Source organism: Allobosea sp. FBZP-16 (assembly GCF_002831785.1).
GTDB lineage: Bacteria > Pseudomonadota > Alphaproteobacteria > Rhizobiales > Beijerinckiaceae > Allobosea > Allobosea lupini.
In genome coordinates this window covers 130001-183891 of sequence record NZ_LNCQ01000012.1, presented here as the reverse complement: position 1 = coordinate 183891, position 53891 = coordinate 130001, and the positions used below count along the sequence as shown (strand labels likewise).

General features: G+C 67.3%; 58 protein-coding genes (2 of these 58 running past the window's edge). 25 read left to right on the top strand and 33 right to left on the bottom strand.

Annotation, left to right across the window (positions count from 1 at the left end):
• From CXY91_RS03440 to tesB, 3 genes are all read right to left on the bottom strand, one after another.
• On the bottom strand, nt 1-567 hold the start of the coding sequence (locus CXY91_RS03440; protein WP_244544075.1) for an ammonium transporter. Its footprint begins 858 nt before the window's first position; the window shows 567 of its 1425 coding nt (coding positions 1-567); its start codon is at nt 565-567; its stop codon lies beyond the left edge, outside the window.
• An 80-nt stretch (nt 568-647) separates the two neighbouring features.
• On the bottom strand, nt 648-986 hold the full coding sequence (locus CXY91_RS03435; protein WP_091842997.1) for a P-II family nitrogen regulator: 339 nt from the start codon (nt 984-986) through the stop codon (nt 648-650).
• Nucleotides 987-1220: 234 nt separating this feature from the next.
• Nucleotides 1221-2087 carry an acyl-CoA thioesterase II gene (gene tesB, locus CXY91_RS03430; protein WP_100959300.1) on the bottom strand — a complete coding sequence of 289 codons (867 nt, stop codon included), beginning with the start codon at nt 2085-2087 and terminating at the stop codon, nt 1221-1223.
• A 107-nt stretch (nt 2088-2194) separates the two neighbouring features.
• On the opposite strand from tesB, the gene CXY91_RS03425 reads away from it, so the two are divergent.
• Nucleotides 2195-3451: a ubiquinone biosynthesis hydroxylase gene (locus CXY91_RS03425; RefSeq protein ID WP_100959299.1), complete on the top strand. Its 1257-nt coding sequence runs from the start codon at nt 2195-2197 to the stop codon at nt 3449-3451.
• Between the two features lie 130 nt (nt 3452-3581).
• On the opposite strand, the gene CXY91_RS03420 is transcribed toward CXY91_RS03425, so the two are convergent.
• Together CXY91_RS03420 and CXY91_RS03415 are read right to left on the bottom strand one after the other, a co-directional pair.
• Nucleotides 3582-3791, bottom strand: coding sequence for a Trm112 family protein (locus CXY91_RS03420; protein WP_100959298.1), 210 nt, complete (start codon nt 3789-3791; stop codon nt 3582-3584).
• 19 nt (nt 3792-3810) lie between these two features.
• Nucleotides 3811-8649 carry an NAD-glutamate dehydrogenase gene (locus CXY91_RS03415; protein WP_100959297.1) on the bottom strand — a complete coding sequence of 1613 codons (4839 nt, stop codon included), beginning with the start codon at nt 8647-8649 and terminating at the stop codon, nt 3811-3813.
• Nucleotides 8650-8827: 178 nt separating this feature from the next.
• Between CXY91_RS03415 and CXY91_RS03410 the strand changes: the two genes are divergently transcribed.
• Together CXY91_RS03410 and CXY91_RS03405 are read left to right on the top strand one after the other, a co-directional pair.
• Nucleotides 8828-9421 carry a peroxidase-related enzyme gene (locus CXY91_RS03410; RefSeq protein ID WP_100959368.1) on the top strand — a complete coding sequence of 198 codons (594 nt, stop codon included), beginning with the start codon at nt 8828-8830 and terminating at the stop codon, nt 9419-9421.
• A 368-nt stretch (nt 9422-9789) separates the two neighbouring features.
• Nucleotides 9790-10158: a DUF2794 domain-containing protein gene (locus CXY91_RS03405; protein ID WP_100959296.1), complete on the top strand. Its 369-nt coding sequence runs from the start codon at nt 9790-9792 to the stop codon at nt 10156-10158.
• A 180-nt stretch (nt 10159-10338) separates the two neighbouring features.
• Here CXY91_RS03405 and CXY91_RS03400 read toward each other — a convergent pair whose 3' ends face one another.
• The 3 genes from CXY91_RS03400 to CXY91_RS03390 form a co-directional block, all read right to left on the bottom strand.
• Complete coding sequence (locus tag CXY91_RS03400; RefSeq protein ID WP_091843016.1) at nt 10339-11115, bottom strand: Bax inhibitor-1/YccA family protein; 777 nt, start codon at nt 11113-11115, stop codon at nt 10339-10341.
• Nucleotides 11116-11332: 217 nt separating this feature from the next.
• Nucleotides 11333-13927: an ABC transporter permease gene (locus CXY91_RS03395; protein WP_100959295.1), complete on the bottom strand. Its 2595-nt coding sequence runs from the start codon at nt 13925-13927 to the stop codon at nt 11333-11335.
• A 1-nt stretch (nt 13928) separates the two neighbouring features.
• Nucleotides 13929-14636, bottom strand: coding sequence for an ABC transporter ATP-binding protein (locus tag CXY91_RS03390; RefSeq protein ID WP_244544071.1), 708 nt, complete (start codon nt 14634-14636; stop codon nt 13929-13931).
• A gap of 184 nt (nt 14637-14820) precedes the next feature.
• On the opposite strand from CXY91_RS03390, the gene CXY91_RS03385 reads away from it, so the two are divergent.
• The 4 genes from CXY91_RS03385 (at nt 14821) to CXY91_RS03370 (ending at nt 17515) form a co-directional block, all read left to right on the top strand.
• Entirely contained in the window at nt 14821-15414 is a 594-nt protein-coding gene (locus CXY91_RS03385; RefSeq protein WP_244544072.1) for an arylesterase, read from the top strand.
• Between the two features lie 73 nt (nt 15415-15487).
• Entirely contained in the window at nt 15488-16543 is a 1056-nt protein-coding gene (locus tag CXY91_RS03380) for an aldo/keto reductase (protein ID WP_100959293.1), read from the top strand.
• A gap of 88 nt (nt 16544-16631) precedes the next feature.
• Nucleotides 16632-17210: an RNA 2',3'-cyclic phosphodiesterase gene (gene thpR / locus CXY91_RS03375; RefSeq protein ID WP_100959292.1), complete on the top strand. Its 579-nt coding sequence runs from the start codon at nt 16632-16634 to the stop codon at nt 17208-17210.
• A gap of 2 nt (nt 17211-17212) precedes the next feature.
• Complete coding sequence (locus tag CXY91_RS03370; RefSeq protein ID WP_091843037.1) at nt 17213-17515, top strand: 4a-hydroxytetrahydrobiopterin dehydratase; 303 nt, start codon at nt 17213-17215, stop codon at nt 17513-17515.
• A 98-nt stretch (nt 17516-17613) separates the two neighbouring features.
• On the opposite strand, the gene CXY91_RS03365 is transcribed toward CXY91_RS03370, so the two are convergent.
• From CXY91_RS03365 to CXY91_RS03355, 3 genes are all read right to left on the bottom strand, one after another.
• Entirely contained in the window at nt 17614-18801 is a 1188-nt protein-coding gene (locus tag CXY91_RS03365) for a GNAT family N-acetyltransferase (RefSeq protein ID WP_100959291.1), read from the bottom strand.
• A 2-nt stretch (nt 18802-18803) separates the two neighbouring features.
• Nucleotides 18804-19457, bottom strand: coding sequence for a DUF6875 domain-containing protein (locus CXY91_RS03360; RefSeq protein ID WP_100959290.1), 654 nt, complete (start codon nt 19455-19457; stop codon nt 18804-18806).
• 93 nt (nt 19458-19550) lie between these two features.
• Nucleotides 19551-20294 carry an RluA family pseudouridine synthase gene (locus CXY91_RS03355; RefSeq protein ID WP_100959289.1) on the bottom strand — a complete coding sequence of 248 codons (744 nt, stop codon included), beginning with the start codon at nt 20292-20294 and terminating at the stop codon, nt 19551-19553.
• Between the two features lie 29 nt (nt 20295-20323).
• Here CXY91_RS03355 and ftsY point away from each other — a divergent pair, with 29 nt between their 5' ends.
• Complete coding sequence (gene ftsY / locus CXY91_RS03350; RefSeq protein ID WP_465246836.1) at nt 20324-21538, top strand: signal recognition particle-docking protein FtsY; 1215 nt, start codon at nt 20324-20326, stop codon at nt 21536-21538.
• The gene (locus CXY91_RS03345; RefSeq protein WP_100959287.1) at nt 21535-22158 is read left to right on the top strand and encodes a septation protein A; all 624 of its coding nucleotides are present in this window, start codon (nt 21535-21537) and stop codon (nt 22156-22158) included. Before ftsY ends, CXY91_RS03345 begins: the two co-directional genes overlap by 4 nt.
• A 68-nt stretch (nt 22159-22226) precedes the next feature.
• On the opposite strand, the gene CXY91_RS03340 is transcribed toward CXY91_RS03345, so the two are convergent.
• On the bottom strand, nt 22227-23012 hold the full coding sequence (locus CXY91_RS03340) for an SDR family NAD(P)-dependent oxidoreductase (RefSeq protein ID WP_100959286.1): 786 nt from the start codon (nt 23010-23012) through the stop codon (nt 22227-22229).
• 172 nt (nt 23013-23184) lie between these two features.
• Between CXY91_RS03340 and CXY91_RS03335 the strand changes: the two genes are divergently transcribed.
• Nucleotides 23185-23565 (top strand): YkvA family protein, encoded by a 381-nt coding sequence (locus tag CXY91_RS03335; protein ID WP_091843062.1) that lies wholly within the window; start codon nt 23185-23187, stop codon nt 23563-23565.
• Between the two features lie 136 nt (nt 23566-23701).
• Here the strand turns inward: CXY91_RS03335 and CXY91_RS03330 are convergent, their stop codons facing one another.
• The gene (locus tag CXY91_RS03330; RefSeq protein ID WP_091843066.1) at nt 23702-24673 is read right to left on the bottom strand and encodes an NADPH:quinone oxidoreductase family protein; all 972 of its coding nucleotides are present in this window, start codon (nt 24671-24673) and stop codon (nt 23702-23704) included.
• 253 nt (nt 24674-24926) lie between these two features.
• On the opposite strand from CXY91_RS03330, the gene CXY91_RS03325 reads away from it, so the two are divergent.
• The 3 genes from CXY91_RS03325 to CXY91_RS03315 all read left to right on the top strand — a co-directional run bounded on the left by CXY91_RS03325 (nt 24927) and on the right by CXY91_RS03315 (nt 27323).
• The gene (locus tag CXY91_RS03325; RefSeq protein WP_091843069.1) at nt 24927-25523 is read left to right on the top strand and encodes a hypothetical protein; all 597 of its coding nucleotides are present in this window, start codon (nt 24927-24929) and stop codon (nt 25521-25523) included.
• Nucleotides 25524-25603: 80 nt separating this feature from the next.
• Nucleotides 25604-26833 (top strand): dual-specificity RNA methyltransferase RlmN, encoded by a 1230-nt coding sequence (gene rlmN, locus CXY91_RS03320; protein ID WP_100959285.1) that lies wholly within the window; start codon nt 25604-25606, stop codon nt 26831-26833.
• 1 nt (nt 26834) lies between these two features.
• The gene (locus CXY91_RS03315; RefSeq protein ID WP_100959284.1) at nt 26835-27323 is read left to right on the top strand and encodes a hypothetical protein; all 489 of its coding nucleotides are present in this window, start codon (nt 26835-26837) and stop codon (nt 27321-27323) included.
• Nucleotides 27324-27441: 118 nt separating this feature from the next.
• On the opposite strand, the gene ggt is transcribed toward CXY91_RS03315, so the two are convergent.
• Nucleotides 27442-29202 (bottom strand): gamma-glutamyltransferase, encoded by a 1761-nt coding sequence (gene ggt / locus CXY91_RS03310; RefSeq protein WP_100959367.1) that lies wholly within the window; start codon nt 29200-29202, stop codon nt 27442-27444.
• A gap of 182 nt (nt 29203-29384) precedes the next feature.
• Here ggt and CXY91_RS03305 point away from each other — a divergent pair, with 182 nt between their 5' ends.
• The 3 genes from CXY91_RS03305 to CXY91_RS03295 all read left to right on the top strand — a co-directional run bounded on the left by CXY91_RS03305 (nt 29385) and on the right by CXY91_RS03295 (nt 31487).
• On the top strand, nt 29385-29951 hold the full coding sequence (locus CXY91_RS03305; protein ID WP_244544077.1) for a LemA family protein: 567 nt from the start codon (nt 29385-29387) through the stop codon (nt 29949-29951).
• Between the two features lie 116 nt (nt 29952-30067).
• On the top strand, nt 30068-30877 hold the full coding sequence (locus tag CXY91_RS03300; RefSeq protein ID WP_100959283.1) for a TPM domain-containing protein: 810 nt from the start codon (nt 30068-30070) through the stop codon (nt 30875-30877).
• A gap of 1 nt (nt 30878) precedes the next feature.
• Complete coding sequence (locus tag CXY91_RS03295) at nt 30879-31487, top strand: TPM domain-containing protein (RefSeq protein ID WP_100959282.1); 609 nt, start codon at nt 30879-30881, stop codon at nt 31485-31487.
• Between the two features lie 19 nt (nt 31488-31506).
• Here the strand turns inward: CXY91_RS03295 and CXY91_RS03290 are convergent, their stop codons facing one another.
• The 11 genes from CXY91_RS03290 to acnA form a co-directional block, all read right to left on the bottom strand.
• Nucleotides 31507-32262 carry a DUF1223 domain-containing protein gene (locus CXY91_RS03290; RefSeq protein ID WP_100959281.1) on the bottom strand — a complete coding sequence of 252 codons (756 nt, stop codon included), beginning with the start codon at nt 32260-32262 and terminating at the stop codon, nt 31507-31509.
• Nucleotides 32263-32327: 65 nt separating this feature from the next.
• On the bottom strand, nt 32328-33356 hold the full coding sequence (locus CXY91_RS03285; RefSeq protein ID WP_199777345.1) for a lipid A biosynthesis lauroyl acyltransferase: 1029 nt from the start codon (nt 33354-33356) through the stop codon (nt 32328-32330).
• Between the two features lie 60 nt (nt 33357-33416).
• Entirely contained in the window at nt 33417-34439 is a 1023-nt protein-coding gene (locus CXY91_RS03280) for a zinc-binding dehydrogenase (RefSeq protein ID WP_100959280.1), read from the bottom strand.
• 13 nt (nt 34440-34452) lie between these two features.
• Complete coding sequence (locus CXY91_RS03275; protein ID WP_100959279.1) at nt 34453-34737, bottom strand: type II toxin-antitoxin system RelE/ParE family toxin; 285 nt, start codon at nt 34735-34737, stop codon at nt 34453-34455.
• A complete protein-coding gene (locus tag CXY91_RS03270) occupies nt 34734-34985 on the bottom strand; it encodes a CopG family ribbon-helix-helix protein (RefSeq protein WP_091843096.1) in 252 nt (83 codons plus the stop codon). The genes CXY91_RS03275 and CXY91_RS03270 overlap by 4 nt, the downstream gene beginning before the upstream one ends.
• Before the next feature lie 98 nt (nt 34986-35083).
• Nucleotides 35084-35830, bottom strand: a complete 747-nt coding sequence (locus CXY91_RS03265; protein WP_100959278.1) for an SDR family NAD(P)-dependent oxidoreductase — start codon at nt 35828-35830, stop codon at nt 35084-35086.
• A complete protein-coding gene (locus tag CXY91_RS03260) occupies nt 35827-37110 on the bottom strand; it encodes a beta-ketoacyl-ACP synthase (protein ID WP_100959277.1) in 1284 nt (427 codons plus the stop codon). The genes CXY91_RS03265 and CXY91_RS03260 overlap by 4 nt, the downstream gene beginning before the upstream one ends.
• A gap of 11 nt (nt 37111-37121) precedes the next feature.
• Complete coding sequence (locus CXY91_RS03255) at nt 37122-38252, bottom strand: beta-ketoacyl-ACP synthase (RefSeq protein ID WP_100959276.1); 1131 nt, start codon at nt 38250-38252, stop codon at nt 37122-37124.
• Between the two features lies 1 nt (nt 38253).
• On the bottom strand, nt 38254-38715 hold the full coding sequence (locus tag CXY91_RS03250; RefSeq protein WP_091843110.1) for a 3-hydroxyacyl-ACP dehydratase FabZ family protein: 462 nt from the start codon (nt 38713-38715) through the stop codon (nt 38254-38256).
• Nucleotides 38716-38822: 107 nt separating this feature from the next.
• The gene (locus CXY91_RS03245; protein WP_066473700.1) at nt 38823-39104 is read right to left on the bottom strand and encodes an acyl carrier protein; all 282 of its coding nucleotides are present in this window, start codon (nt 39102-39104) and stop codon (nt 38823-38825) included.
• Between the two features lie 192 nt (nt 39105-39296).
• On the bottom strand, nt 39297-42008 hold the full coding sequence (gene acnA / locus CXY91_RS03240) for an aconitate hydratase AcnA (RefSeq protein WP_100959275.1): 2712 nt from the start codon (nt 42006-42008) through the stop codon (nt 39297-39299).
• A 236-nt stretch (nt 42009-42244) separates the two neighbouring features.
• Between acnA and ccmA the strand changes: the two genes are divergently transcribed.
• Together ccmA and ccmB are read left to right on the top strand one after the other, a co-directional pair.
• On the top strand, nt 42245-42865 hold the full coding sequence (ccmA, locus tag CXY91_RS03235; RefSeq protein WP_248307334.1) for a heme ABC exporter ATP-binding protein CcmA: 621 nt from the start codon (nt 42245-42247) through the stop codon (nt 42863-42865).
• Nucleotides 42862-43527, top strand: coding sequence for a heme exporter protein CcmB (gene ccmB / locus CXY91_RS03230; protein ID WP_100959274.1), 666 nt, complete (start codon nt 42862-42864; stop codon nt 43525-43527). The genes ccmA and ccmB overlap by 4 nt, the downstream gene beginning before the upstream one ends.
• Nucleotides 43528-43531: 4 nt before the next feature.
• Here ccmB and CXY91_RS03225 read toward each other — a convergent pair whose 3' ends face one another.
• Nucleotides 43532-43759, bottom strand: coding sequence for a hypothetical protein (locus CXY91_RS03225; RefSeq protein WP_091843121.1), 228 nt, complete (start codon nt 43757-43759; stop codon nt 43532-43534).
• A gap of 203 nt (nt 43760-43962) precedes the next feature.
• Between CXY91_RS03225 and CXY91_RS03220 the strand changes: the two genes are divergently transcribed.
• From CXY91_RS03220 to CXY91_RS03205, 4 genes are all read left to right on the top strand, one after another.
• Nucleotides 43963-44205, top strand: a complete 243-nt coding sequence (locus tag CXY91_RS03220) for a hypothetical protein (RefSeq protein ID WP_100959364.1) — start codon at nt 43963-43965, stop codon at nt 44203-44205.
• Between the two features lie 109 nt (nt 44206-44314).
• Nucleotides 44315-45073 (top strand): heme ABC transporter permease, encoded by a 759-nt coding sequence (locus CXY91_RS03215; RefSeq protein WP_100959273.1) that lies wholly within the window; start codon nt 44315-44317, stop codon nt 45071-45073.
• Nucleotides 45070-45243, top strand: coding sequence for a heme exporter protein CcmD (ccmD, locus tag CXY91_RS03210; protein ID WP_091843129.1), 174 nt, complete (start codon nt 45070-45072; stop codon nt 45241-45243). The genes CXY91_RS03215 and ccmD overlap by 4 nt, the downstream gene beginning before the upstream one ends.
• A complete protein-coding gene (locus CXY91_RS03205; protein WP_100959272.1) occupies nt 45240-45836 on the top strand; it encodes a DsbE family thiol:disulfide interchange protein in 597 nt (198 codons plus the stop codon). The genes ccmD and CXY91_RS03205 overlap by 4 nt, the downstream gene beginning before the upstream one ends.
• Before the next feature lie 10 nt (nt 45837-45846).
• Here the strand turns inward: CXY91_RS03205 and purQ are convergent, their stop codons facing one another.
• From purQ to purC, 4 genes are all read right to left on the bottom strand, one after another.
• The gene (gene purQ / locus CXY91_RS03200) at nt 45847-46542 is read right to left on the bottom strand and encodes a phosphoribosylformylglycinamidine synthase subunit PurQ (RefSeq protein WP_091843137.1); all 696 of its coding nucleotides are present in this window, start codon (nt 46540-46542) and stop codon (nt 45847-45849) included.
• A gap of 3 nt (nt 46543-46545) precedes the next feature.
• Entirely contained in the window at nt 46546-46788 is a 243-nt protein-coding gene (gene purS, locus CXY91_RS03195; protein WP_091843141.1) for a phosphoribosylformylglycinamidine synthase subunit PurS, read from the bottom strand.
• Between the two features lie 65 nt (nt 46789-46853).
• Entirely contained in the window at nt 46854-47387 is a 534-nt protein-coding gene (locus CXY91_RS03190) for a hypothetical protein (RefSeq protein WP_158673249.1), read from the bottom strand.
• Between the two features lie 62 nt (nt 47388-47449).
• Nucleotides 47450-48244, bottom strand: a complete 795-nt coding sequence (purC, locus tag CXY91_RS03185) for a phosphoribosylaminoimidazolesuccinocarboxamide synthase (protein ID WP_091843148.1) — start codon at nt 48242-48244, stop codon at nt 47450-47452.
• 344 nt (nt 48245-48588) lie between these two features.
• On the opposite strand from purC, the gene CXY91_RS03180 reads away from it, so the two are divergent.
• Nucleotides 48589-48912, top strand: a complete 324-nt coding sequence (locus CXY91_RS03180; RefSeq protein ID WP_091843151.1) for a DUF1476 domain-containing protein — start codon at nt 48589-48591, stop codon at nt 48910-48912.
• Nucleotides 48913-49055: 143 nt separating this feature from the next.
• Nucleotides 49056-49841 carry an HpcH/HpaI aldolase family protein gene (locus CXY91_RS03175; protein WP_100959363.1) on the top strand — a complete coding sequence of 262 codons (786 nt, stop codon included), beginning with the start codon at nt 49056-49058 and terminating at the stop codon, nt 49839-49841.
• A gap of 4 nt (nt 49842-49845) precedes the next feature.
• Here CXY91_RS03175 and CXY91_RS03170 read toward each other — a convergent pair whose 3' ends face one another.
• Nucleotides 49846-50487: a DNA-3-methyladenine glycosylase family protein gene (locus CXY91_RS03170; protein ID WP_100959270.1), complete on the bottom strand. Its 642-nt coding sequence runs from the start codon at nt 50485-50487 to the stop codon at nt 49846-49848.
• Nucleotides 50488-50576: 89 nt separating this feature from the next.
• On the opposite strand from CXY91_RS03170, the gene gluQRS reads away from it, so the two are divergent.
• Nucleotides 50577-51461, top strand: a complete 885-nt coding sequence (gluQRS, locus tag CXY91_RS03165) for a tRNA glutamyl-Q(34) synthetase GluQRS (protein ID WP_100959269.1) — start codon at nt 50577-50579, stop codon at nt 51459-51461.
• A gap of 37 nt (nt 51462-51498) precedes the next feature.
• On the opposite strand, the gene CXY91_RS03160 is transcribed toward gluQRS, so the two are convergent.
• Entirely contained in the window at nt 51499-52416 is a 918-nt protein-coding gene (locus tag CXY91_RS03160) for an AEC family transporter (protein WP_100959268.1), read from the bottom strand.
• A 27-nt stretch (nt 52417-52443) separates the two neighbouring features.
• Nucleotides 52444-53891, bottom strand: the 3' portion of a protein-coding gene (locus tag CXY91_RS03155; protein ID WP_248307333.1) for a M23 family metallopeptidase. 589 nt of this gene lie beyond the right edge of the window; only the last 1448 of its 2037 coding nucleotides appear in the window; the start codon falls outside the window, past its right edge — the gene reads right to left on this strand; it ends in the stop codon at nt 52444-52446.

The following is a 53891-nucleotide window of genomic DNA, read 5'->3' as shown; positions in this document are numbered from 1 at the left end:
GCCGGCATCAGCCAGCGCCTTGGCGGCGTTGCCGACCGCGTCGGGCCCGCCCCAGTACCAGACCATGTGGGCCATCGGGAAATAGATGAAGGTGACCCAGAGCACGGTGAAGAGCAGCAGCGCCGAAAACTTCATGCGCTCGGCGAAGGCGCCGACGATGAGGGCCGGCGTGATGCAGGCGAAGGTCATCTGGAAGGCGATGTAGACATATTCCGGGATGACGACGCCGTTGGAGAAGGTCGCAGCGGTCGAGTTGCCGTCGACGCCGCGCAGGAAGGCCTTGGAGAAGCCGCCGACGAAGTCGTTGAGGCCGCCGCCATTGGTGAAGGCGAGCGAGTAGCCGAAGACGACCCACATCAGGCTGACGATGCAGACGATGGCGAAGACCTGGGTCAGCACCGAGAGCATGTTCTTGGAGCGGACGAGGCCGCCATAGAACAGGGCCAGGCCGGGCACGGTCATGAGCAGGACGAGGATCGTCGAGCTCATCATGAAGGCGACGTCGCCCTTGTTGGGCACTGGGGCGGGCGGCGCGGCCGGGGTTTGCGCCAGCGCGGCGCCGGCCATTGCGGCGAAGGCCAGCCCGACCAGCCCGGCCCGGTTAAGGGTCTTGGTGTTCATCGTAAAACTCCTGGGAAGGTCGGGGATCAGAGGGCGTCGCCGTCGGTCTCGCCGGTGCGGATCCGCACGGCCTTCTCGATCGACGAGACGAAGATCTTGCCGTCGCCGATCTGGCCGGTGCGGGCGGCGGCGGTGATGGCTTCGATCACCTTGCCGACGAGGTCGTCGGTGACCGCGACCTCGATCTTGATCTTGGGCAGGAAGCTCACGGCATATTCGGCGCCGCGATAGATTTCGGTATGGCCCTTCTGGCGGCCATAGCCCTTCACTTCGGTCACGGTCAGCCCGTGCACGCCGATGGCGGTGAGCGCGTCGCGCACCTCCTCCAGCTTGAACGGCTTGATGACGGCCATCACGATCTTCATGGCTGGGTTGTCCCCCGCTTGTGCGTCGCCGGACCGCGATCCAAACGACGTCGTTGCGCCTCTCGCGCCCTTTCGAGCCAGGCGCGTCGGGGGATGCCTTTCAAGCCGCGTGCCAACCGGTGGATGTGGCGCGCGAGCGGGCAATGCCGCGATTCCGCCATGATCCCGCGGGGTTCAGCGCATAAAGATGATCAATAGTTAGGCAGATGCCGCGAAAGCAGGCGATAAGCGCATTCAGGCGCGATCGGGCCGCGGCCGGATCAGGCCTTCCTGCGCGACCGAGGCGACGAGATTCCCGTCCCGATCGAAGATCAGCCCGCGCGAGAAGCCGCGCGCACCGGAGGCCGAAGGGCTGTCCTGCGCGTAGAGCAGCCAGTCGTCGGCCCGGAAGGGGCGGTGGAACCACATGGCATGGTCGAGGCTGGCGCTCTGGACGCGCCGGTCGAAGACGCTTGTGCCGTGAGCGATCAGGCTGGAATCGAGCAGCAGCAGGTCGGAGGCGTAGGCGAGCACGCTCTGATGCAGCGCGGGTTCGTCCGGCAGCTTCTGTGCGGCCCGGACCCAGACGTTGAATTTCGGCTCGCGCGGAGCGTCCGTGGCGTAGCGGCTCAATTCGACCGGGCGGATGTCGATCGGCCGTTCGCGCCGGTAATAGGCGCGCACCGCCTCGGGCATATGCGGGAGGACATCGCGCTCCATGCCGTCGCGATCGGGAAGCTCCTCCGGCATCGGCACGGCAGGCATGGGCATCTGATGGTCGTAGCCGGGTTCGGCGATCTGGAATGAGGCCGACATCGCGAAGATCGCCGCATCCTTCTGCAGCGCCAGCACGCGCCGCGTCGAGAAGGAGCCGCCATCTCGCAGGCGCTCGACCTCGTAGACGATCGGAATCGCCGGATCGCCCGGCAACATGAAATAGGCGTGCAGCGAATGCGGCTGGCGCGCTTCGACGGTCTTGCAGGCGGCATAAAGCGCCTGGCCGATCACCTGGCCGCCAAAAACGCGGGTCCAGCCATTGTCGGGGCTGCGACCCTGGAACCGGTTGTGTCCGAGCGGTTCGAGATCGAAGATCGAGAGCAGGGTGTTGGCGGCTGATGTCATCGGCACGGACCGGCACGGCCCGGGCTTGCAGCCCCGGCCGGCTATGGGCAAGACGAGACAGCATCAGCAACGAGCGACTCGGCCGCGTCAAGCGGCGCGATGCGAGGATGGCGACAGTGCAAAGACCCGAGAATGCGAGCCAACGCATCGTCATCGCCGGCGGCGGCGTCGCCGGGCTGACGCTGGCAGTGGCGCTGAAGCAGGCACTGGGCGAGAGCTTCGATGTGATCGTCGCCGATCCGACGCTGGCAGGCCCGCCGCGCGCCGACGATCGCGCCTATGCGGTCGCGGCGGCGGCCCGCAACATGCTGGAAGCGCTCGGCATCTGGCGTCTGGCGGAAGCCACCGCGACGGCGATGACCGAGATGATCATAACCGACAGCCGCACGCCCGATCTGGTGCGGCCGGTCTTCCTGACCTTCGACGGCGAGATCGAACCCGGCCAGCCCTTTGCCCATATGGTCGAGAACGCCGCGCTGATGGCGGCACTGCTTCAGGTCGCGCGCGCCAATGGCGTCGAATTGCGGCCCGAGAGCGTCCGTTCAGGCATGGAGAACGATGGTGCGATCGCCATTGCCTTCGCCGGCGGCGAAAAGCTCGATGCGGCGCTGCTGATTGCTGCCGACGGCGCCCGCTCGAAATTGCGCGAGCAGGCCGGGATCGGCTGGGTCGGCTGGTCCTATCCGCAATCGGGTATCGTCGCGACAATCGGCCATGAGCGGCCGCATGAGGGGCGGGCGGTGGAGCACTTCCTGCCGTCCGGGCCCTTCGCCATCCTGCCTTTGGCCGATGGTGGGAAACTCGGCCATCGCTCCTCGATCGTCTGGACGGAGCGCAGCGAGAACGTCCCGGCCTTGCTGGCGCTGGACGAGAGCGACCTCCTGCTCGAGGTCGAGCGCCGCTTCGGCCTGGAACTCGGCGAGATCGCCCTGGAGAGCAGCCCGGGCGCCTATCCGCTTTCCTTCGGCGTGGCGCGCCGTTTCGTCGCGGACAGGCTGGCGCTGCTTGGTGACGCCGCCCACGTCATCCACCCGATCGCCGGCCAGGGACTCAATCTCGGGCTGAAGGACGTCGCGGCGCTGGCCGAGGCGATCGTCGACGCGGCCCGGCTTGGCCTCGATGTCGGCGGCTCCGAGGTGCTCGAAGCCTATGAGAGGGGCCGGCGCTTCGACACCGTGGCGATGGGCGTGGTTACCGACGGGCTCAACCGATTGTTCTCGAACGATTCGACCCCGTTACGATTGGCACGCGATCTCGGCCTCGGCCTGGTCGAGCGCATGCCGGGGCTGAAGCGCTTCTTCATTCGTGAGGCGGCCGGCTTGGCCGGGCCGACGCCGCGGCTGCTGAAGGGCGAGATGCTGTAGAATCAGCCGTCATGCTCGGGCTTGACCCGAGCATCTCAGGCCGGAAGGAGCTCCGGTCGGCAATACCTCGTGATGAGATTCTCCGGTCTGCGCTTCGCTCCGCCCGAGAATGACCCGAGCACTACCGGCATTACCCTTCCAGCTGGCGCGCCTCTTCCGGCAGCATGATCGGGATGCCGTCGCGGATCGGGTAGGCAAGCTTGGCGGCGCGGCTGATCAGTTCCTGGCGTGCAGCGTCGTATTCCAGCGTCGCCTTGGTGACCGGGCAGACGAGGATTTCCAGTAGCTTCGGGTCGATTCGCGTCGCCGCCGGCACCGTGCCTTCCTCGTCCGTAGCCATCACCACCTGTCTCCAGACCTTATTTGCGGGGCAGATCGGCCAGCATGCCGGCCGCCACCATCAGCTTTGGCAGGGAGAGGCCCGACATGGCAATGGCCGAAACGGTGGCACGGGTGCGTTCGGCATCGGCGCCGCGCTCGGCCAGCCAGTCCTTCAGCGCGTCCGGGCCGGGCTTGCCGGTCGCGATCTCCTGCGTCAGCCCGGCATGGCCATCGGTCAGCGTCTCGACCGCGCGCTGGCGGGCGAGACGCTCGTAATCGTCGGTCGCCGGGACGGCTTCAGCAGCTGATCTCAGCGTCGAGAAGCCGAAGACCGAATCGGTCCCGAAATGAATCCGGGCGACCTCGACGATGTCGCGTTTGGTCCGGCTGGCGATGTCGACGATGTCGGTCGCCTCGGCGAGCCAGGGCAGGCTGGCGACGCGGATCGCCAGCGCTTCCGGCACGCCTTCGGCCGTGAGTGCGGCGATGCGGGCATTGCGGGCCTGGGCGGCCGCCTCGGGCAGCAATTCGCCGAGTGCGCCCTCCAGCGCTCCGACGCCCTTGGCATAATGCGCCACGGTCTGCTCGATCGCGCCGGGCTTGGCGACGCCGCGACGCAGGAACCAGCGCATCCGGTCGACGACCAGCTCCTGTGCGGCGGCATAGAGCCCGGTCTGCGTCTTGCCCGGCAGTTTGGCGTCGAGCGCATCGATGGCGCCGTTCAGCGCGATCAGGTCGAAGGCATCGCGGGCTACGGCATAGGCCGCCGCGATCGCCGGCGCCTCGGCGCGGGTCTGGTCGGCCAGCATCGAGACGATGGCCGGGCCGCCGCGGTTGATGATGGCGTTGGCGAGCTGGGTCGCGACAATCTCGCGGCGCAGCCTGTGGCCGGCGATCTCCTTGGCATAGCCCTCGCGCAGCGGCTGCGGGAAATAGCGGATGAGCTCGCTCTTGAGATAGGGGTCGTCGGGGATCGCCGAGTCGAGCAGCGCGTCGTGCAGAGCGAGCTTGGCATAGGCGATGAGCACCGCGAGCTCCGGCCGGGTCAGGCCTTCGCCGCGCTTCTCGCGTTCGATCAGCACGGCATCCGAGGGCAGGTACTCGACGCCGCGATCGAGGCGGCCCTCCTCCTCCAGCCGAACCATCAGCCGGCGCAGATGCGGGCTCGCCTGGATTCCCTGCGCCTCGGTCAGCGAGAGTGCCAGGGTCTGCAGGTAGTTGTTGCGCAGGACGAGCAGGCCGACCTCGTCGGTCATCTCAGCCAGCAGGGCGTTGCGCTTCTTCTCGGGCAGGCGGCCGTCACGAACGGGGTCGGCCAGCGCGATCTTGATGTTGACCTCGACGTCGGAGGTGTTGACGCCGGCGGAGTTATCGATCGCATCGGTGTTGAGGCGCACGCCGTTGCGGGCCGCCTCGATCCGGCCGCGCTGGGTCGCGCCGAGATTGGCGCCCTCGCCGATCACCTTGGTGCGCAGCTCCGAGCCGGTGACGCGGATCGCGTCGTTGGCGCGGTCGCCGACCTGGGCGTCGGTCTCGTCGCTGGCGCGGATATAGGTGCCGATGCCGCCGAACCAGAGCAGGTCGACCGGCGCCTTCAGGATCGCGGTCATCAATTCGGCCGGCGTGGCCTGCGCCTTGTCGAAGCCGATGGCCTGCCTGACCTCGGGCGAGAGCGCGATGCTCTTGGCCTGGCGCGAGAAGATGCCGCCGCCCTTCGAGAGCAGCGATTTGTCGTAGTCCTGCCAGGACGAGCGCGGCAGGGCGAAGATGCGCTGGCGTTCGGCGAGGCTCTTGGCCGAATCCGGATCGGGGTCGAGGAAGATGTCGCGATGGTCGAAGGCGGCGATCAGCTTGATCGCCGGCGAGAGCAGCATGCCGTTGCCGAAGACGTCCCCGGACATGTCGCCGACGCCGGCCACGGTGAAGGGCGTCGTCTGGATGTCGACGTCGATTTCGCGGAAATGGCGCTTCACCGCTTCCCAGGCGCCGCGGGCGGTGATGCCCATACCCTTGTGGTCATAGCCCTGCGAGCCGCCCGAGGCGAAGGCGTCGCCGAGCCAGTGATGCTTCTCGGCCGAGAGCGCATTGGCGGTGTCGGAGAAGGTCGCCGTGCCCTTGTCGGCGGCGACGACGAGATAGGGATCGTCGCCGTCATGACGGACGGTGTCGGGCGGCGGCAGGATCTTCTCGCCGTCGAGATTGTCGGTGAGCTCGAGCAGGTTGCGAATGAAGATGCGGTAGCTCTCGGTGCCCTCGGCGAGCCAGGCGGCGCGATCGGAGGCCGGCGGCAATTGCTTGGGAACGAAGCCGCCCTTGGCGCCGACCGGGACGATGACGGCGTTCTTGACCTGCTGGGCCTTGACCAGCCCGAGCACCTCGGTGCGGAAGTCCTGGGGCCGGTCCGACCAGCGCAGGCCACCGCGCGCGACCTTGCCGAAACGCATATGAATGCCCTCGACGCGCGGCGAATAGACGAAGATCTCGTAGAGCGGCCGCGGCAGCGGCATGCCGTCGACCTGGCCGGAGGCGAGCTTGAACGAGATCGTGCCGCGCGGATGGCCGTCAGGCCCGATCTGGAAGAAGTTGGTGCGCAGCGTCGCGTCGATCAGGTTGACGAAGCGGCGCAGGATGCGGTCCTCGTCGAGGCTGGTGACGTCGGCGAGCGCGGCTTCGATGCGCTCGCGCTCGGCCTTCATCTGCTCGGCGCGCTTCTCGTCAGAGAGGTGCGGGTCGAACTTGGCGACGAAGAGCTTCACCAGCCCCGTGGCGATGCCGGAATGGCGGGTCAGCGCGTCGGCGATGTAGCCTTGCGCATAGGGCGCGCCGACCTGTCGCAGATAGCGGCCGAGCGCCCGCAGCAGTGCAGCTTCCCGCCAGGCAAGGCCGGCGGCAAGGACGAGTTGGTCGAAGCGGTCGGATTCGGTGAGGCCGCGGAACTGCGCCATCAGCGCCGCCTCGATCGTCGGATCGAGGTTCTCGATGTCGATCTCGCCGCCGCTGGCGCGCTCCAGCGTCATGTCGTGCAGCCAGACGCGGCTGTCGGCTCCGGCTCCGCCGTTCTGTTGCGGGGTGATGTTGAAGGTGCGCTCGTTGACGACGCGGAAGCCCATGTTCTCCAGCATCGGCACGCGCTCGGAGAGCGAGATCGCGGCGCCGCGCGAGAACAGCTTGAGATTGGCCCGCGTCGGGCCGTCGCCGTCGCGGCGGTAGAGATTGACGGCGCGCGACCGCTCCGCCGACAGCTTCTGCAGCATGTCGACGTCGACCAGCGCATCCTCTGCGGAATAACGCTCGCGATAGGCGGCGCCGAAGGCCTCGGCATAGCGCTCGGCGAGGGACCGGGCGGTGGGACCGGCCTTCTGCGCGTCGAGCGCGTCCTTGAGGCCGTCGCTCCAGGTGCGGACGATCGCGGCGATGCCGGCTTCCAGCGTGTTGCGGTCGATCTTGGGCGTGCGACCCTCGTCGCGCCCGATGATGTAGTGGGTGCGGGCGAGCGGCCCTTCCGGATAGGCCGGATAGGCGGCGGAGACGCGGCCCTGGTAGACGCGGGCGAGGAATTCGCCCACGCGCCGGCGCACCGTGGTGTCGTAGCGATCCTTCGGGATGAAGACGAGCGCCGAGACGAAGCGGTCGAACTCGTCGGCGCGGGCGAGCGCGCGGATGCGCGGCCGCTCGGTCAGTTGCATGATGTCGAGGGCGAAGCGCTCCAGCGTCTCGACATCGATCTGGAAGAGCTCGTCGCGCGGGAAGGCGTCGAGCACGTTGTAGAGCGCGCGACCGGAATAGCTCGACGGGTCGAAGCCGGTGCTCTTGAGCACGCGCGCGACCTTGAGACGCAGATAGGGGATGGAGCGGGCGCTGCCGGTATAGGCGTTCGAGGTGAGCAGGCCGACGATGCGCAGTTCGCCGTCGAGCCGCCCGTCCGGCGTGAACAATTTCACGCCGACATAGTCGAGATGGACGCGGCGGTGGACGCGGCTCTTGACGTTGGCCTTGGTGATGATCAGCGCCTGCGGCTTGGCCAGGAACGCGCGGATCTCCGGCGTCATCACCACGAGCTCGCGATTCTTTCGCAGCACCCGAACATCCGGGTCGCGCAGGATGCCGAGCCCGGAGGAGTCGACGGGGTCGGCGGCGGTGTCGCCACCCGCGAAGCGATAAGCGCGAACGCCGAGCAAGGTGAAATTGTCGCCGGCGATCCATTCGAGGAAATTCAGAGCCTCGGCGACCTCGTCCTCGGGCAGCGGCGGCGGATTGGCGCGATAGGACTGGATCACCTCGGTGATTCGCCCGCGCATCGCGGCCCAGTCGTCGACGGCGAGGCCGACGTCCACATAGACGCGGGCAAGACCTGCGGCGAGGCGCTCGCGGGCCTCGGCGGTGTCGATCCGGTCGAGATGGATATGGATCAGGCTCTCGCGTCGCGTGCCTTCGACCGCGCGGCCCGAGGCCTCGCCGGCAAGCGACTGGAAGGTGCCATCGTCCTTGCGCACCACGGCGAGGATGGGATGGGCGACGAGGCGGGGCTCGTAGCCCTGCTCGGCGAGTTCGGCCAGGGTCGAATCGAGCAGGAACGGCTTGTTGTCGTTGACGACCTCGAGGATGGTGATCTGGCGCTCGCGCCCATCCTCATTCACCGCCTCGTCGCGGAAGCGCAGATTGGGCTCGCCGGGCTTGCGGTTGCCGGTCAGGTGGACGTAGGCGGCGTTGGCGGCGCGAGCCAGGAGTTCGGGCGGCAGTGCAACGAGATCCTCGGCGACGGTCCGGCCATAGAGCAGCTTGGGGAAGTCCGCGGGCATCGCCGAACCGAGCTTCTGGGCAGCCGCTTCGATCGCGGTGACGGCTGCGGCCGTGGCATTCGCTTCGCGCTTGGCCATAGTCTTCTTCCCCCTGCTATTTTGCCGAAGCGATGACATAGCTCACCGGCGGCTGCAACTTTCGTCGCATCGCAGCAGCCAGATTGCACCAATATGGCGCGGACGCGGCGAGTCGTGCCCAATCCGCGCGGATATCAGCGCGAGGAGTGCAGAGATGACGAAGAAGCATGACAAGGCGATGGTGGGTGAGCAGCCTGCAAAGCAGGACGCGCCGCCGGCCGTGATGGCGCTCTCTCTGCCGCGAGCCGAGCTTTCCGAGGCGATGCAGGCCTATTTCGCCAAATGCGAGGACAAGCTCGGCTATGTCCCGAACGTCCTGGCCGCCTATTCCCATGACGACGCCAAGCTCCAGGCCTTCGCCACCTTCTACAATGATCTGATGCTGGCCCCGTCGGGCCTCTCGAAGCTGGAGCGCGAGATGATCGCGGTCGCCGTCTCCAGCGTGAACCGCTGCTATTACTGCCTGACGGCGCATGGCCAGGCGGTGCGCCAGCTCTCGGGAGACCCCGTGCTCGGCGAGATGATGGTGATGAACTATCGCGCCGCGCAGCTCTCGGCCCGCCACCGCGCCATGCTCGACTTCTCGGTGAAGCTGACGGAAGAGCCGCACAGGATCGAGGAGGAGGATCGGCAGGCCCTGCGGGATGCCGGCTTCGGCGAGCGCGACATCTGGGACATCGGCGCGGTCGCCGCGTTCTACAACATGTCGAACCGGATCGCCTCGGCGGTCGATATGCGGCCCAACCCAGAATATCACGGCGCGTCCCGGTAGAGCATCTCCGCGCGTCCATGAAGCGCGGTATGCTCGACCTTTCCATTCTGACCCGGCCAAAAGAAAACGGCCGGCGGAAACCGCCAGCCGTGAGTTGGCTTCGACTCGTTGGCCCGGCCCGCCGCAGCGCCGGAGGGGCTGGGGGGCTGACGTGTCCGGAACCGGACAGGCCGGGCCGCCGAAGCAACGAATCGGAGTTGAGCCCCGTAACGGGGCGTTCGCTGGGCGCAAGCGCGGCAAAATCATGGCAATCACGCTGGCCACGAAAAAGGATGGTAGGCAATCTGTCTTGCAGCGCCCTTGCCAGCGCTGGAGGGCGGGCGCATCATCCCTTGCCGGATCACCACCGGCCACGAAAAGGAGGCGTGATGAGCGAAAGCGAAACTCCGCCAGGTCAGCGAGCGGGCGCGGTCGTCGCCTTTCCGGCTGCTGCCGCGCCCTCCTCCGTCACCTTCGATCGCCGCGAACTGAACGAGTTGCTCAATCTTTACGGCCGCATGGTCGCCGCCGGGGAGTGGCGCGACTACGCCATCGATTTCCTGCGCAACAAGGCGCAATTCTCGGTGTTTCGCCGCACGGCCGAGGTGCCGCTCTACCGGATCGTCAAGGACCCGTCGCTGGCGCGGCGACAGGGTACCTATTCGGTGGTGACCGCGACCGGGCTGATCCTGAAGCGCGGAGCCGAACTGAGCCGCGTGCTCAAGGTGCTCGACAAGCGGTTGAGCGTGGTGAGCTGAGCCGATCCACCAAAGCCTTTCCGCAATTCTTCGAATCGCGAAAAGGCTCTAAGTCCTTGTTCTGTCGCATTTTCTTCACGTGAACCGGTGTCCACTTCGCTCGAAAATGCTCTAGGCTCAGTCCAAAAGAAAAGCCCCGGCCGCGAGGCCGGGGCTTCTTTGTTCAGGCTGTCGCCCTGATCACTCCTGCTTGGAGCCGAAGAGCGAGAGCAGCATCTGGAACATGTTGACGAAGTTCAGGTAGAGCGACAGGGCGCCGTTCACCGAGAGCTTCGCGGCCGACTCGGAGTCCATGTCCGAGTACAGGTACATTTCCTTCAGGCGCTGCGTATCCCAGGCGGTCAGGCCGGCGAAGACCAGCACGCCGATCACCGAGATGGCGAAGGAGAGCGCGCTCGAGGCCAGGAAGATGTTGACCACCGAGGCGATCACCAGGCCGATCAGGCCCATGATCAGGAACGAGCCGATGCCCGACAGCGACTTCTTCGTGGTGTAGCCGAACAGGCTGAGGCCAGCGAAGGAGGCCGCGGTGATGAAGAACACCTTGGCGATCGATTCACCGGTGAAGACCACGAAGATCGACGACAGCGAGATGCCCATCACCGCCGCGAAGGCGAAGAACATGGCGCGCGCGGTCGACGAGCTCATGCTCTCGGCCTTGAACGAGAAGAAGAAGATGAAGGCCAGCGGCGCCAGCATCACCACCCACTTCAGCGGGGAAAGGTACAGCGCCTGGCCGAGCGGCGTCAGCGCGGTGACCTTGCCCGAGGGCGAGTAGCCGGCGATCGCCAGCATGGAGATGCCGATCGCCATCAAGCCGGTGATGGCCAGGCCGATGCTCATGTTGTTGTAGACGCCGAGCATGAACGAGCGCAGGCCCTGGTCCATCTCGACGGCGCTGGTCTGCTGGGCGCGGCCGGCGCCCCAGACCTGAGCGTTGCGGTCGAAATCGCTCATGGAGAGAGTTCCCCTTGAAACTTTGCCTGGCGGACATCGCCGTTGCGACACCCGCCGCCGCGCACCAACGTGGCGACATCGCAGAATATGAGGGGGATCAGGCGCCCTTACAAGAGGCAAGCATGGTTAGCGCCGCCCGTGGCATAGAAATTCGGTGGCCAGTCTATGCAACATTACCGTCCGTTCATGTTTATGTCAGACCGACTTGAGTCAGACCTCATAAATTCCTCAGATGAGAAGCGGGCGCCTTCGATAGTATTTGCAGCGTTCCGATCAATCCGAACAGGACGGTGACCACGACGGCTGCAGTCGCAGCGAGGATAGCGCCTGTCGGATCAGGGACGAAATCTATCTTCATCACTTGCGTGACGACGCCCCAGCCGGCCGCGGCACCTGCCAGGAGCCCGAACAGAGCAGACACGACACCGATCCCTGCGTATTCGAGGATGTACGACGAAAGTATGAAGCGGCGAGTCGCGCCGAGCGTCTTCAGGATCATCGCGTCATAGAGCCGCGCCCTCTGCCCGGCCGCCAGAGCACCGGCGAGGACCAGCAGGCTCGCGGTGATGGCAAGGCCCGAGGCGCCGCGAATCGCGCCCGCGAGCTGGCCGACGATGGTGTTGACCGCCTCCAGCGCGTCCTTGACCCGGACTGCCGTCACCGCCGGGAAGGCGATGGCAAGCTGGCGCATCAGCGCGGCGTCGTTGGCCACAGGCGCCGCGCCCTTGTCTGTGACGGTGGCGAGATTGGTGTGCGGCGCGCCGGCGAAGGTGTTGGGTGAGAACACCATGACGAAGTTGATGCCGAGCGAGCGCCATTCGATGTCGCGGAAATTGGCGATGCGCGCGGTGATATTGCGGCCGAGCACGTTGACCGTGAGCTTGTCGCCGAGCTTGAGGCCCAGTCCCTCGACGGCGCGGGCGTCAAAGGAGACCAGCGGCTCGCCGCGGTAGTTTTCCGGCCACCATTCGCCCGAGGCGAGCCTGGAGGCCTCGGGCATGGCGGCGGAATAGGTGATGCCACGGTCGCCCTCGAGCACCCAGGCCATCTGCTCGCTCGCCTTGATCTGCTCGGCCGGGACGTCGTTCACGCTGACGATGCGCCCGCGCATCATCGGCACGCGCTCGACATGGGCGCCGGGACGCTGCTCGGCGAGGAAGCGGTCGAAGGCGGCGGCCTGCGCATTGGGAATGTCGAGGAAGAAGAAGCTCGGCGCCTTTTGCGGCAGCGACTGGGTCAGTTGCCGGCGCAAGCTGACGTCGATGAAGGCGAGCGTCGAGAGCAGGGCCACGCCAAGCCCGAGCGACAGCACCAGCGAGGGTGTCAGCGCACCGGGACGATAGATATTGGCGAGCGCCAGGCGCAGCGCCGGCTGCCGGGGACGCCCGGCGCGCCGGGCCAGCGCCATCAGCCCCCAGGCGATCAGCCGCAACAGCAGGAAGATGCCGGTGGCGGCGCCGACATAGATCAGCGCGATGCGTCGGTCATAGGCGAAGACGAGCGCGACGCCGACGAGGCCGGCTAGCGCGGCCAGGAAGATCGCCCGGTAAATCCAACGCGGCTGGCGCCGGTCGGGCTCGATCTGGTCGCGGAACAGCGCCGAGACAGGAACGTCATGGGCGCGGCCGAGCGGGATGATGGCGAAGACCAGCGCCGTCAGCAGCCCGTAGAGCGCGGCGATGGCGAGTTCGACCGGTGCGAGCGTCGGCTCGAACGGCAGAGGCAGGACGTCGGCGAGCGCATAGCCGAGCGCAAACGGGGCGGCCGCACCGAGCGCGAGCCCGATCGCGATGCCGAAGCCGGCGACGAGCATGACCTCGGTCAGATGGATGGCGACGACCCGGCCCCCGGTGGCGCCGATCGCCTTCAGCGTGGCGAAGTCGAGCCGCTTGGCCTCGACGAAACGCCGTACCGCATTGGCGACGCCGACGCCGCCGACCAGCAGCGCGGTCAGGCCGACCAGGGTCAGGAACTGGGTGAAGCGCTCGATATTGCGCTGGAAATTCGGGGCGGCGTTGGCGCGGGAGCGGACTTCCCAGCCCGCATTCGGCTGTTCGCGCGTGGCGCTGGCCAGGAGGGCCTCGAGGGCGGCATCGGTATTGGCGCCATCGGGCAGGATGACGCGCGCCGTCCAGCGCACCAGGCTGCCGGGCTGCAGCAGTTCGGACGCCCGCAGCGCGTCCTGCGAAAGGATCAGGCGCGGGCCGAAGCCGACGCCGGCGGCGATCTTGTCGGGCTCTGACGTCAGGCTGGCACGCAATTGCACCCGCGCCGAGCCGATCAGCACGGTGTCGCCAGGCTTGAGGTCGAGGCGGCCGAACAGGACGGGATCGGCAATGCCGCCATAGGCGCCGTCGCGCAAGGCCAGCAGATCGGCCGCCGGCTGGGCCGGATCGGTGCGCAGGTCGCCGATGCTCGGATAGGAGCCGTCGACGGCCTTGAGCTCGACCAGGGCCGCGCCCTTCTCGCCGGCATTGGCCATGCTGCGCAGGGTCGCGATGGTCGAAACCTTGCCATGGCGGGCGAGGAAGGCATGTTCTTCGGCGGTCGGCTCGCGATGGATCAGGCTGAAGGCGGCATCGCCGCCGAGAATGCGCCGTCCTTCGCGACCGAGGCCTTCGCTCAGGCCACGCGAGGCCGAGGACACCGCGGCGATCGCCATGACGCCGAGCGCCAGGCAGGCGATGAATACGCCGAAGCCGCGCAGGCCGCCGCGCAGGTCACGCCAGGCGAGGCGCAGGGCCAGCTTCAGGCCGACCGGGCGCCGAATGGGAGCGGAAGGAGTTGTCGAGGGTTTGACGGGCGCATGCATCTCAGATCGCCAGCGCCTCGGTGCCGGTCTCGGTCTCGATCCGGCCTGCACGCAGGCGCACGGTGCGGTCGCAGCTTGCGGCGAGCGAGAGATCATGGGTGACCAGCACGAGGGTGGCGCCGCGCTCGCGCCGGAGTGCGAAGATCAGGTCGACGATCGAGCGGCCGGTGCTCTCGTCGAGATTGCCGGTCGGCTCGTCGGCGACGAGGATCGCCGGATCGGGGGCGACGGCCCGGGCGATGGCGACGCGCTGCTGCTCGCCGCCGGAGAGTTGGGCGGGGTAGTGATCCATGCGCTCGCCGAGGCCGACATTGCGCAATTCGGCCGCGGCCCGCTCGAAGGCGTCGTCGGCGCCAGCCAATTCCAGCGGCAGCGCGACATTCTCGCGGGCCGTCATGGTCGGCACGAGGTGGAAGGACTGGAAGACGATGCCGATATGGCGACCGCGGAAGAGGGCAAGGGCGTCCTCGCCGAGCGCACCGAGATCCTGGCCGGCGACCCTTACCATACCGGAATCGGGACGTTCCAGCCCCGCCATGGTCATCAGCAAAGTCGACTTGCCGGAGCCGGACGGGCCGACGAGGCCTGTCGCCTGCCCCTGCGGTATCGCCAGCGAAACGCCCTTGAGGATATGGACGCGGGCGGCGCCGCGCCCCAGACTGAGCTCGACGTTGTCGAGTTCGATCACTGCCGGGGTTTCTTCGCTCACCGCCATGTTTCCGCTTTCATCCCATCCGATGCCGCCGCTTCGACTGTCATTCCGAGCCGAAGGGATCAGAACCGCCATGCGCCCTGCCGCCACCCGATATGGGCGCTTGCCGTCACGAATCCAGCTGTCGCCGCGCATTTGGGCGGCGATGCTGCTCGTCTTTGCCAGCCTGGGTTCTTTTTTGATGAACAGCGCGACTCACGCCCAGACCAAGCCTCTCAAGCTGGTGGCGCTCGGCGACAGCCTGACCGCCGGCTACAACCTCCCCGGCAGCGCCGCGTTCCCGACGGTGCTGGAGAAGCTGCTGCGCGACAAGGGGATTTCGGTCGAGGTCGCCAATGCCGGCGTCTCCGGCGACACCTCGCAGGGCGGGCTGGAACGGCTCGACTGGTCGGTGCCGGATGGGACCGATGGCGTCATCCTCGAGCTCGGCGCCAACGATGCCCTGCGCGGGGTCGATCCGGCGCTGACCGAGACGTCGCTTGACGCGATCGTGACCAGGCTGAAGGCGCGCGGCATCCCGGTGCTGCTCGCCGGCATGTATGCGCCGCGCAGCAACGGCCCGGACTATGTCGCCCGCTTCGACGCGATCTATCGGAAGCTCGCCGAGAAGCATGGGCTCATCCTCTATCCGTTCTTTCTGGACGGGATCGCCGGGGACCGGGTATTGAACCAGCCCGACATGCTGCATCCGACGGCTGAAGGCGTGCGCGTCATCGCGCAGCGCATCCTGCCGACGGTGGAGCGGTTCCTCGCCTCCCTGCGCCCGCGCTCCTGAGCCAAGGCGCATCCCGCCATTGTCCAGTCATGCGCGGCGCGTCCCGGCGCGCTCGTCGCCGGAGCCTTTCGCCATGGACTACCGCCATCTCGGCCGCACCGATCTCAAGGTTTCGGCGATCTGCCTGGGCACGATGACCTTCGGCCAGCAGAACACGGAAGCCGAGGGTCATGAGCAGATGGACTACGCGCTCGGGCAGGGCGTGAATTTCTTCGATACGGCCGAGCTCTATTCGATCCCGCCGAAGCCGGAGACGCAAGGCGCGACCGAGACGATCATCGGCAGCTGGTTCAAGGCGCGCGGCAATCGCGACAAGGTGATCCTCGCGTCCAAGATCGTCGGCCGCTCGACCAATGACTGGTTCCGCGACGACAAGGGGCCGACCCGGGTCAACCGCAGGCAGGTCGAGGAGGCTGTCGACAAGAGCCTGAGGCGACTGCAGACCGATTATATCGACCTCTACCAGATTCATTTCCCCGACCGGCCGATGCAATGGGGCTCGAACCCGACGCGCTTCAACCAGGCCGCATTCGCGAAAGCCGAGGACGAGACACCGTTCGCCGAGCAGCTCGACGCCTTTGCCGCCATGGTCAAGGCCGGCAAGATCCGCCATCTCGGCCTGTCCAATGAGAGCGCCTGGGGCACGATGAGCTTCCTCGCTGCGGCTTATGGCAGCGACCGGCCCCGTATCCAGTCGATCCAGAACGCCTACAATCTCCTGAACCGCACCTTCGAGACGGCGCTGGCCGAGATCGCCATGCGCGAGGAGGTCGGGCTGCTCGCCTATTCGCCGCTGGGCCAGGGCTATCTGACCGGCAAATACCTGGACGGCGCCCGGCCGGCCGGGGCGCGCTCGACGCTGTTCGACCGTGGCCAGCGCTACGAGACCGCCGGAGCGGAAGAGGCGATCAAGGCCTATGTCGGGCTCGCCCGCGAGGCGGGGCTCGACCCCGCCCAGATGGCGCTGGCCTTCGTGACCTCGCGCTGCTTCGTCACCTCGAACATCATCGGCGCGACCAGCATGGCGCAGCTCAGGACGGCGATCGGCTCCGCTTCGGTGACGATCTCACCGGAGCTGGAGGCGAAGATCGACGCGATCCATCAGCGAGTCGGCAACCCCTGTCCATGACGGGGAAGCAGAGCCGACTTGTGAACCGCGGCTGGCAGTGCAAGGCTGCCGTCTCGCCAGAGTCACAAATGCTTGGCACTGATTCGTCATGCCTAGGCTGTTCACCGCGCTAGAGATTCCCGCCGAGGTCGCCTCGGCCCTGACGCTGCATCGCGGCGGATTGGTCGGCGCCCGCTGGATCGAGGCCGCCGACTACCACATCACCCTGCGCTTCCTCGGCGATGTCGACCGGCGCATGGCCCATGACGTCGACAGCTTCCTCAACGATCTTGGCGGCGAGCCGCTGACGATCACGCTCGACCAGCTCGGCAGCTTCGGCGGCGACCGGCCGCGCGCGGTGTTCGCCCGTGTCCAGCCCTCGCCGAAGCTCAATGAGCTGCAGGCGGAGCTGGAGCGATTGATGCGGCGTCTCGGTCTGCCGGCCGAATCACGCAAGTTCACGCCGCATGTGACGCTGGCGCGCTTGCGGGACGTCTCGCCGGCCGACGTCGCGCATTACCTCGCCCTGCATCCGATCGTGCGGCCGATCAGCTTCACGGCGCGGCGCCTGGCGCTGATGTCGTCGCGCGATTCGATCGGTGGCGGCCCCTATGTGCTGGAGGCGGCCTATCCGCTCGGCCTGCACTATCCGAACCGCCCACTCGGCGCGCTTTCGCAGCGGAGGTAACATTGGGACATGACCGCCCGAAGCGCCTGAGCCCGGAAGCCCGCAAGGAGGCGCTGTCGGTCCTGAGCGGCTGGGCGCTGGTCGAAGGCCGCGAGGCGATGAGCAAACGCTTCGTCTTCCGCGACTTCAACGAAGCCTTCGGCTGGATGAGCCGGGTGGCGCTACTCGCCGAGAAGCTCGACCATCACCCGGAATGGTCGAACGTCTACAAGACCGTCGTGGTGACGCTGTCGACCCATGACGCCGGCGGCCTGACCGAGCTCGACGTCAGGCTGGCGCGCGCCATGGACGCGATGGCGAGCTAGCGCAGTTCCGCAATTCTCCGAATCGCGGAATTGCGCTGCATTTTTGTTTTATCGCATTTTCTTCACGCGAACCGGTGTTCATTTCGCTCGAAAATGCTTTAGCTCCCGGACCTTGCGAAACGTTGCACCCAGCCTGCCGGCAGGCGCTTGACGATCGCCTTGAGCGTCGGCCGCAGCTGCGGCAGCGCGAGGTCGCAGGCGAGCTGCCCGCGCCAGCTCAACGGCACGGTGAAGTCGCGGACCGGGACGGCTCCGTCGGCGTGCTCGCGCTTGTAGGGATCGGCGGGCGCCAGCAAATCGAAGATCGCGTTGCCGCGCGCCCGGGCGCTGGCGAAAGCGTGGTGGATCAGCACCCGGCCGAGGCCCTCGCGCTCGAAGGCGAGGTCGCTGGCGATGACATGGCCGAAGCTGCGGCCCTTGCAATCGAAGGACAGATCGATCCCGACCGGGCGATCGTCGCAGGTGACGACCGAGAGACGCAGGCCCGTATCCTCGCTCTGTTCGGCGGCCAGGGCTGCGAAGAAGCGCCCGAAGCGCGGGTTCGAGACCGCCGGCGCAACGATGCCATGCTGGGCTAGCGCGTCGCGCTTCATCGCTACCGCCTGCTCGGCCAGCGCTCCTGCCTGGGGACCGGGCTCCTGATGAGCGAAGACGATCTTGCCGCGCTCGGCGAGCCGGCGCAGGCGGCGGCGATAATTCGAGCGGTCGCGCGCCGGGTAGGCGAGGCTCGGCCCGTCCGGCGCGACGCGCAAGGCGAGGTCGGCGAACGGCGCTTCCTGGCTCACCACCGGGGCGACCAGCGCGAGCCGGCCGCAATGGGCAAGTGCCGCGTCGGCACGGACGAGCCGCAATTCGACGAGGTCGATCCCGTACCGGCGCAGGGCTTCCCAGCCGCGCTCCAGCCAGTGCTCGCGTCGCGGCCCGGGCTCGACGAGGACATCGCCGAACTGGGCCACCGGCGCACCCATCAGGCGCACCAGCTCGAGACCGAGGCGGCGCCGGCGTTCGAGCGGCCAGAGCATGACCAGGCGGCCGGACTCGCGGCCCACGACCAGGCAAAGGCGATCGCCGGCGGGCAGATAGTGATCGCACCAGTACCGCAGAAAGGCATGGCGCTGAAAAAGCTGCTGCGGCAGGCCGGCGCGGGCGAAAAGCGCATCCCATTCGGGCTTCAGGGCGAGGAAAGCGTCGCGGCCGGTCAGGATCTCGACGGAGAAGCTTGCCGCCACCGCGTCGCCCGGCGAGAGCGGTCCTTCCGTGTCCCGGCGCATGGACTTGGCGGGCATACTCATTCCTGGCCGCGAAAGTGATCGATCAAGCGCTTGGCCCCCGTCAGGCGGAACTTCGCGAGATAGGGCGCTAGCAGCAGCGGATGCCGGGCGGCGAAGGGCGCATCGTGCTCGACCATGTGACGGATGGCGAGGACCGGCAATGGAGCCCGCAAGGGCCGGAAATCGCGGTTCCACAAGCCGGGCGCCTCGGACGCCCCGTACATGAGCCCGATCATCCGGCCGCGCGCGAGCGAATAGACCTTATGCCGCTTCTGGACGCGTTGCAGCATGGCGACGCCGTGTTCGTCGCTGCAGTTCGGGAAGCCGACGATGACGGTGCGGAAATGCACCATGCCGGGTTTGCAGGGGATGGCGTCGAGCGCGCCGAAGCTGCCGCGGATCAAAGCGAAGGCGCGTTCCTGCTCATCGGGGCCGGCGGTGCATATGGCGAGCCGCGCCGTGTCGATGCGGGCAGCCTGGCGAGTGAAGGGGCAGACGGCGCCGGTGCGGCCGAGATCGGGATGCTCGCGCATCAGATAGCTCTCGACCCAGCCCAAAAGCGTGGCGAGCGCGGCATTCGCCCCGGCATCGGCCGCGATGTCGGCCCGCGCCTGCGCGAAGGTCAGCAGCGCATCGCGCGCTTCTGCCGTTCTCGCCACCGTGTCCAGCATGAGAAACCCCTAGGCCGATGCAACCGGCGATAGCAGGAACGCCTTAGAGAATGGTTGACGAGGTCTTGTCGCAAGCCATTGCGGCGTTAGGGTTTAGGAAAGCTTATCGTCCCCGGACCAGCCACAGGCCGCGAGCGCGGCGTGCATGTGGTTCGGCGGAGGAGCGGAGACTCGTACCGGCTCGCGCTTCGGATGAAGCGGAATCGCGACGCTCCGCGCATGCAGGTGCAGGCCCGGCCCGATGTCGCGTGGCGCCGTGCCGTAGATTTCGTCACCGTGGATCGGCCCGAAGCTGGCGGCGCAGTGCACACGCAATTGGTGGGTGCGGCCGGTCAGGGGTTCGAGCGCCAGCCAGGCAAGCCGGGTTCCGTCGCGCACGCCGCGGCCAAGCACGCGGTAGCGTGTCTGCGAGGGCAGGCCTTCCGGATCCGCTTTCATCCACCAGCCGCGCTCGGGCGAGCGTTTGGCCAGGGGGAGATCGATCAATCCTGCGTCCTCGGCGGGGTTACCCTCGACCACCGCCCAGTAGGCTTTCTCGATGCGGCCATCGCGAAAGAGCTGGTTGAGCTGCGCCATGGCGCGCGGGTGCCGGCCGAGCACGAGGCAGCCGGAGGTGTCCTTGTCGAGCCGGTGCGCCGCCTCGGGCCGGCGTGGCAGGCCAAAGCGCAGGGCGTCGAGATGGTCGGTCAGCACCGGGATGATGCGGCCTTTCGCCGCCGGGCCGCGATGCGCCGGAAGCCCCGCCGGCTTGTCGATGACGAGCATCATCGCGTCGCGATGCAGCAACGCGAAGGGCAGGTCGTCCTGCGAAAGGGCTGGTCGCTCGGGCGTGGTCATGGCATTGCGCTAAACAAGGCCGCGAGGCCATGCAACCTGAAGCGTTGCCGCGCATCGCGGCAGGACGGGCGATGAGCGAGACCGAACCGAAGAAACGCGGCTTCTTCTCGAAGCTGTTCGGGCTGGACCAGCCGGAGACGCGGCCGCCGGAACCGGCGCCTGCTCCCCAGCCCGCGCCGCCGGCCGAGCCTGTGGCCGAGATCGTGCAGGAAGCAGAGCCGGAGGTGCCGGCCGCGCAGGAGACCCTGCTCAGCGAGCCCTCCCTCCCGCCGGTGGTGCCGCCGGAGCCGCAGCCTCAGCCCGAACCGGCCCAGCCCAAGCGCAGCTGGTGGCGCCGGCTTCGCGAGGGCCTGTCGCGGACGTCCTCGGCGCTGACGACCGGGATCAGCGATCTCTTCACCAAGCGCAAGCTCGACGCCGGGACGCTGGAGGACCTCGAAGACATCCTGATCCAGGCCGATCTCGGCTTGGCGACCTCGGCCCGCATCGCCAAGGCGGTCGGCGAGGGCCGCTATGACAAGCAGATCGAGCCGGAAGAGGTGAAGGCGATCCTGGCGCGCGAGGTCGAGGCGATCCTGACTCCCGTCGCTACCCCGCTTGCGATCGATGCCACCAAAAAGCCGTTCGTGATCCTGATGGTCGGGGTCAACGGCTCGGGCAAGACGACGACGATCGGCAAGCTCGCGGCCAAGTTCCGGGCCGAGGGCAAGTCGGTGATGCTGGCGGCGGGCGACACCTTCCGTGCGGCGGCGATCGAGCAGCTCAAGGTCTGGGGCGAGCGGACGGGCGCGCAGGTCGTTTCCGGGCAGCAGGGCGCCGATTCCGCCGGGCTCGCCTTCGAGGCGCTGCAGAAGGCCAAGGCCGAAGGCACCGACGTGCTGCTGATCGACACCGCCGGGCGGCTGCAGAACAAGACGGGCCTGATGGACGAGCTGGCCAAGGTGGTGCGGGTGATCCGCAAGCTGGATGCAGAGGCGCCGCATGCGGCGCTGCTGGTGCTCGACGCCACGGTCGGCCAGAACGCGGTCAGTCAGGTCGAGGCGTTCCGCCACACTGCCGGCGTCACCGGGCTGGTGATGACCAAGCTCGACGGCACGGCGCGCGGCGGCATCCTCGTCGCGCTGGCGGCGCAGTTCGGCCTGCCCGTGCATTTCATCGGCGTCGGCGAGAGCGTCGACGACCTCGAACCATTCTCGGCGCGCGATTTCGCCCGCGCCGTTGCAGGACTGGGAGAAGCGGCATGAGCGAGACCGCGGCGAGCCCGAACGCGGCGAAACCGATCAATCCGCTCGTCAAGCTCGCGCTCGAATTCGGGCCGCTGGCGATCTTCTTCTTCGTCAATTCCTATGGCGACCGCTGGTTCGGCGTCGCCGAGGATCGGCGCATCTTCGTCGCCACCGGCGTCTTCATAGCGGCCTCGCTGATCGCGCTGGCGCTGTCGAAGCTCGTGATGAACCATCTGCCGCGCATGGCGATCGTCAACGCGGTGGTGGTGACGGTCTTCGGCGGGCTGACGCTGGCGCTCGACGACGCCTTCTTCATCAAGGTCAAGCCGACGATCGTGAACACGCTGTTCGGCTGCATCCTGCTCGGCGGGCTCTATTTCGGCCGCTCGCTGCTGGCGCTGGTGCTCGACAGCGTGCTGCAGCTCGACGAGGAGGGCTGGCGCAAGCTGACCCTGCGCTGGGGCCTGTTCTTCTTCGTGCTGGCGGCACTGAACGAGGTGGTCTGGCGCACACAGAGCCAGGATTTCTGGGTCGCCTTCAAGGTCTGGGGCGTGATGCCGCTGACCATGATCTTCGCGCTCGCGCAGACGCCATTGATCCTCAAGCACGAAATCAAGCGCGAGGGGGCGGCGGAGTAGAGCTTCCGCGCTGTCATTCCGGGGCCTCGCAGAGCGAGGAAGGCCGGAATGACAGGTGTGGCGCGGCCCTATTTCGGCGCCAGCCGGATCGCTCCGTCGAGGCGGATCGCGGTGCCGTTCAGCATGTCGTTCTCGACGATGCTCTTGACCAGGGCGGCGTATTCCGAGGCCCGGCCGAGGCGCGAGGGGTGCGGCACCGAGACGGCGAGCGAGGCGCGGGCCTCGTCGGGAAGGCCGGCGAACATCGGCGTCTCGAACAGGCCGGGCATGATTGTGACGATGCGGATGCCGACGCCGGCGAGATCGCGCGCGACCGGCAGGGTCAGGCCGACGACGCCGGCCTTGGAGGCGGCATAGGCGGCCTGGCCGATCTGGCCGTCTTCGGCGGCGACGGACGCCGTGCAGACGAAGACGCCGCGGCTGCCATCCTCGGTGACCGGATCGAGCGCCGCGAGCGCCACCGCCGATTTGGCGATCAGGCGAAAGGTGCCGGTCAGGTTGATCGCGACCGCCTTCTCGAAGGTGGCGAGGTCGTGGGCCACGAGTTCGCCGGTGTCGCGCTTCTTCGAGACGACGCGGCGACCCGGCGCGATGCCGGCGCAGTTGACGACGATGCGGGCGACGCCATGGGCGGCGCGCGCCTTCTGCAGGGCGGCATCGACCGATTCCTCGCTGGTGACGTCGCAGGCGCAGAACAGGCCGCCGATCTCCCTGGCGACGTCCTCGCCGCGCTCGGCGTTGAGGTCGAACAGGGCGACCTTGACGCCATGGCTGGCGAGCATGCGGGCCGTGCCCTCGCCGAGGCCGGAGGCACCGCCGGTGACGATGGCGGCGATGGAGGAGTCGAGCTTCATGGCGTCCCTCGCGTCTTTTGACATTGCTGCATCGGCTTTAGAGGCGCGATGCTCGCCATCCAAGGGGGGTCGGCGTGCGATTCTGAGTCGGTCCCTTGTGCAGCCCTTCATGCGGGGCCACATTTTCGCATCGATGGCGGGCTAGAGATCTGGCGCGCCAAGGGAGAGAGGAATGAGCGACAGCTTCGGCTTCGGCCAGCGTTTCACACCCGACGAGATGGCGTCGATTCGCAAGAGCCTGCGTGACGAGGCGCGCTTCGGGTCCGAATTCATCGGCCGGCTGAAGCGGGTGGCGAAGCGCATCCCATTCGCCGAGGATCTGCTCGCGGCCTGGGTCTGCACGCGCGATCCTTCGACGCCGCGGCGGGTCAAGCTGACGCTGCTCGCGGCACTCGGCTATTTCGTGCTGCCGCTCGATGCGATCCCCGACGTCATGCCCCTGCTCGGCTTCACCGATGATGCCGCGGTGATCGCGGCGGCGCTCGCTGCCGTCGCGGGCTCGATCACGCAGCAACATCGCGACAAGGCCAAGGAGATGCTGGCCGATCTGTGAGCGTCTTCCAACTCTGTGGTCATCCCGGACAAGCGGCGAAGCCGCGCTGATCCGGGATCCATTCCTGAGCCTTTCCAATAAAGGTTCCGGAATGGATCCCGGGTCTCCCTGCGGTCGCCCGGGACGACCCGGGAGTTCAGGGAACTAATACCACCTTGCCCTGGACTTTTCGGCCGGCGATCAGCGCTAGTGCTTCCGCCGCCCGCTCGAGCGGATAGGCGCCATGGACATGGGCGCGGATCTGGCCGGCGGCTGCCCAGGCGAGCAGGCGCTCCATGTTGGCGCGGTGGCCGGCCGGATCGCGCCGGACGAAGTCGCCCCAGAAGACGCCGCGCAGGTCGCAACCTTTCAGCAGCAGGAGGTTGAGCGGGATCTTCGGGATCTCGCCGCCGGCGAAACCGACGACGAGATAGCGGCCGCCCCAGCCCATCGAGCGCAGGGCCGGCTCCGCCAGTTCGCCGCCGACCGTGTCGTAGAGCGCGTCGAGACCATTGGGAGCAAGGCGCCGCAAGCCAGCCCGAATGTCGTCTGCGGCATAGTCCAGCCCGTCCTGCGCGCCATGCTCACGGGCGAGCGCGAGCTTGTCCGGAGAGGAGGCGCAGGCGATCACGCGCGCGCCGAGCAGGGCGCCGATCTCGACTGCGGCAAGGCCGGCGCCGCCGGCGGCGCCCAGGATGGCGAGCGTCTCGCCCGGCCTGATCTCTCCGCGCTGGATCAGGCCGTGCAGCGCCGTGCCATAGGTGACGAAGAGGCCGGCGGCCTGGTGATCGCTCAGCTTGTCGGGAATCCGGATCGCAGCCTGAGTTGGAACCACGACGGTCTCGCGGGCCGCGCCATAGCCGAGCCAGGCGGCGACGCGCTCGCCGACCTGCCAGTCGGAGACACCTTCGCCGACGGCGCTGACCACGCCGGCGCACTCGGCCGAGGGCGAGAAGGGCAGCGGCGGCTTCACCTGATAGCGGCCCTCGATCACCAGAGTGTCGAAGAAATTGAGCGCGGCGGCCCTGACCCGGATCGCGATCTCGCCGGGTCCCGGCTCCGGTTCGGGCAGGTCGCGGATCACCAGGGTCTCGGCCGGCCCCAGAGCTTCGCACAGCAGCGCCTTCATCGATCCTCCATCCCGTCCGGTCGCTTCTCTCGCATCCGCAGAAGGCTGGCACAGCCCGAAGCCGAACGGAACCGGGCGCAGCGTGCTCTAAACTATTGAAGCAGAAGGCGTCGTCCGATCGGGCAACCTGCAGCGGACGTTCGCATTTTCGCCAGGATCGTGACATCCTATCCGTCGCGTCGCGTCAATCCGGATCGCCGATCCCGCGCATTGTCCATTCGGCGTTAACGTTTTTGTTGGTTACTGGCGATCCATGATTCGCATTTCGGCTCCCTCTTCCGTCTGCCGCCCGGCTCTGGCCGCTGCCTTGCTCGCCTTGGCGGCTCTGACTCTTGCAAGCGCCCCGGCGCTGGCCCAGCGCGCCGCGAGCAAGCCGGCGCCGGCCAAGACGGCCGCGGCCGGAGGGCAGGGCCAGGCGCTGCTGCTCGAAACCGCCGGCAAATGGCAGGCCTTCTCCTCGCAGCAGGGCCGCTCCAAGATCTGCTACGCTTTGTCCAAGGCCGAAACCCGCATCCCTGCCAATCTTAAGGATGTCGAGGGCCTGCTGTTCATCTCCAGCCGCCCCGGCGAAGGCGTGCGCAACGAGATCAGCCTCGTGATGAATTTCGACCTCAAGGAAGACGTCGAGCATCAGGCGATCATCGGCAGCGAGCGCTTCGCGCTGGTCGCCAAGGGCCAGAATGTCTGGCTGAAGAACCCCGCCGAGGAAGGCCGCATGCTCGATGCGCTGCGCAAGGGCTCGGGGCTCGAGATCAAGGGCACCTCGAAGCGCGGCAACCCGACCAGCGACAAGTATTCGCTCGCCGGCATCTCGCAGATCGTCAAGCGGGCCGAGGACGCCTGCAAGTAGGATCATTTCGCGATCGGCCGCGCTCGTGCTATGAGGCGGCCAATTCCGGGCGGGACACGCCCGCTGCGAGCCGAGTTCCGATGAATCTCTCTGTTGCTGAAGCCGCCCTTCCGGCGGCTGAACCTGTTATGCGGCGGCCTTCCTTGGCTGGGCGCACGCGCGCCGGCCTGGATGCGGCCCTGGCCGAGATCGGCGTTCCCGAGAAGGAGCGGCGCATGCGCGTCGGCCAGCTCTGGAACTGGATCTACCACTACGGCGTCCGCGACTTCGCGGAGATGACGACGATCGGCAAGGGCCTGCGCGCGCAGCTCGCCGAGCGCTTCTCGCTCGACCTGCCGGAGGTCACCGCCGAGCAGATCTCCAGCGACGGCACCCGCAAATGGCTGCTGCGCATGGCGCCGACCGGTCCGCGCGATCGCGGTGCCGAGATCGAGTGCGTCTACATCCCCGAGGTCGACCGCGGCACGCTCTGCGTCTCCAGCCAGGTCGGCTGCACGCTGACCTGCACCTTCTGCCATACCGGCACGCAGCGGCTCGTGCGCAACCTCACCACGGAAGAGATCGTCACGCAGCTGATGGTGGCGCGCGACCGGCTCGGCGATTTCCCCAACCGCAGCGCGCCCGACGGCGCCTTCGTTCCCAATGATGGCGGGCGCTTCGTCTCGAACATCGTCTTCATGGGCATGGGCGAGCCGCTCTACAATTTCGACGGCGTGCGCGATGCGATCGGCGTGATCACCGACGACCAGGGCCTGTCCCTCGGCCGCCGGCGCATCACCGTCTCGACCTCGGGCGTGGTGCCGCAGATCGGTCCGCTCGGCGACGAGATGGGCACGATGCTGGCGATCTCTCTGCATGCGGTGCGCGACGACCTGCGCAACGAGCTGGTGCCGCTCAATAAGAAGTACCCGATCAAGGACCTGCTCGAGGCCTGCCGCAACTATCCCGGCCTGTCGAACGCCAAACGCATCACCTTCGAATACGTCATGCTCAAGGGCGTCAACGACAGCGCTGCCGAGGCGCGCGAGCTGGTGCGCCTGCTCAAAGGCATCCCGGCCAAGATCAACCTGATCCCGTTCAACCCCTGGCCCGGCACGCGCTACGAGTGCTCGGACTGGGAGCGGATCGAGCGCTTCTCCGAGATCGTGTTCAAGGCCGGCTATGCCTCGCCGGTCCGCACCCCGCGCGGGCGCGACATCCTCGCCGCCTGCGGCCAGCTCAAGAGCGAGACCGAGAAGCTCTCGGCTCGCGCCCGGCTGATGCTGGAGCAGGGCGAGGTCGACACCGCGACGGCCGTGGCGACCCACTGACATGCTGCGCTGGCTGCTGCTGATCCCGTTCGCGCTGCTCTTCGCGATCGGTTCGGGCCTGGTCGCCCTGCTGATCGCCGGCGTCGCCTCGCCGGATCTCGGCCTGCTGATCGGCGGCGGCTTCGACCGGCTGATCTCGGCGCTGTTCGACCAGGCCGAGCGCGGCTTCGATCCCGGCCCGACGGCGGAGGCGGCGTTTTCCCTGCTCGGCCGGCTCGGCTTCGCCATCCTGGTCCTGCCGGTGGTGCTGGTCGCAATCGCGTCCGAGCTGTTCCGCTTCCGCAGCGGCCTGATCCAGAGCGGGCTCACCGGCCTGCTGGCCGCCCTGCTGCCGCTCGCCATGCTCGGCATGGCCAGGGCGCCGCGCGCCGGCGAGATGCAGGTCGTGGCGGCGCTCTTCCTGGTCGGCACCGCCACCGGCTTCGTCTACTGGCTGATCGCCGGGCGCGGGGCGGGCGGGGAGAAGCGCGAGCCGCAGCGTCAGGCCTGACCTTGCGCGTCATGCTCGGGCTTGACCCGAGCATCTCGGGCCGGATGGGGTTCCAAGTATCGCGTTCTCGTCCTGAGATTCTCGGATCTTCGCTTCGCTCCGTCCGAGAATGACGGCCTCAATCGCCGATCGCCACGCCCTCACGCCGTCCGTCGGCGCCGCCGAGATAGCCCTCCGGCGTCTTGACGATGGCCTGGATGCCGGAGGTCATCTCGATCAGCCTGATCTCGTGGCCCCTGGCTTCCAGCGCGGCTTTCCAGTTTTCCGCTTCGCTCCCCTTCTCGAGCTCGGTCGGCCCGTTGCGGTTGCCGAAATTGGCGAGATCGACGGCGCGCTGCGGGTCCATCTTCCAGTCGAGCAGGGCGACCAGCGTCTTGGCGACATAGCCGATGATCTGGCTGCCGCCGGGCGAGCCGGTGACGGCATAAAGCCGGCCAAAGGCATCGAAGACGATGGTCGGCGCCATCGAGGAGCGCGGGCGCTTGCCGGGCTCGACCCGGTTGGCGACCGGCTTGCCGTCCTCGGTCGGCGCGAACGAGAAATCGGTCAGCTCGTTGTTGAGCAGGAAGCCGCCCTTCGTCATCAGGCGCGAGCCGAAGCCGTCCTCGATGGTCGTCGTCATCGAGACGGCATTGCCGGCAGCGTCGATCACCGAGATATGGCTGGTGCCGTTCTCGACGCCATCCGAGGGCGCAAACAGGAAAGCGCGCTTGTTCGGCGGGGTGCCGGCGCTGGCCTTGGCCATCGCCTTGTCCGGGCTGATCAGTTTTGCGCGCTCACGGATATACTCCTCGTCGATCAGACCGGAGATGGGCACGCTGACGAAGGCGGGGTCGCCGAGATAGAGCGCCCGGTCGGCGAAGGCGAGCTTCCCGGCTTCGGCGAACCAGTGGGCGGCTTCCGCGCCCGCTCCGGCACGAGCAATGTCCTTGGTCTCGAGCATGCCCAAGATCTGCTGCACGGCGACCGCGCCCGAGCTCGGCGGGCCCATGCCGCAGAGCGTATAGGCGCGATAGCGGCCGCAGACCGGGGCGCGCTCCTCGACCTTGTAGGCGGCAAGGTCGTCCAGCGTGATGTCGCCGGGATTGGTTGCATGGCCGGTCACCGTCGCGACGATGTCCTCTGCAATCGCACCCTCATAGAAGGCGTCGGCACCGCGCCCGGCGATGGCGCGCAGCGTCGTCGCGAAGGCCGGGTTCTTCAGGATCGCGCCGACCGGCTTGGGCTTGCCGTCGGCCTCGTAGAAATAGGCGGCGGCCCGGGCATCCTTGCCGAGATTCGTTTCCTGGGCGAGGAGCCCGTTAAGACGCGGCGAGATGGCAAAGCCCTCCTCGGCCAGTCTGATCGCCGGGGCGAAAACCTCGGCCCAGGGCAATTTGCCCCAGCGCTTATGCGCCTCCTCGAGCAGCCGGACCGTACCGGGCACGCCGACCGAGCGGCCGCCGACCACGGCATCGACGAACTTCATCGGCTTGCCGTCGGCGCCGAGGAAGCGCTCGGGCCTGGCCGCCTTCGGCGCGGTCTCGCGGCCGTCGAGCGTGGTCATCTGCCGGCCGGCCTCGTCCCAATAGACGAAGAAGGCGCCGCCGCCGATGCCTGAGCTCTGCGGCTCGACCAGGTTGAGCACGAGCTGGATCGCGATCGCCGCGTCGGTGGCGCTGCCGCCGGCCCGCAGCATCTCGCGACCGGCCGCGGCGGCGAGCGGATTGGCGGCAGCGGCCATGTAGCGCTGCGCCGTGCCGAGTGTCTTGGCGGTGCGGCCGGTCGCAGCTTCGGGCGCGGGCGCCATGGTCTGGGCCGGGGCTGCGGTTGCAGCGGCGAGCCAAAGGCCGAGAGCGATGAGCGAGCGGCTACCGAATGCGGACGATGTATGCAGCATGGTCCTGTCCTCTTCGATTGCCGCGCAGACTAGCGCGCTTGCCGGCTTGCGCGCCATGCTTGCGGCGCTGGTTTGCTCTGCCGGGCGGCGCGGCTATGGTCGGCCTCCTGATTTGTTCGCCTACGCCGAAGGGGTTCGTCATGGTGCTCACGCAGTCTCCGGCAATTCGCCGTCCCCTCGTCATGCTGCTGATCGGGCTGTTCGGCCTGGTTCTGGCGGGCTGCGGCTACAACAACGTGCCGACGCTGGAGGAGAAGGCCAAGGCGTCCTGGGGCGAGGTGCAGAACCAGTATCAGCGCCGCGCCGATCTGATCCCGAACCTGGTCGAGACGGTGAAGGGCTATGCCCAGCAGGAGCGGGAGGTCCTGACCCAGGTGATCGAGGCGCGCGCCAAGGCGACGCAGGTCAAGGTCGATGCCTCCACGATCACCGACCCCGCCAAGTTCAAGGAATACCAGGACGCGCAGAACCAGCTCAGCGGTGCGCTCGGGCGCCTGATGGTGACGGTCGAGCGCTATCCCGAACTGAAGTCGAACCAGAACTTCCTGGCCTTGCAGTCGCAGCTCGAAGGCACCGAGAACCGCGTCGCGGTCGCCCGGCGCGACTACATCCAGGCGGTGCAGGCCTTCAATACGGAGATCCGGACCTTCCCGGGGGTGATCTGGGCTCGCCTGTTCTGGGGGGCCAAGCCGATGGAGAGCTTCTCGGCGACGGCAGGAGCCGAACGGCCGCCGGCGGTGAAGTTCTGAGCGTGTGATCCTGCGTGGTCCGGGTCTCTGCAGCCGTCGACATGCCGTCATTGTCGGACGGAGCGAAGCGTAGATCCGAGAATCTCGATCAGGAGATGCTCGGGTCAGGCCCGAGCATGACGGCTTTCATCCGGCTCGCTGTCCTGCTCTTCTGCCTCCTTTCCCCCCTCCTCGCCATCGCCGCCGAGCCGAACTATCCGGCACTGACCGGCCGTATCGTCGACAACTCGAGCCTTTTGGATGCCGAGGCCTTCAGCCGGATCGAGCAGAAGCTCCGCGCGCATGAGGAGAAGACCAGCGACCAGGTCGTGGTCGCGACCCTGCCCTCGCTCCAAGGCTACCCCATAGAGGAGTTCGCCAACGGCCTGTTCCGGGCCTGGAAGCTCGGCGACAAGGCGAAGAACAACGGCGTCCTGCTCATCGTCGCGCCGAACGAGCGCAAGGTGCGCATCGAGGTCGGCTACGGGCTGGAAGGGGCGCTGACCGACGCGCTCTCCAAGGTGATCATCACCACCGCGGTCGCGCCCAAATTCAAGAACGGCGATTTCGCGGGCGGAATCGAGGGCGGCGTCGATGCGATCCTCTCGATCCTGGCGGGCGATGCCGAGGAATGGCAGCGGCGCGCCCAGATTCGCAGCGACGAATCCTCCTGGACCGAGACCGCCGCGGTGATTTTTGTCATGATCATCGTGTTCATCCTGATTGTCAGCTTCATGCGCGAGCTCGGCCGTTCCTCGGGCGGGGCACGCCGGCACCGGACGCGGGACGGACGCTGGATCGTTCTGCCGCCCTCCGGAGGCTCGGGCTGGAGCGGCGGCTCCTCCTCGGGCGGCTGGAGCTCGGGTTGGGGAGGCGGCTCGAGCTCGGGCGGTTTCTCGGGCGGGGGCGGCTCGTCCGGCGGTGGCGGGGCTTCGGGGGACTGGTGAGATGCTGCATTCCGATGATCGCGACGCCATCGCCGAGGCCGTGCGCGAGGCCGAACAGCAGACCTCCGGCGAGATCGTCGTCGTCGTCGACCGCGCCGCCGGCAGCTATGTCGCGGTGCCACTGGTGCTGGCGCTGGCGCTTTCCCTGTTCGTGCCCTGGCCGTTCCTGCTGATCACGAATCTGAGCGCGGCCAGCATCTTCCTGGCCCAGTTGATCGCCGCAGCGCTGCTGCTCGCGACGCTGCTCTGGTATGGCCGCGGCGGGCGCTTCGTCCCCGGTTTCGTCAAGCGCCGGCAGGCGCATGAGACGGCGCTGCGCGAATTCACGGCTCGGGGGCTGACATTGACGCAGGGGCGCACCGGCGTGCTGCTCTATATCGCCGTGCAGGAGCGTTATGCCGAGGTGGTCGCCGATGCCGGAATCTCGGCCAAGGTCGATGGCGAGGCTTGGCAGAAGATCGTCGAGCCGCTGCTGGCGGCTGCGGCGCAGGATGCTTTGCGCGAAGGTCTGATCGCGGCGGTGCGCGATGTCGGCGCCGTACTCGCCGCCCATGCGCCACCGGCCGCCGACGATGTCGACGAGCTGCCGAACAAGGTGGTGATTCTGTAGGACCGCCTACTTCGGCTGCTTACTTGGCCGGACCGCGCGCGGCGCCGAGGATGGCGCTCTGGCGGGCGTAGAGATCGGCCTGGACCAGCACGACGTAAGAATCGGCCTTTGCGGCGGAGCGGACGGCCTCCAGCGGCACGCTCAGGGTCGCAGCCTGACCGTTCCATTCGCCGATCCTGCTGATGCCGCGCACCACATTGGCATAGGTCACGGTCTTGCCGGTATTCTCGCCGCGCTCGATCGGCACGGTAGCGGTTCGGCTGACTTGCAGCAGCCAGACGACGGCCGGCTTCTCGCTCGCGAAAGGCGCCTGGCCCAGAGCGACACGCAGCGCGCCATCCGCCTCGGACAGGTCGACCTTGACCGTAAAGCCGCTCTTGCCCTGCTCCTGGACGAGCTTGTCGATGCCGCCCTTGTCGGAGCCGACGATATGGGCAGCGCCGTTGACCACTGCCTGTGGCGTATAGATCTGGCCGTCGCCGCGCGCCTTGGCGTAGAGCTTCTGGCGCTTGCTGAAAACCTCCTGGCCGAGCGTGTCCTTCCAGCCGAGATAGTCCCAATAGGTCACCGGCAGGGTCAGGGTGATCAGCCTGGGGTCCTTGGCGAGCTCGGTGAAGAGCGCGTCCGCCGCGGGGCAGGACGAGCAGCCCTGACTGGTGAAAAGCTCGACCACCGCCTGCGGGCGCACCGCCGGCTGCTGGGCATGCGCCGGGGCACCTGCGAGGAGCAGGAAAGCAACGGCAGCAGCGATGTTGCTGGTGTGGCGGACCATCATTCGAACTCGACGCCTGTATAGAAGCAGGCGGTTACCAAAAGCGCTACTCTCCACTCAATTGGAAATCACGTTGCCTTGAAAACAGGCTTCTGTGGCGCCTGATCGCGAAAACGTGCCAACGCCTCGGCGCTGATCAGGTTCGGGCGCCAGCGCCGGTGCATCCAGAGCCACTGTTCGGGATGTTCCCGGACCCAGCCATCGACCACGGCGGTCATCATCGCCATGGCGCCGGTGACGTCGATCTCGCCGTTGGCATCGCGCGGCAGGTCCAGCGGTGGCGTCAACTCGATGCGGAAGCGCCGGTTCGGCAGGCGGATGACGCGCACGCCATGGACCGGGCATTCGAAGCGGCGGGCGAACTTGCCGAGGATCGGGTTGGTTAGCGCCGGCCGGCCGAGGAAAGGCACCACCACGCCCCGGGTGAAATGCTGGTCGATCAGCATGCCGAGATGGCCGCCATTCTCGAGCACGCCCTGCATGGCGAAGGCGGCGCCCTGCTTGGCGGCGGCGAGCCCGCCCATCGCGCTGGAGCGGATCTCATGGACGACGGCGGCGATCGCCGGATCGTTCGGCGCGCGGAAGACGGCGGTGGTGTCGAGATCGTAGGTTGCCGCGCAGATCGCCGGCAGTTCCCAGTTGGCGAGATGCGTCGAGAAGATCAGGCCTGGCCTGTCGTCGTCCTTCAGCGCGATGAAATGCTCGATGCCGACGACCTCGATCCGGCCGTTCGGATCGGGATTGTGATAGTCGTAATCGAACAGCGTCTTGAGATGGGCATATTCGGCGACGGTGCGACCGAGATTCTCCCAGCCGCCCCGGACGATACGCCGTGCCTCTGCATCGACGATACCCGGGAAGGCGGCGCGGACATTGGCATAGGCGACGCGGTTGACCGGGATCAGCGGGCTGATGCTGCGCATGAGCCAGCCACCGAGATCTGAGGCGCGCTCCGGTCCAAGCGCGCGCAGGAAGGCGTAGATCGTGCGGATAAGCCCGATCATCAGCGCAGCGCCGATGCGCGTCGCAAATTGCTTCAGCTTCCTCAAAATCCCAGCCCGGTCCGTCGGCGCAGCGTCCGGGCCGGACCTCGCCATTGCGGCGCGACTTGCGGGATTGTGGCCGGCGCGTCAAGTCGCGCCGACTCAAAGGGGCGCTCAGAGCGTGACGATGACCTTGCCGAAGACCTTGCGGCCTTCGATCCGGGCGAGGCCCTGCTCGAACTCGGCGAGCGGGAAGACCGAATCGATCACCGGCTTCATCCCGCCGGCCATCTTCTCCAGTGACTGCGCGATGTTCTCGATCCGGCAGCCGAAGGAGCCGGTGATGCGGTATTGCTGCTGGAAGAGCTGCATCAGGTTCATCGTCGTCGAGGCGCCGGAGGTCGCGCCGCAGGTAACGAGCCGGCCGCCGCGCTTCAGGCAGAGCAGCGAGCCGTTCCAGGTGTCGGCGCCGACATGCTCGAAGACGACGTCGACGCCCTTGCGCTTGGTCAGGCGCCGGACCTCGCCCTCGAAGCGTTCGGTCTTGTAGTTGACGACGAAATCGGCGCCGAGAGCCTTGGCCTTCTCGCCTTTCTCGTCATCGCCGACGGTGGTGTAGACGGTGCAGCCGATCGCCTTGGCCATCAGGATCGCCGCGGTGCCGATGCCGGACCCGCCGGCATGGACGAGGACGGACTCGCCAGGCTCGAGCCTGGCATTGTCGAACAGCATGTGCTGGACCGTGCCGAAGCCGATCGGGGCGCATGCGGCCTCCTCGAAGGAGACCCCCTTCGGCGCCTTGACCACCAGCCGCTCTGGGCGGTTGATCAATTCGCGGGCGAAGCCGTCGATGTGGAAGCCCATGATCCCGGCGACGTTCTCGCAGAGATTGTCGCGGCCTTCGCGGCAAGCCTTGCAGTGGCCGCAGGTCTCGGCGCCGTACATCGTCACCGTATCGCCCTCGCGGAAGCGCGAGACGCCCTCGCCGACCGCGACGACCTCGCCGGCCGCCTCGACGCCGGCCGCCTGCGGCATCTTGCGCTTGGCGAAGGCCATGCCGCGGAAGCCCCAGAGGTCGAGATAGTTCAGGCCGACGGCACGAACACGGATCTGGACCTCGCCGGGAGCGGGCGGGGGCGGCGGCTCGATCTGTTCGAGGCGGAGATCGCGGTCGCCATGGAGCTGGAGCGAGAGCATCGGTCTTGTTCTTTCAAAGCTGGTCCGGCCATTGCCGGGAGGCGTGCAGGACCGCGAGGATTTCGACGCGTCCGTCGCGAACGCGATAGGGTAGAATATAGGGCGTTCCGTTCACGACGAGCTCACGGCTCCCGTCGACACGACCCGGCCTTCCCGTATGGGGGTGCTCGCCGAGCTGTTTTCCCGCCTGCCTGAGGCGGCGCACGAGAGCCAAAGCGGCTGAGGCGCTGATCGGCGCGACATAGTCCGCGATGTCATCAAGCTCGACCCGGGCGCGGGCCGTCCAGATGACTTTCATCGACCGGCGTTGATCATGGCTTGCAGCTTGGCTTCGATTGCGTCGAGTTCTTCGTCAGTCGCGAATTCGCCTCGGTCGGCTTCGGCGATGCCTTCCTTGATCCGCTGGATCTGCCAAGCATTCAGCTCGACATAGTCCTGGATCGCTTTCGCCACGAGCCAGTTGCGCGAGCGGTCGGTGTCGGCCGCCAGCGCATCGAGCTTGGCAAGGGTCTCGTCGTCGAGGCGGATGGTGAAGGCTGCCGTCATGCTGGTTCACTCCGGTTCACAATGAACATAGACGGTTCGCGGCGCAGCGCCAAGCATCGCGCGTTTACCATGTTTCACGTGAAGCGCTGGAGAGCCCTTTAACGGTGCACGCCGAGATGGGCGGTCAGGCCGCCATCGATCGGCAGGACCGTGCCGGTGATGTAGGCGGCCGGCGGGCTCAGCAGGAAGGCGGCGAGGCCGGCGACCTCCTCCGGTCTGGCAAAGCGACCGGCCGGGATCTGGCTTTCCATCTTGTCGCGATAGGCGGCATAGGGCGCCATCATGTCGGTATCGACGAAGCCCGGCGCGATCACGTTGACGGTGACGCCGCGCTTGCCGGTCTCGACCGCGAGCGTCTTGGCATAGGAGATCAGCGCGCCCTTGGATGCCGCATAGGCGGCATTGCCGGGATTGCCGCGTAGCGCCGCGACCGAGCCGATCGCGACGATGCGGCCTTCCTTCGCGCGGATCATGCCGCGCATCAGGCTCTTGGCGAGGCGGGTGAAGGCCCAGAAGTTGACCTGCATCGCGGCTTCGGCCTTGTCCTGCACCAGCATGGCGGCGAGCGTGTCATAGGGCTGGCCGGCATTGTGGACGAGGCCGAACCAGGTCTCGCCTTCGCATTGCTCGCAGAAGGCGTCGAGCGCGGCCTTGTCGGAGAGATCGAGCGGCAAAGCGCGCACCGAGCGACCGGGCACGGCTTCTGCGATCTCCGCAGCGAGGGCCTGCGCCTGATCGCCCGAAGAACGGTAGGTGAAATCGACATCGTGGCCAGCGGCCACGAGAGCCCGCACGATCGCGGCGCCGACGCCCTTGGCGCCGCCGGTGACGAGAACCCTGGTCATGCTGAGTTCGGCCCCGCCGTCAGGACGAGGCAGGTGTTCTGGCCGCCGAAGCCGAAGGAGTTCGACAGAACAGTACGCACCTTGGCGTCGCGGGCCTCATTCGGGATGACGTCGAGCGCAATCGCCGGATCGGGCGTGTTATAGTTGATCGTCGGCGGTATCCGGCCATTGGCGATGGTCAATAGCGAGATCACCGCCTCGACCGCGCCGGCCGCGGTGAGCGTATGGCCGAGCATCGACTTGTTCGAGGAGATCGGGAGCCTCGCCATGCGCTCGCCGAAGACGGCCGAGCAGCTCATCGCCTCCATCTTGTCGTTCTCCGGCGTCGAAGTGCCGTGGGCATTGATATAGTCGACGTCGTCGGGGGTGAGTCCGGCGTCGGCGAGGGCATCCTGCATGGCGAGGATCGCCGGCTTGCCGTCCGGGCTCGAGCGGGTGCGGTGGAAGCCGTCGCCACGCTCGCCGCAGCCGGCGACGATGCCGAGAATGGTGGCGCCCCGCGCCAGAGCGTGGTCATAGTCCTCCAGCACCAGCGCGCCGGCGCCCTCGCCCATGACGAAGCCGTCGCGGTTCTTCGAGAACGGCTTGGCGGAGGCCTCCGGCGGATCGTTCTGGGTCGAGAGGGCCGAGAGCAGCGAGAATCGGATCAGCGCCTCGGCATGGACCGAGCCATCGGTGCCGATGCAGAGCGCGGCCTCTGTCTCGCCTCTACGGATCGCCTCGACGCCCATCTGGATCGCTGTCGCGCCCGAGGAGCAGGCGGTCGAGAGCGAAATCGGCGAACCCTTGGTACCGAATTTCTCGGCGATGTGCTCGGCGACGCCGCCGAACAGGAAGAGCTCATGCATCGCCTTGTGCTTGTGGCGGGCGGCGACGCGCAGCAGTGCGTCATAGTCGGTCTCACCCTCGACGGCTTGGGCCAGTTCCTGCTTCTGCGGCCATTCCATCTCGACCGGCGGCACCGCCATGAAGAGCTCACCTGGGAAATCGCCGTCTGCGCCTAGGCCGCTCTGCGCGACGGCTTCCTCAGCGGCGAGCGTTGCGAGCTTCTCGGAGAGCTCGGGGGCGGCGAAGGGGTCATCGAACAGGAAGTCGACGGTCGCGGCGATGGTGGTACGCAGGCCGTCGGTCGGGAAGCGCTCGATGCGGTGGATGCCGGAGCGGCCCGCGGTCAGGGCCTCCCAGTTTGCGTCCTTGCCCTGGCCGAGCGAGGTGACGATGCCGAGGCCGGTGACGGCGACGATCGGCCGGCCCTGGCTGTCCCGATGGTTTGCACCCATGACGCCTCTCCTCACGCCTTGACCAGACGGGCAGCGCCCTCGCCGCGCCAATGGGCGGCGCCGGTGACGATGGCCTCGTTTGCCGCGCCGGTCGAGAGCGCGGCTGCGGCGAGCGCGACCGAGACCGGGAAGGCGGCTTCGACGGAATGGCCGACGAGGTCGCCGGTGGCGATGCGGCGCGCGCCTGGCGCGGCCTTGGCAATGGCGGCGGCTTCTTCGTCGGTGATTTCGGCGCAGCCGGTCGCAGCCGATATCGCCAGCGCGTCGGCGGCGATCGGGCCGAAGCCGGAAAGAAGTTCGTCGAGTGCCTTGGCGACCGAGCCGGGCTGGCGGCGGCTGCGATGAGCGCCGGCATGGCTGAGGCGCGCATGCGCCCTGGCGCCGCGCGCCGCGGCGCGCTCGGCCGCTTCGAGCACGAGGAAGGCGCCGGCGCTCCCGGTGATCATGCCGGGCGCCTCGCTGCGAGCGAAGACCGGTGCGAAATCGGCAGAGCGCAGGAAGCCGCCGAGCTCGAACAGCAGCAGCATGTCGCGGCGCTCGGCATTGTAGGCGCCGCCGACGAGGATGATGTCGGCCTGGCCGGCCGCGATCCGGGCCTGAGCGGTGCGGATCGCGTCGACGCCGGCCTGTTCCTCGCCCATCAGCGTGCGCGAGGCGCCGGTGATGCCGTGGACGATGCCGATATTGCCGGCGAGCAGGTTGGAAAGCTGGGCCAGGAACAGCGTCGGCCTGAGATCACCCATCAGCCGCTCGTTGAGGAAGGCGCCGGGCTGGTTGGCGTTGCGCAGGCCGGCCAGGATGGCGGCATCGACCGCGTGGTCGCGCTCGCCGCCGCCGGCCGCGACGATGACCTGAAGCTGGCTCTTGGCCTCCGCGTCGTCCTTCAGGCCGGCGTCATCGAGGGCAAGGCCGGCTGCATAGACGCCGAGGCGTTGCCAGGGTTCCATCTGGCGCTGGTCGGACTTCTTCGGGATCTGCTTGTCGAGCTCGAGTGGCTTCAGCGGATGCAGCGGGTAGGGCGCGAAGCTCTGGGTATCGACGACGGGGGCCGTATCGGACGCGAGTGCCTGCGCGTGCGCCTCGACGCCCTCGCCGAGGCTGGAGGCAAGGCCGATGCCGGTGATGACGACGTCGCGGGCCATGTCAGGCTGCCTCCGGGGAGAGACCGATGGCGGCGATGCGGCTCTGCATCAGCGTGCGCATATCGGCGGGGAAAGGCATCAGGCGAAAGCGCAGCTCGGCATCGCAGATCGGCTTGCCTGCGATGGCGATCTTCGCCTTGGTCGCTGCGTAACCGGAGCCCTCGTGGACGAGTTCGGCGCTGACGTCGAGCACCGCATTCGGTTCGACGAACGTGCGGAAGCGCGCCTTGTCGACCATCATCAGGAACGGCATCTGCGTCAGGCCGTTGAGCCCGAGCAGAAGATAACCGGAGGCTTGCGCCATGGTTTCGGTCAGCAGGACGCCGGGAACGAGCGGGTGGCCGGGAAAATGGCCCTCGAAGACCGGGCTTGTCGCCGGAACGGTCGAGCGGGTCAGGATCCGCTTGGCCGCCGGATCGAAGCTCTCGACCTTGTCGATCATGTCGAAATATTCGAGGCGCATGCGGTTCCAACCCGTCTCGCCGCGATCGGGGTCGTGCCCCGCTTGCGGCGTCTCAACGTCCAGCGTCGGCCCCGACGGGCCGGGATGCGCTCAGGCGGCCAATTTACTCAGGCAGCCTTGGCGGCGACGAGGTCGTCGATGCGCTTGCACAGGTTCTCGAGCACGAAATACTGCTCGGCCGGCGCTTTGCCCTCGTTGACCTCCTGGGTCCACTGCTCCAGCGGCAGCTTGATGCCGAAGGCCTTGTCGATCGCAAAGGCGATGTCGAGGAAGGCGAGGGAGTCGATGCCGAGATCGTCGATCGCGTGGCTCTGGGGCGTGATCTTCTCGCGAGGAATGTCGCAAGTTTCCGAAATGATGCCGGCGACCGTCTCGAACGTGGCGGACATGCGGGTGCTCCCGTCTTGGATGATGATGGCGGACGGCGTCCGGGCGCGTTCGCCCCGCGCCTGCCCCAAGCCCCCCGCCGAGGATGACTGTGACCGCCCCCTTACACCTGCGTGCAGGATAGGACAACCGTCACGACCAAAAGAGAGACGCCCGGCTTTTGGCCGGGCGTCCAGTATTGTCCTCGCCGAGCCTTAGGCGGCGATGCCGCGCAGCACGTAGTGCAGGATGCCGGCGTTCTTGAAGTAGTCGAGCTCGTCCAGCGTATCGATGCGGCAGAGGATCGGAACCTTCTTCACCTTGCCATCGGCATAGGTGATCTCGGCTTCGAGCGTCTGGCGCGGCTTGACGGTGGCGAGACCCTTGATCGTCACGCTCTCGTCGCCCTTGAGGCCGAGCGAGGCCCAGCTCGTGCCCTCCTGCAGGGTGAACGGCACCACGCCCATGCCGACCAGGTTGGAGCGGTGAATGCGCTCGAAGCTCTGGGCGATCACGGCCTTGACGCCGAGCAGGTTGGTGCCCTTGGCGGCCCAGTCACGCGACGAGCCGTTGCCGTATTCGACGCCGGCGAAGATCACCAGCGGCACCTTCTCGGCCTGGTAGCGCATCGCCGCGTCGTAGATCGGCAGCTCTTCCTTGCTGGGGTAGTGGATGGTGTAGCCGCCTTCGCGGCCGTTCGGGCCCATCATGTGATTGCGGATGCGGATATTGGCGAAGGTGCCGCGCATCATCACCTCATGATTGCCGCGGCGCGTGCCGTACTGGTTGAAGTCCGCGACGGCGACGCCATGCTCGGTGAGATAGGCACCGGCCGGCGAGGCGGCCTTGATCGAACCGGCCGGCGAGATGTGGTCGGTGGTGATCTTGTCGCCGAACAGGCCGAGGATGCGGGCGCCGACGATTTCGGTGACCGGAGCCGGCTGCTTGCCCATGCCGCGAAAATAGGGCGGGTTCTGGACATAGGTCGACTTGTCGTCCCAGGCATAGGTCTGGCCGGTCGGAGCCTTGACCTTCTGCCAGTTGGCGTCGCCCTTGAAGACGTCGGCATACTTCGCCTTGAAGATCGCCTTGGTGACGTTCTTGGCGATGAAGGCCTGGATCTCCTTGTTGGAAGGCCAGATGTCCTTGAGATAGACCGGCTTGCCGTCCTTGCCCATGCCGAGCGGCTCGGTGGTCAGGTCGATCTGCACGGACCCTGCCAGCGCATAGGCGACGACCAGCGGCGGCGATGCCAGGTAGTTCGCCTGGACGTCCGGAGAGACGCGGCCCTCGAAGTTGCGGTTGCCCGAGATCACGGCGCCGGCGATCAGGCCCTGATCGTTGATCGCCTTCGAGATCGGGGCCGGCAGCGGGCCGGAATTGCCGATGCAGGTGGTGCAGCCGAAGCCGACCAGGTTGAAGCCGAGCTTGTCGAGGTCCTTCTGCAGGCCGGCCTTGGCGAGATACTCGGCCACGACCTGCGAGCCGGGGGCCAGCGAGGTCTTGACCCAGGGCTTGACCTTGAGGCCCTTGGCCACCGCGTTGCGGGCGAGCAGGCCGGCAGCCATCAGCACCGACGGGTTCGAGGTGTTGGTGCAGGAGGTGATGGCGGCGATGACGACGTCGCCATGGCCGAGATCGAACTTCTCACCCTCGACCTTGACGCGGCGGGAGAGCTCGCCACCCTTCTTGTAGTCCGTATCCATCGCTGCGGCGAAGCCGGTCTTGATCGCGCCGAGATCGGCGCGGCCTTCCGGACGCTTCGGGCCGGCCATCGAGGCCTGGACGGTATTCAGGTCGAGCTCGAGCGTGTCGGTGAAGACCGGGTCGGGCGTCGAGCGCGTCGCGAACAGCCCCTGGGCCTTCGAGTACTTCTCGACCAGGGCGACACGGGCGGCCTTGCGGCTGGTGGTCTCCAGATAGTTCAGCGTCTCGGCGTCGACCGGGAAGAAGCCGCAGGTGGCGCCGTATTCGGGGCCCATATTGGCGATCGTTGCGCGGTCGGCCAGCGTCAGATTGTAGAGGCCGGGGCCGAAGAACTCGACGAACTTGCCGACGACGCCCTTCTTGCGCAGCATCTGCGTGACCGTCAGCACGAGGTCGGTCGCGGTGATGCCTTCCTTGAGCTTGCCGGTGAGCTTGAAGCCGATCACCTCGGGCAGCAGCATCGACTGCGGCTGGCCGAGCATGGCGGCCTCGGCCTCGATGCCGCCGACGCCCCAGCCGAGCACGGCGAGGCCGTTGACCATGGTGGTGTGCGAGTCGGTGCCGACCACGGTGTCGGGATAGGCGACCTCGACGGTTTCGGTCTTCTTGCCCCTCTTCACCTTCTCCTTCGCCGTCCAGACGGTCTGGGCGAGGTATTCCAGGTTGACCTGGTGGCAGATGCCGGTGCCGGGCGGGACGACGCGGAAATTGTCGAAGGCGCCCTGGCCCCATTTCAGGAAGCGGTAGCGCTCGCCATTGCGCTGGTATTCGAGATCGACGTTCTGCTTGAAGGCCTTGGGCGAGCCGAACTCGTCGACGATGACGGAGTGGTCGATGACGAGATCGACCGGCACCAGCGGGTTGATCTTCTTGGGATCGCCGCCGAGCGCGACGACGCCGTCACGCATCGCGGCGAGGTCGACCACCGCCGGCACGCCGGTGAAGTCCTGCATCAGCACGCGCGCCGGGCGGAAGCCGATCTCCTTGCCGGCCTTGCCCTTGTCGTCGAGCCAGCCGACGAAGGCCTCGATGTCGGCCTTGGTGACCGAGCGGCCGTCCTCGAAGCGCAGCAGGTTCTCAAGCAGCACCTTCATCGAGAAGGGCAGCTTGGAAATGCCGGCGAGGCCGTTCTTCTCGGCAGCCTTGAGAGAGTAATAGACATATTTCTTCGTGCCGACGGTCAGCGTCTTGCGGCACTTGAATGAATCGAGCGAGGCCATTTTGGCTTACATCCTGATCAAGGGGTTGCGGTCACGAGCCGAATCCCTCCTTGCGGATGAATCCGGTCGAAGGCCTGTTGCGCATGACGCGCACGCCGCCCCGGGAGTGCCCGAGCCCCGCGCCGGATCGGCGTGCGGCGTAGCCACGGGTTCTATAGATCAATTCCAAGAAGCTCGCTACAGGCTCGATATGCGTCAGATGAAGAGCTCATGACGCTTCGGAAGACAGGCTCGGCGTGACGCAGATTCCTTTCCAGAAATTCGCCCTGACAGCCGAAGGGCTCGCTTGCCGCCGCGGCGGGCGCGCGGTCTTCGGCGACGTCAGCTTCCACCTGGAAAATGGCACGGCGATCGCGCTCACCGGCCGCAACGGCGCCGGCAAATCGAGCCTGATCGCCATGGTGTGCGGGCGCCTGCGGCCCGAAGCCGGGGTGATCAAGCTCGAGGGGCAGGGCGACCTGCCGCCGGCCGAGGCAGTTCATCTGGTCGGCCACCGCGACGGGCTCAAGACCGCGCTGACCGCGGCCGAGAATTTGCGTTTCGCGCGGGATCTGCTTGGCCAGCCGGGCCTCGACCCGGCCGAGGCGCTCGCGACGGTCGGCCTGCCGCATGCCGGGTCGCTGCCGGTCGGCTATCTCTCGGCCGGCCAGCGCCGGCGCGTCGCGCTGGCACGCCTCCTGGTGGCGTCGCGGCCGATCTGGCTGCTGGACGAGCCGATGGCGGCACTGGATATCGGCTCGCAGGCGATGCTGTCGCAGCTCATGCAGGCACATCTGGCGGCGGGCGGCGCGATCCTGGCGGCGACCCACGGCCCGCTCGGCCTCGACGGCGCGCGCGAACTCAGGATCGGCCCGTGACCGGCGCCTTCCTTGCCATCCTCAGGCGCGATCTTGCTTTGGCTGTCCGGGCCGGCGGCGGCGGCGAGCTCGCGCTCGTCTTCTTCCTGACCGTCGTGGTGCTGATTCCGTTCGCGCTCGGGCCCGACCTCAACCTGCTGTCGCGGATCGGCCCGGCGATCCTTTGGCTCGGGGCGTTGCTGGCGACCTTGATCGGGCTCGACCGCCTGTTCCAGGCTGATGAGGAGGACGGCTCGCTCGATTTGATCCGCGGCGCGCCGCTGCCGCTCGAGCTCGCCGTCCTCGCCAAGGCGCTGGCGCATTGGCTGACGACCGGCCTGCCGCTGACCTTGGCCGCGCCGCTGCTCGGGCTGCTCGTCGCGCTGCCGGTGGAGAGCGTCCTGCCACTGACCGCGAGCCTCGCTTTAGGAACTCCGGCGCTGAGCTTCATCGGGGCGGGCGCCGCGGCACTAACCGCGAGCCTACGGCGGGGCGGCCTGATCCTGCCGATCCTGGTCGCGCCGCTGTGCGTGCCCGTGCTGATCTTCGGTGTTTCGGCTTCGGACGCGGCACGCGGGCCGATGCCGCTGCAGAGCCCGTTGCTGATCCTGGCTGCGTTATCGCTGATGGCGGCCGTGGTTGGCAGTGTCGCGGCGGCGGCAGCGTTGCGCCAGCCGGATTGAGGCGTCAGACCTCGGACAATTCACCCCGGTCGAGTTCCAGGGCGCAGCCAGATTGGGTTGCCAATCGGGCGACGGCGGCTGCGATGTCTTCGAGCGCGACATTCTCATCGATGAAACGGCGCTGGACGTCTTCGGCGACGCCGAAGACGTCGACGACCCGCGATTGACCTGCCTCCAGGCGCACGGCCGTCTCGATGTCGCGTCGCATGGGATCGGATAGCGTGATGAGCATGGCAATCCCTCCTACGACCCGATATTACGCCCGAGCTGAGTAGCGCTCAATAAAAAATATAACAATTTTAGATAGTTAGTAGATTGTGTCAGTGGAGTTTGAGTCGCTTGACGCTAAGGTGCCGTCGGCGACGCAGCCGCTTGCGGTTGAGTAACTCGCGCAAATATAGTCACTTACTCATTTCCAGCGCGATGGAGCGCGCCATGCCGGATTTGGAACGCGGCGAACGTCTGCAGATCATGCTCAGCGCGGACGAACTCCGTGCGGTCGAGAACTGGCGGTTCGAGAAGCGGATGCCGAGCCGCGCCGCGGCCGTCCGCGAATTGCTCAGGCGCGGCCTGAATGCCGAGGGCTTCGATGTCGCCGCCGACGGCGCTCGCTCGGGCAGCTTCAGCGTCCTCGACAAGGTCGATGGCGACGAGTCGGCCGTGCCGGAGAAGAACTAGCCTCCTTGCTAGCCTCATCGTCGCAGGTACCGCTCCTCGATTGTGAGCCGGGCCGGCGATTGCTACATGCTCACTGGTCGAAAGAAGAGCAGAGCCGGCCACCACCGTCATGGCGAGCCTTACCGAACTGGCCAATCCGGCGCGCTTCATGCGCCTGTCGAGCATCTTGCTGCCCTGGCTCGCGGGGGCGGCGGCGCTGCTGCTCGCCATCGGCTTCTATCTCGTCTGGTTCGTCGCCCCCTCCGATTACCAGCAGGGCGAGACCATCAAGATCATGTACATCCATGTGCCGGCGGCCTGGCTGGCGCTGATGTTCTATTCGATGATGGCGCTCTCGGCGCTGGGCGTATTGGTCTGGCGCCATCCGCTCGCCGACGTCGCCCAGCAGGCGGCGGCGCCGATCGGCGCCTGCTTCGCACTGATCTGCCTGCTGACCGGGTCGTTCTGGGGCAAGCCGATGTGGGGCACCTACTGGGTCTGGGATGCGCGCCTGACCTCGATGCTGGTGCTGTTCCTCATCTATCTCGGCCTGATCGCGCTGCGCCGGGCCATCGACGAGCCTTCGCGGGCCGGCCGCGCCGTCGCGATCCTGACGCTGGTCGGCTGCGTCAACATCCCGATCATCAAGTTCTCGGTCGACTGGTGGAGCACATTGCATCAGCCGGCCTCGGTGCTGCGGCTGGGCGGGCCGACCATCCATTCCTCGATGCTCTGGCCGCTGGTGATCACCGCGATCGGTTTCACGCTGCTGGCGCTGGCGCTGCATTGCGCCGCCATGCAGGCCGAGATCCTGCGCCGGCGCGTGCGCACACTGACGATCTTCGAGGCCGAGCGGCTCGACCGGCTCTCGCTGCAGGCGGCGCAATGACGGACGTGCTCGGACCCCATGCCGGCTTCATCCTCGCCGCCTATCTGGCTGCGGCCGTGATACTCGGCGGTCTCGCCGCCGCGATCCTGCTCGACCGGCGCGCGCAGCGGCGTGCACTGGCGGCGCTGGAAGAGCGCGGCGCCGGTCGTCGTGGCGGAGCGTCGTCATGAGCGAGGCGTCCGTTTCAGCGCCGCGACGGTCGCCCTGGCTCTATGCGATCCCGCTGCTGGTTTTCGCGGCCTTGGCGGCGGTGTTCGCCAAAGGGCTGTTCTCGGGCGATGCCAGCAAGGTGCCCTCGGCCCTGATCGGCAAGCCGGCCCCGGCGGTCACATTGGCGCCGCTCGAAGGCCTGCAGCGCGATGGCCAACCTGTGCCGGCCTTCGGCATGGCTGATCTCGCCAAGGGCAAGGCGACGATCGTCAACGTCTTCGCCAGCTGGTGCGCGCCCTGCCGGGTCGAGCATCCCTTCCTCGTCGCCATGGCCGATTCAGCCGCGGTGAAGCAGGGCAAGGTCCAGCTCGTCGGCTTCAACTACAAGGACGAGGCCGAGAACGCCCGCCGCTTCCTCGGCGCGCTCGGCAATCCCTATTCCGCCGTCGGTGCCGATAGTGCCGGCCGCGCCGCGATCGACTGGGGCGTCTACGGCGTGCCCGAGACTTTCCTGATCGGGCCGGACGGGCGCATCCTCGACAAGCATGTCGGCCCGCTCGACGGGCAGGCAGCGTCACGCATGCTGGCGAAGGCGGCGGCGCTGGTGAAGTGACGGCCGCAGGTCAGGCCGCCTTCTTGCCGCCGACCAGGCTTTCGAACATGCCGCGGCCGTCGGTGCCGCCGACGAGGCCGTCGATCAGATTCTCCGGATGCGGCATCAGGCCGAGCACGTTGCGGCCGGGCGAATAGATGCCGGCGATGCCGTTGAGGGAGCCGTTCGGATTGGTCGCGGCAGTCACGTTCCCATCCGCATCGCAATAGCGGAAGGCAACGAGTCCCTCGCCTTCGAGCCGGGCCAGCGTCTCGGGGTCGCAGATATAGTTGCCCTCGCCATGGGCGATGCAGACATCGATCACCTGCCCCTTGGCATAGGCCGAGGTGAAGGCGGTGTCGTTGCGCTCGACCTTGAGATGCTGGCGCTTGCAGACGAATTTCAGATCGGCGTTGCGGGCCAGTACGCCCGGCAGCAGGCCGGCCTCGCAGGCGATCTGGAAGCCGTTGCAGATGCCGAGAACGAGGCCGCCGCGTGCCGCATGCGCCCGCGTCGCGTCCATGATGTGGGCGCGGCCGGCGATGGCGCCGCAGCGCAGATAGTCGCCATAGGAGAAGCCGCCGGGCAGGACGACGAGGTCGGTGCCACCAGGCAGCTCATGGTCGCCATGCCAGACATGGTCGACCGTGGCGCCCGCCTGGCGCAGAGCCTTGGCGACGTCACCGTCGCGATTCGAGCCGGGGAAGGTGATGACGGCGGCGCGCATCGGTCAGGCTCCGATCTCGACCCGGTAGTTCTCGATGACGGTGTTGGCGAGGAGTTTCTCGCAGGCCGCCTTGAGGGCGGCCTCGGCCGCGGCCTTGTCGGCGCCGTCGAGCTCGATGTCGAAGACCTTCCCCTGGCGGACCGAGCCGACGCCGTCGATGCCGAGGGATTTCAGCGCGCCCTCGATCGCCTTGCCCTGCGGGTCGAGCACGCCGGTCTTGAGGGTGACGGTGACGCGGGCTTTCATCGTGATCTCCGGAACGGGGCGCTTGTCGGTTCGCTTAGCGGTGAATCGGTGCCGGCTCAACCATTTCAGCGACTCGCCCAGGTCGCGCGGGCGAAATCCTGGGCGGCCTGCGAATCGTTGGTCACGGCGATCGCCATGGACAGCGTGGCGTCCTTGCGCGCGTAGAGGATCGCGGTCGCAGCCAGGCGGCCGCCGTCCCTGGCGCGGATTTCGACGAGGATGCCGTCGGTGCCGTCCTGCTTGAAGCGCGAGACGGTGGTCGTGCTCTTCGGCTTCTCGGCCCGCTTCGCCTTTGGGCGCTTGGAGAACTCGCGTGCCAGCCGCGCCGGGTTGAGCGCAAGCGTCCGCGCCATGTCCGCGGCCTCGCTGCCTTCGAAGCTGAGCAGCGCGGCAACGCCCGGCCGCTCGCAGTCCTGCGGCGTGCAGAAGACCATCGCCTTCGGATTGATGCCGTCGTTGACGACCCAGTTCTGGATCGGCAGCGGTTCCCAGCCGCGCCCGGCTGCGAGCTGGACCAGGCCCGGCCCGAAATGATCGGCGCAGCCGGCGATCAGGATCATGCCGAGCGCGAGCGCGCCGAAACGCAAACGGGAGCGCAAGCGCCCCCGTCCGGTCGTCTGGGACTTGGTAGCCGTCATGCTCACAGCACGAGGCGCGACAATTACTGCACCAGCCGGGGGCCCGCCGGGCCCGGCTTTTCGTTCTCGCCGAGAATACCGAGCCGGCGCGCCACTTCGGTATAGGCCTCGATCAACCCACCCAGGTCGCGACGGAAGCGATCCTTGTCCATCTTGTCTTTCGACCTGATGTCCCAGAGCCGGCAGGAATCGGGGCTGATCTCGTCGGCAACGACGATGCGCATCATGTCGCCTTCCCAGAGCCGGCCGCACTCGATCTTGAAGTCGACGAGACGGATGCCGGCGCCGAGGAAGAGGCCGGAGAGGAAATCATTGACGCGAATGGCAAGCGCCATGATGTCGTCGATCTCCTGCGGCGTCGCCCAGCCGAAGGCCGTGATGTGCTCTTCCGAGACCATCGGATCGCCCAGCGCGTCGTTCTTGTAGTAGAACTCGATGATCGAGCGCGGCAGCTGGGTGCCTTCCTCGATGCCGAGCTTGGTCGAGAGCGAGCCGGCGGCGACATTGCGGACCACGACCTCGAGCGGAATGATCTCGACCTCGCGAATCAGCTGCTCGCGCATGTTCAGGCGGCGGATGAAATGCGTGGGAACGCCGATATCGTTGAGATTGCTGAAGATGTGCTCGGAGATGCGGTTGTTCAGCACGCCCTTGCCGTCGATCACTTCGTGCTTCTTGGCATTGAAGGCGGTCGCGTCGTCCTTGAAATGCTGGATCAGCGTTCCAGGCTCCGGTCCTTCATAGAGGACCTTCGCCTTGCCTTCGTAAATGCGACGGCGGCGGTTCATCGGGATATACCGTGGCTTGAGGAAATCCAAAGGGTCGGCCTCTCTCTGGTCGCGGTTGCCCGCGGCGGGATCATGGCCCTTTTCAGCACGCTCTCGCGCAATCTCGTTGCTCTGTCGAGTTCGATCCTGGCGCGCCGGTCCGGCTGGTTCATGCGGGCCCTGCTCCCTAGGAACCGGCCACACGTCGCGCTATATGGGCCTTTCGTGCTGCAAACGCAACAAAGCGCCTGAGGCGGGGTCGCGACGCCGGATTTGGCCGTGCCGGATCAGGTTGGACAGCTGGGCCTCTAGCCCGCACCGCCATCACATTGCTATATGGCGAAGCTCATATCGCGCCGCAGCAAGATTGCCGCTCCGAAGAGGATAAGAACCAGATGACCACCTTCGACCAGCGCAAGGACGCCTACGAGAACAAGTTCGCGCATGATGAGGAGCTCCGCTTCAAGGCGACGGCCCGGCGCAACAAGCTGCTCGGCCTGTGGGCCGCGGAGAAGCTCGGCAAGAGCGGCGCCGATGCCGATGCCTATGCCAAGTCCGTGGTGCTCGCCGATTTCGAGGAGGCCGGCGACGACGACGTGCTGCGCAAGGTCAAGGCCGATTTCGCCGCGGGCGGCGTCACGGTCGCGGACGATGAGATCCGTCGGACGATGACCGAGCTCCTGATAAAGGCCGCCGACGAGATCCAGGCCGGCCGCTAACGACGCTCGGGCGCAGTGCGGACTTCATCGCATTGCGCCCTTGAGCATGGTGCATGCCGCATCGTTTGCCTTTCACCGCCGGTTCGGTCCAGGGTCGCCGGACCCGCCAGTGGTGAAGAGCGGGCAACCGGATGAATGCGCTCATGACCGCCGCCAAGCCGACCGTGCTGTCCTCGCTCGCCGATCGTCTCGCCAAGGGCGAGACGCTGCTGTCCGCGTGGTGCGGGCTGCCGGATCCGAGCATCGCCGCGATCCTGGCGCAGGAAGACTTCGACGCGGTCACGCTCGACATGCAGCACGGCCCGATCACGCTCGCCGAGGTGATCCGGGCGATTCCGCTGATCAACGCGGCCGGCAAGCCGGCGCTGGCCCGCATTCCGGTCGGCGAGTTCCAGAACGTCTCGAAGCTGTTCGATTCCGGCGCCTCCGGCGTCATCGCGCCGATGATCAACACGATCGAGGATGCGCGCCGGCTCGCGGCCTATGCCAAGTATCCGCCGCTCGGCGAGCGCAGCTGGGGCAGCTATGGCGGCCTCGGCGCCTCCGGCCTCGACCAGAACGGCTATCTCCGGCAGGCCAACAGCTTCTCGCTGACCTTCGCGATGATCGAGACCCGCGAGGCATTGGCGATCGTCGACGACATCCTCGCGCTCGAGGGGATCGACGCGCTCTTCGTCGGCCCGTCCGATCTCTCGATCGCGCTGTCGGGCGGCGCCTCCGTCAATGCCTCGGCCAAGGAGGTCGATGACGCGCTGCGCCACATCGTGGCGCGGGCCAATGCCGTGAAGAAGCCGGTCGCCTTCTATGCTGCGAGCGCCGAACGGGCCGCGGAAGGTGTCGCACTCGGCGCGCGTCTGGTCACCGTGATGAGCGATACGGGCTTCCTGCGTCATGCGGCGCAGGCTGCGCTGAAGATCGCGCGCGGCTGACGCTTCAGGCGTTGATGCCCTCGCGCGATTTCAGCGCGGCGTAATAGGCCCAGAGCAGGCGTGCGGCAACGCCTCGCCAGGGCCGCCAGGCTTCAGCGAGTTCCGCCAGTTCGGCGGGATTTGGCCGCAATGGCAGCCCAAAAGCGACCTTCGCGGCCTCCTGCACCGCGAGGTCGCCGGCAGCGAAGCCGTCGCGATGGCCGAGGCAGAACAGCAGGTAGACATCCGCCGTCCAGGGGCCGATGCCGGAAACGGCCGTCATGTGCGCGTGGACGAATTCCGGCGTCGCCGTCTCCAGCGCGGCAAGGTCGAGCCGGTTCTCGGCGATCGCCGTGGCGACGGCGCGCAGCGTCTTCTGCTTCGGCCGGGACAGACCCGACAGCCGCATCTCCTCGTCGCTGGCAGCGAGGACGCGTTCCGGCGTCAGCGGGGCGAGCACGCTCTCGACCCTCGCCCAGACGGCGCGGGCGCTTGCCACCGAAAGCTGCTGCGAGACGATGATCGAGGCCAGGCTCGAAAACCCGCTCTCGCGGCGGCGCAGCGGCGGGATGCCGGTCCGGGCGATGATCTGGTCCCAGACGGGATCGAGCGTGGTGAGGGCAGCCATGCCCTCTTCGAGATCGGCGGTGCAGGAGATCGTCGTCATGTTGCCCGGGTCTATTGCCGATCGCTGCTCCTGGTCCTGTCAGGAGGCAGGGCTTGGCGAGGCTCGCCGCAAACCATAGACAGAAGCAGATGGCATCGTCTCCACCCGTTTTCCGGTTCGCGCCGAGCCCGAACGGGCGGCTGCATCTCGGCCATGCCTATTCGGCGCTGCTCAACCAGCGGCTGGCGGGGCGCTTCGGCGGCGAGCTGCTGCTGCGGATCGAGGATATCGACCTGACGCGCTGCCGGCACGAATTCGAGCAGGGCATTTATGATGACCTCGCCTGGCTGGGGATTTCGTTCCTACCGGAGGTGCGGCGGCAATCCCGGCATTTCGACGATTATCGCCGCGCGCTGGACAGGCTCGATGCGATGGGGCTGGTCTATCCCTGCTTCTGCTCGCGCCAGCAGGTGAAGGAGGCCGTGGGCCGATGCGAGGCCGAGAGCGGAATGCCCTGGCCGTGCGATCCCGACGGCGCGCCGCTCTATCCCGGCACCTGTCGTGACCTGAGTGAAGCCGAGGCACGCCGACGCCGCGCCGTCGGCGAGCCGCATGTGCTGCGGCTCGCCATGGACCGGGCCCTGGCGCGGGTGGCGGGCGCAGCGCTCGTCTACCGGCTCTTCGACGAAACTGGAGCACAGCGGGACGTCACCGTCGATCCGGCCGGTTGGGGCGATGTCGTGCTGGTGCGCAAGGACGTGCCGACGAGCTATCATCTCTCGGTGGTCGTCGACGACGCGCTGCAGGGTGTCAGCCATGTCGTTCGCGGGCGGGATCTGGAAGCGGCGACCGGGATCCATGTCCTGCTGCAACGCCTGCTCGACCTGCCGACGCCGCGCTATCATTTCCATCAGCTGCTGAACGACGAAACCGGGCAGAAGCTGGCGAAGAGCCGGCTGTCCCGGAGCCTCGCCGATCTGCGGGCGGACGGGGCGACGCCGGAGGCGATCCGGCGGCAGCTCGGTTTCACGTGAATCGCTGCCCGGCCGGATCCTCGTCAGGCCGAGGCGTTCAGCCCACGCCCAGAAAGGTGAGCCAGCCGACGGTGGTGAAGAGCGAAAGTCCGGTCGATAGCGCGATCGCGCTGGAGGCGTCGGCGACGCCCTGCTTGTAGCGCTCGGCGAAGAGATAGGCGTTGATGCCGCAGGGACAGGCGGCGAAGAGCACGGCGACCCCAGCCCAGGCCACCGGCATGGCGAACACTTTGGTCGCCAGCAGGAAGACGATCAGCGGGTGCAGGATGAGCTTGAGGAGGCTCAGGATCGCCGGCAGGGCGATGCCGGAGGCCAGGCCGTAGCGCCGTAGCGCAATGCCGAGGCTGACCAGAGCGCAGGGGACGGCGGCGCCCGCGATCAGGTCGACGATCGACCAGAGCGGCGCCGGAAGCATGCCGACGAAGGGGCGCGCGGCGCTGCCCAACAGGATGCCGACGACGATCGGGTGGGTGAACAGGCGCCTGAGCAGCAGGAGCGGCGAAGTCCCTTTGCCCTCGGCGAGCAGCGTCGCGGCCGTCATCGTCACCGGCAAATGCACGGCGAGCAGCAGGCTCAGGGGCACCGCGCCAGCTTCGCCATAGGCCTTCAGGATCATCGGGATGCCGACGAAGACGGTGTTCGATTGGGCTGCGGCGAAGCCGGAGACGACAAGCTCGGGACCTTTGCGGGCGAACAGATGCCGCGCCACGAGCTGGGCGATCACCCAGACGACGGCGAGGCCGGCGAAGTAGGAAATCCAGTAGCCCCAGGGCTGGTCCGGCGGGATCGTGGCCGTCGCCAGCGTCTTGAACAGCAGGCAGGGGATGGCGAGGACGAAGACGAAATCGGAGAGGCCCTCGCCGGTCGTTTCCCGCAGAAGCTTCAGCCAGCGGGCACCATAGCCGATCGCGATCAGGCCGAAGACGGGGAGGACGATGAGGAAGGAGGATAGCATCAGGCCCGCCGGGCAGGGAAACGAGGTTCAGCGCAATTGCGCGGTCTGGCCTCCGGCCTTTTCGATCAGGCCCAGAACTTCGTCGCGCTGGCGCTTGAACTCGACCAGTGCCTTGCCGTCGAGCTCGCGGCCGCGCGGCACCTTGATCTTCATCGGGTTGACGAAGTTGCCGTTGACCAGGACCTCGTAGTGGAGATGCGGCCCGGTCGAGAGGCCGGTGTTGCCGAGGAAGCCGATCACCTGGCCCTGACGGACCTTGACGCCGGGCGCGATGCCCTTGGCGAAGGCCGACTGGTGCGAGTAGGCGGTGACATAGCCGTTGGCGTGCTGGATCTCGATGCGCCGGCCATAGCCGGAATCCCATTCGGCCTTGATGATCGTGCCGTTGCCGGCGGCCAGGATCGGCGTGCCGATCTTGTTGGCCCAGTCGATGCCGGTATGCATCTTCGAATAGCGCATGATCGGGTGGTAGCGCATGCCGAAGCCCGAGCGCATCTCGCCGTCGCTGATCGGCTTGCGCAGCAGGAACTTCTTCAGCGAGCGGCCGTCGCTGTCGAAATAGTCGATCAGCCCATCCTCGGGCGCCTGATAGCGGAAAACCTGCCGCGTCTCGCCATTGACGGTGAGGCTCGCTGACAGAATCTCGGCGCGCTCGCCGTCGTCGTCGTCGGTGAAGATGACTTCGAGATTGTCGCCGCCGCGCACCCGCTGCTGGAAATCGAGGTCATAGGAGAAGATCCGGACGAGTTCGTCGATCAGCGGGCGCGGCAGGTCGTGGCGCAGCCCGGTCTCGTAGAGGCTCTCATAGAGGCGCGCGCCGGTGCCGCCCTCCTCTTCCTCTTCCTCCTCGTCGTCCTGCGCGCCGGCCTGCGATTTCTGCTGCGGCCCGGCAACTTCCACTCGCGGCAGCGAGACCGGGACGAACAGGCCCTTGTCGTTGATCGCGACGGCGGCCGAAGGGCGCCCATTCTCGAGCAGGGCGACGCGAACGATCTGGCGGGGATCGCCGGGGCGCGGGCCGGGCGCGAACAGAGCCTGCAGCACCTGGCCCTCCGGAAGGGCGGCGACCTTCACGCGGCCGTCGAAGGCCTTCATCATCGAGACGATCTGGTCGCGGTTGGCGCCGGCATTGCGCACCACGGTTTCGAAATTCTCGCCGCGGCGGGTGATCAGGAGCTTTTCCTCGACCTGCGGCTCGCGGGTGGCCGCCATCGGAGTCTTCGGCGCGTTGGTGACGTTCTCCGGGACGACACGAACCTCGATGCCCGAGAAGGAGGTGTCTGTAGCGGGGGCATAGGATAGCAGGCTGCCGGCGGCGCCGGCGGCCTGGTTGCCTTGAGCCAGGGTGCGGCTCAGCATCAGCTGAGGCGGGATCGGCAGAGCGGCGCGGCGGTCGGCGGCGGCCAGGTTGGCGCGCTCTTCCTCCATCTGGTTGACGACGTCGGCGTCGGTCAGATTGGCCTTGCCGGGCGCGA

Coding starts and splice junctions, on each gene's coding strand:
- CXY91_RS03435 (WP_091842997.1), bottom strand. CDS start 986: ATGAAGATCGTGATGGCCGTCATCAAGCCGTTCAAGCTGGAGGAGGTG.
- tesB (WP_100959300.1), bottom strand. CDS start 2,087: ATGACATCAGCCGCCAACACCCTGCTCTCGATCTTCGATCTCGAACCG.
- CXY91_RS03425 (WP_100959299.1), top strand. CDS start 2,195: ATGGCGACAGTGCAAAGACCCGAGAATGCGAGCCAACGCATCGTCATC.
- CXY91_RS03420 (WP_100959298.1), bottom strand. CDS start 3,791: ATGGCTACGGACGAGGAAGGCACGGTGCCGGCGGCGACGCGAATCGAC.
- CXY91_RS03415 (WP_100959297.1), bottom strand. CDS start 8,649: ATGGCCAAGCGCGAAGCGAATGCCACGGCCGCAGCCGTCACCGCGATC.
- CXY91_RS03410 (WP_100959368.1), top strand. CDS start 8,828: ATGGTGGGTGAGCAGCCTGCAAAGCAGGACGCGCCGCCGGCCGTGATG.
- CXY91_RS03405 (WP_100959296.1), top strand. CDS start 9,790: ATGAGCGAAAGCGAAACTCCGCCAGGTCAGCGAGCGGGCGCGGTCGTC.
- CXY91_RS03400 (WP_091843016.1), bottom strand. CDS start 11,115: ATGAGCGATTTCGACCGCAACGCTCAGGTCTGGGGCGCCGGCCGCGCC.
- CXY91_RS03395 (WP_100959295.1), bottom strand. CDS start 13,927: ATGCATGCGCCCGTCAAACCCTCGACAACTCCTTCCGCTCCCATTCGG.
- CXY91_RS03385 (WP_244544072.1), top strand. CDS start 14,821: ATGAACAGCGCGACTCACGCCCAGACCAAGCCTCTCAAGCTGGTGGCG.
- CXY91_RS03380 (WP_100959293.1), top strand. CDS start 15,488: ATGGACTACCGCCATCTCGGCCGCACCGATCTCAAGGTTTCGGCGATC.
- thpR (WP_100959292.1), top strand. CDS start 16,632: ATGCCTAGGCTGTTCACCGCGCTAGAGATTCCCGCCGAGGTCGCCTCG.
- CXY91_RS03365 (WP_100959291.1), bottom strand. CDS start 18,801: ATGCCCGCCAAGTCCATGCGCCGGGACACGGAAGGACCGCTCTCGCCG.
- CXY91_RS03360 (WP_100959290.1), bottom strand. CDS start 19,457: ATGCTGGACACGGTGGCGAGAACGGCAGAAGCGCGCGATGCGCTGCTG.
- CXY91_RS03355 (WP_100959289.1), bottom strand. CDS start 20,294: ATGACCACGCCCGAGCGACCAGCCCTTTCGCAGGACGACCTGCCCTTC.
- ftsY (WP_465246836.1), top strand. CDS start 20,324: ATGCAACCTGAAGCGTTGCCGCGCATCGCGGCAGGACGGGCGATGAGC.
- CXY91_RS03345 (WP_100959287.1), top strand. CDS start 21,535: ATGAGCGAGACCGCGGCGAGCCCGAACGCGGCGAAACCGATCAATCCG.
- CXY91_RS03340 (WP_100959286.1), bottom strand. CDS start 23,012: ATGAAGCTCGACTCCTCCATCGCCGCCATCGTCACCGGCGGTGCCTCC.
- CXY91_RS03335 (WP_091843062.1), top strand. CDS start 23,185: ATGAGCGACAGCTTCGGCTTCGGCCAGCGTTTCACACCCGACGAGATG.
- CXY91_RS03330 (WP_091843066.1), bottom strand. CDS start 24,673: ATGAAGGCGCTGCTGTGCGAAGCTCTGGGGCCGGCCGAGACCCTGGTG.
- CXY91_RS03325 (WP_091843069.1), top strand. CDS start 24,927: ATGATTCGCATTTCGGCTCCCTCTTCCGTCTGCCGCCCGGCTCTGGCC.
- rlmN (WP_100959285.1), top strand. CDS start 25,604: ATGAATCTCTCTGTTGCTGAAGCCGCCCTTCCGGCGGCTGAACCTGTT.
- CXY91_RS03315 (WP_100959284.1), top strand. CDS start 26,835: ATGCTGCGCTGGCTGCTGCTGATCCCGTTCGCGCTGCTCTTCGCGATC.
- ggt (WP_100959367.1), bottom strand. CDS start 29,202: ATGCTGCATACATCGTCCGCATTCGGTAGCCGCTCGCTCATCGCTCTC.
- CXY91_RS03305 (WP_244544077.1), top strand. CDS start 29,385: ATGCTGCTGATCGGGCTGTTCGGCCTGGTTCTGGCGGGCTGCGGCTAC.
- CXY91_RS03300 (WP_100959283.1), top strand. CDS start 30,068: ATGACGGCTTTCATCCGGCTCGCTGTCCTGCTCTTCTGCCTCCTTTCC.
- CXY91_RS03295 (WP_100959282.1), top strand. CDS start 30,879: ATGCTGCATTCCGATGATCGCGACGCCATCGCCGAGGCCGTGCGCGAG.
- CXY91_RS03290 (WP_100959281.1), bottom strand. CDS start 32,262: ATGATGGTCCGCCACACCAGCAACATCGCTGCTGCCGTTGCTTTCCTG.
- CXY91_RS03285 (WP_199777345.1), bottom strand. CDS start 33,356: ATGGCGAGGTCCGGCCCGGACGCTGCGCCGACGGACCGGGCTGGGATT.
- CXY91_RS03280 (WP_100959280.1), bottom strand. CDS start 34,439: ATGCTCTCGCTCCAGCTCCATGGCGACCGCGATCTCCGCCTCGAACAG.
- CXY91_RS03275 (WP_100959279.1), bottom strand. CDS start 34,737: ATGAAAGTCATCTGGACGGCCCGCGCCCGGGTCGAGCTTGATGACATC.
- CXY91_RS03270 (WP_091843096.1), bottom strand. CDS start 34,985: ATGACGGCAGCCTTCACCATCCGCCTCGACGACGAGACCCTTGCCAAG.
- CXY91_RS03265 (WP_100959278.1), bottom strand. CDS start 35,830: ATGACCAGGGTTCTCGTCACCGGCGGCGCCAAGGGCGTCGGCGCCGCG.
- CXY91_RS03260 (WP_100959277.1), bottom strand. CDS start 37,110: ATGGGTGCAAACCATCGGGACAGCCAGGGCCGGCCGATCGTCGCCGTC.
- CXY91_RS03255 (WP_100959276.1), bottom strand. CDS start 38,252: ATGGCCCGCGACGTCGTCATCACCGGCATCGGCCTTGCCTCCAGCCTC.
- CXY91_RS03250 (WP_091843110.1), bottom strand. CDS start 38,715: ATGCGCCTCGAATATTTCGACATGATCGACAAGGTCGAGAGCTTCGAT.
- CXY91_RS03245 (WP_066473700.1), bottom strand. CDS start 39,104: ATGTCCGCCACGTTCGAGACGGTCGCCGGCATCATTTCGGAAACTTGC.
- acnA (WP_100959275.1), bottom strand. CDS start 42,008: ATGGCCTCGCTCGATTCATTCAAGTGCCGCAAGACGCTGACCGTCGGC.
- CXY91_RS03225 (WP_091843121.1), bottom strand. CDS start 43,759: ATGCTCATCACGCTATCCGATCCCATGCGACGCGACATCGAGACGGCC.
- CXY91_RS03220 (WP_100959364.1), top strand. CDS start 43,963: ATGCCGGATTTGGAACGCGGCGAACGTCTGCAGATCATGCTCAGCGCG.
- CXY91_RS03215 (WP_100959273.1), top strand. CDS start 44,315: ATGGCGAGCCTTACCGAACTGGCCAATCCGGCGCGCTTCATGCGCCTG.
- ccmD (WP_091843129.1), top strand. CDS start 45,070: ATGACGGACGTGCTCGGACCCCATGCCGGCTTCATCCTCGCCGCCTAT.
- CXY91_RS03205 (WP_100959272.1), top strand. CDS start 45,240: ATGAGCGAGGCGTCCGTTTCAGCGCCGCGACGGTCGCCCTGGCTCTAT.
- purQ (WP_091843137.1), bottom strand. CDS start 46,542: ATGCGCGCCGCCGTCATCACCTTCCCCGGCTCGAATCGCGACGGTGAC.
- purS (WP_091843141.1), bottom strand. CDS start 46,788: ATGAAAGCCCGCGTCACCGTCACCCTCAAGACCGGCGTGCTCGACCCG.
- CXY91_RS03180 (WP_091843151.1), top strand. CDS start 48,589: ATGACCACCTTCGACCAGCGCAAGGACGCCTACGAGAACAAGTTCGCG.
- CXY91_RS03175 (WP_100959363.1), top strand. CDS start 49,056: ATGACCGCCGCCAAGCCGACCGTGCTGTCCTCGCTCGCCGATCGTCTC.
- CXY91_RS03170 (WP_100959270.1), bottom strand. CDS start 50,487: ATGACGACGATCTCCTGCACCGCCGATCTCGAAGAGGGCATGGCTGCC.
- gluQRS (WP_100959269.1), top strand. CDS start 50,577: ATGGCATCGTCTCCACCCGTTTTCCGGTTCGCGCCGAGCCCGAACGGG.
- CXY91_RS03160 (WP_100959268.1), bottom strand. CDS start 52,416: ATGCTATCCTCCTTCCTCATCGTCCTCCCCGTCTTCGGCCTGATCGCG.